Annotated in this window: 45 protein-coding genes and 1 pseudogene (1 of these 46 running past the window's edge); 21 read left to right on the top strand and 25 right to left on the bottom strand. The window is 61.6% G+C overall.

Annotation, left to right across the window (positions count from 1 at the left end):
• Positions 1–1,397 carry the 5' portion of a carboxyl transferase domain-containing protein gene (locus LIY45_RS10975; protein ID WP_226476319.1) on the bottom strand. Its footprint begins 211 nt before the window's first position, so 1,397 of the gene's 1,608 nt are visible here — the first part of the coding sequence; it begins with the start codon at positions 1,395–1,397; the stop codon falls past the left edge of the window.
• Between the two features lie 14 nt (positions 1,398–1,411).
• Positions 1,412–2,575, bottom strand: coding sequence for an isovaleryl-CoA dehydrogenase (locus LIY45_RS10970; RefSeq protein WP_226476318.1), 1,164 nt, complete (start codon positions 2,573–2,575; stop codon positions 1,412–1,414).
• Between the two features lie 146 nt (positions 2,576–2,721).
• Here LIY45_RS10970 and LIY45_RS10965 point away from each other — a divergent pair, with 146 nt between their 5' ends.
• Entirely contained in the window at positions 2,722–4,353 is a 1,632-nt protein-coding gene (locus LIY45_RS10965; protein WP_226476317.1) for an AMP-binding protein, read from the top strand.
• Positions 4,354–5,193: 840 nt separating this feature from the next.
• Here the strand turns inward: LIY45_RS10965 and LIY45_RS10960 are convergent.
• The 3 genes from LIY45_RS10960 to LIY45_RS10950 all read right to left on the bottom strand — a co-directional run bounded on the left by LIY45_RS10960 (position 5,194) and on the right by LIY45_RS10950 (position 7,507).
• A complete protein-coding gene (locus tag LIY45_RS10960; protein WP_226476316.1) occupies positions 5,194–6,093 on the bottom strand; it encodes a hydroxymethylglutaryl-CoA lyase in 900 nt (299 codons plus the stop codon).
• A 12-nt stretch (positions 6,094–6,105) separates the two neighbouring features.
• Positions 6,106–6,504, bottom strand: coding sequence for a MerR family DNA-binding transcriptional regulator (locus tag LIY45_RS10955; RefSeq protein ID WP_003211806.1), 399 nt, complete (start codon positions 6,502–6,504; stop codon positions 6,106–6,108).
• A 67-nt stretch (positions 6,505–6,571) separates the two neighbouring features.
• Positions 6,572–7,507 (bottom strand): LysR family transcriptional regulator, encoded by a 936-nt coding sequence (locus LIY45_RS10950; RefSeq protein WP_017476977.1) that lies wholly within the window; start codon positions 7,505–7,507, stop codon positions 6,572–6,574.
• A gap of 150 nt (positions 7,508–7,657) precedes the next feature.
• Between LIY45_RS10950 and LIY45_RS10945 the strand changes: the two genes are divergently transcribed.
• Positions 7,658–8,887 carry an acyl-CoA dehydrogenase gene (locus LIY45_RS10945; RefSeq protein WP_226476315.1) on the top strand — a complete coding sequence of 410 codons (1,230 nt, stop codon included), beginning with the start codon at positions 7,658–7,660 and terminating at the stop codon, positions 8,885–8,887.
• Between the two features lie 140 nt (positions 8,888–9,027).
• On the opposite strand, the gene LIY45_RS10940 is transcribed toward LIY45_RS10945, so the two are convergent.
• Positions 9,028–10,368 (bottom strand): phosphate ABC transporter substrate-binding/OmpA family protein, encoded by a 1,341-nt coding sequence (locus LIY45_RS10940; protein WP_226476314.1) that lies wholly within the window; start codon positions 10,366–10,368, stop codon positions 9,028–9,030.
• Between the two features lie 199 nt (positions 10,369–10,567).
• Positions 10,568–11,380 carry an exodeoxyribonuclease III gene (gene xthA / locus LIY45_RS10935; RefSeq protein ID WP_226476313.1) on the bottom strand — a complete coding sequence of 271 codons (813 nt, stop codon included), beginning with the start codon at positions 11,378–11,380 and terminating at the stop codon, positions 10,568–10,570.
• Between the two features lie 202 nt (positions 11,381–11,582).
• On the opposite strand from xthA, the gene LIY45_RS10930 reads away from it, so the two are divergent.
• The 7 genes from LIY45_RS10930 (at position 11,583) to LIY45_RS10900 (ending at position 22,549) form a co-directional block, all read left to right on the top strand.
• A complete protein-coding gene (locus LIY45_RS10930) occupies positions 11,583–12,233 on the top strand; it encodes a GNAT family N-acetyltransferase (protein WP_017476980.1) in 651 nt (216 codons plus the stop codon).
• A 64-nt stretch (positions 12,234–12,297) separates the two neighbouring features.
• Positions 12,298–14,025 (top strand): autotransporter assembly complex family protein, encoded by a 1,728-nt coding sequence (locus LIY45_RS10925; RefSeq protein ID WP_026077893.1) that lies wholly within the window; start codon positions 12,298–12,300, stop codon positions 14,023–14,025.
• Complete coding sequence (locus tag LIY45_RS10920) at positions 14,025–17,708, top strand: translocation/assembly module TamB domain-containing protein (RefSeq protein WP_226476312.1); 3,684 nt, start codon at positions 14,025–14,027, stop codon at positions 17,706–17,708. Before LIY45_RS10925 ends, LIY45_RS10920 begins: the two co-directional genes overlap by 1 nt.
• 145 nt (positions 17,709–17,853) lie before the next feature.
• The gene (locus LIY45_RS10915) at positions 17,854–18,327 is read left to right on the top strand and encodes a MarR family transcriptional regulator (RefSeq protein ID WP_003211792.1); all 474 of its coding nucleotides are present in this window, start codon (positions 17,854–17,856) and stop codon (positions 18,325–18,327) included.
• Complete coding sequence (locus tag LIY45_RS10910) at positions 18,324–19,787, top strand: efflux transporter outer membrane subunit (protein WP_226476311.1); 1,464 nt, start codon at positions 18,324–18,326, stop codon at positions 19,785–19,787. The genes LIY45_RS10915 and LIY45_RS10910 overlap by 4 nt, the downstream gene beginning before the upstream one ends.
• A gap of 15 nt (positions 19,788–19,802) precedes the next feature.
• Complete coding sequence (locus LIY45_RS10905) at positions 19,803–21,020, top strand: efflux RND transporter periplasmic adaptor subunit (RefSeq protein ID WP_226476310.1); 1,218 nt, start codon at positions 19,803–19,805, stop codon at positions 21,018–21,020.
• A complete protein-coding gene (locus LIY45_RS10900; protein WP_017476985.1) occupies positions 21,020–22,549 on the top strand; it encodes a DHA2 family efflux MFS transporter permease subunit in 1,530 nt (509 codons plus the stop codon). Before LIY45_RS10905 ends, LIY45_RS10900 begins: the two co-directional genes overlap by 1 nt.
• Positions 22,550–22,596: 47 nt before the next feature.
• Here LIY45_RS10900 and lpxH read toward each other — a convergent pair whose 3' ends face one another.
• Entirely contained in the window at positions 22,597–23,346 is a 750-nt protein-coding gene (gene lpxH / locus LIY45_RS10895) for a UDP-2,3-diacylglucosamine diphosphatase (RefSeq protein ID WP_026077894.1), read from the bottom strand.
• The gene (locus LIY45_RS10890; RefSeq protein WP_017476987.1) at positions 23,343–23,846 is read right to left on the bottom strand and encodes a peptidylprolyl isomerase; all 504 of its coding nucleotides are present in this window, start codon (positions 23,844–23,846) and stop codon (positions 23,343–23,345) included. Before LIY45_RS10890 ends, lpxH begins: the two co-directional genes overlap by 4 nt.
• Positions 23,847–24,092: 246 nt before the next feature.
• Between LIY45_RS10890 and LIY45_RS10885 the strand changes: the two genes are divergently transcribed.
• Together LIY45_RS10885 and cysS are read left to right on the top strand one after the other, a co-directional pair.
• Positions 24,093–25,793 (top strand): glutamine--tRNA ligase/YqeY domain fusion protein, encoded by a 1,701-nt coding sequence (locus LIY45_RS10885; protein ID WP_017476988.1) that lies wholly within the window; start codon positions 24,093–24,095, stop codon positions 25,791–25,793.
• Positions 25,794–25,813: 20 nt separating this feature from the next.
• Entirely contained in the window at positions 25,814–27,202 is a 1,389-nt protein-coding gene (gene cysS / locus LIY45_RS10880; protein ID WP_226476309.1) for a cysteine--tRNA ligase, read from the top strand.
• Positions 27,203–27,558: 356 nt separating this feature from the next.
• Here the strand turns inward: cysS and LIY45_RS10875 are convergent, their stop codons facing one another.
• The gene (locus LIY45_RS10875; protein ID WP_226476308.1) at positions 27,559–28,029 is read right to left on the bottom strand and encodes a hypothetical protein; all 471 of its coding nucleotides are present in this window, start codon (positions 28,027–28,029) and stop codon (positions 27,559–27,561) included.
• Between the two features lie 161 nt (positions 28,030–28,190).
• Here LIY45_RS10875 and lepB point away from each other — a divergent pair, with 161 nt between their 5' ends.
• Positions 28,191–28,859 (top strand): signal peptidase I, encoded by a 669-nt coding sequence (gene lepB, locus LIY45_RS10870; protein ID WP_226476307.1) that lies wholly within the window; start codon positions 28,191–28,193, stop codon positions 28,857–28,859.
• 8 nt (positions 28,860–28,867) lie between these two features.
• Here lepB and LIY45_RS10865 read toward each other — a convergent pair whose 3' ends face one another.
• The 9 genes from LIY45_RS10865 to LIY45_RS10825 form a co-directional block, all read right to left on the bottom strand.
• Positions 28,868–29,455: a TetR/AcrR family transcriptional regulator gene (locus LIY45_RS10865; RefSeq protein WP_226476306.1), complete on the bottom strand. Its 588-nt coding sequence runs from the start codon at positions 29,453–29,455 to the stop codon at positions 28,868–28,870.
• Positions 29,456–29,481: 26 nt separating this feature from the next.
• Positions 29,482–30,234, bottom strand: a complete 753-nt coding sequence (locus LIY45_RS10860) for a 3-oxoacyl-ACP reductase family protein (RefSeq protein WP_226476305.1) — start codon at positions 30,232–30,234, stop codon at positions 29,482–29,484.
• Between the two features lie 229 nt (positions 30,235–30,463).
• Complete coding sequence (locus LIY45_RS10855; protein ID WP_017476995.1) at positions 30,464–30,832, bottom strand: Na+/H+ antiporter subunit G; 369 nt, start codon at positions 30,830–30,832, stop codon at positions 30,464–30,466.
• Positions 30,829–31,107 carry a K+/H+ antiporter subunit F gene (locus LIY45_RS10850; protein ID WP_005789171.1) on the bottom strand — a complete coding sequence of 93 codons (279 nt, stop codon included), beginning with the start codon at positions 31,105–31,107 and terminating at the stop codon, positions 30,829–30,831. Before LIY45_RS10850 ends, LIY45_RS10855 begins: the two co-directional genes overlap by 4 nt.
• Complete coding sequence (locus tag LIY45_RS10845) at positions 31,104–31,592, bottom strand: Na+/H+ antiporter subunit E (RefSeq protein ID WP_177071035.1); 489 nt, start codon at positions 31,590–31,592, stop codon at positions 31,104–31,106. Before LIY45_RS10845 ends, LIY45_RS10850 begins: the two co-directional genes overlap by 4 nt.
• Positions 31,589–33,271: a monovalent cation/H+ antiporter subunit D gene (locus LIY45_RS10840; RefSeq protein ID WP_226476304.1), complete on the bottom strand. Its 1,683-nt coding sequence runs from the start codon at positions 33,269–33,271 to the stop codon at positions 31,589–31,591. Before LIY45_RS10840 ends, LIY45_RS10845 begins: the two co-directional genes overlap by 4 nt.
• Positions 33,268–33,612 carry a Na+/H+ antiporter subunit C gene (locus LIY45_RS10835; RefSeq protein WP_003192163.1) on the bottom strand — a complete coding sequence of 115 codons (345 nt, stop codon included), beginning with the start codon at positions 33,610–33,612 and terminating at the stop codon, positions 33,268–33,270. The genes LIY45_RS10840 and LIY45_RS10835 overlap by 4 nt, the downstream gene beginning before the upstream one ends.
• The gene (locus LIY45_RS10830; protein ID WP_226476303.1) at positions 33,612–36,533 is read right to left on the bottom strand and encodes a monovalent cation/H+ antiporter subunit A; all 2,922 of its coding nucleotides are present in this window, start codon (positions 36,531–36,533) and stop codon (positions 33,612–33,614) included. Before LIY45_RS10830 ends, LIY45_RS10835 begins: the two co-directional genes overlap by 1 nt.
• Positions 36,534–36,671: 138 nt before the next feature.
• Complete coding sequence (locus tag LIY45_RS10825; RefSeq protein ID WP_226476302.1) at positions 36,672–37,592, bottom strand: DMT family transporter; 921 nt, start codon at positions 37,590–37,592, stop codon at positions 36,672–36,674.
• Between the two features lie 92 nt (positions 37,593–37,684).
• Between LIY45_RS10825 and LIY45_RS10820 the strand changes: the two genes are divergently transcribed.
• From LIY45_RS10820 to LIY45_RS10795, 6 genes and pseudogenes are all read left to right on the top strand, one after another.
• Complete coding sequence (locus LIY45_RS10820) at positions 37,685–38,248, top strand: XRE family transcriptional regulator (RefSeq protein ID WP_017477000.1); 564 nt, start codon at positions 37,685–37,687, stop codon at positions 38,246–38,248.
• 154 nt (positions 38,249–38,402) lie between these two features.
• On the top strand, positions 38,403–39,599 hold the full coding sequence (locus tag LIY45_RS10815) for an SfnB family sulfur acquisition oxidoreductase (protein WP_226476301.1): 1,197 nt from the start codon (positions 38,403–38,405) through the stop codon (positions 39,597–39,599).
• 12 nt (positions 39,600–39,611) lie between these two features.
• Positions 39,612–39,953 (top strand): acyl-CoA dehydrogenase, encoded by a 342-nt coding sequence (locus LIY45_RS10810; protein WP_226476300.1) that lies wholly within the window; start codon positions 39,612–39,614, stop codon positions 39,951–39,953.
• Positions 39,953–41,332, top strand: a complete 1,380-nt coding sequence (locus LIY45_RS10805) for an LLM class flavin-dependent oxidoreductase (RefSeq protein ID WP_226476299.1) — start codon at positions 39,953–39,955, stop codon at positions 41,330–41,332. The genes LIY45_RS10810 and LIY45_RS10805 overlap by 1 nt, the downstream gene beginning before the upstream one ends.
• 183 nt (positions 41,333–41,515) lie before the next feature.
• Positions 41,516–42,097, top strand: a pseudogene (locus tag LIY45_RS10800) (hypothetical protein); the annotation flags it as partial.
• A gap of 92 nt (positions 42,098–42,189) precedes the next feature.
• Complete coding sequence (locus LIY45_RS10795) at positions 42,190–43,608, top strand: FAD/NAD(P)-binding protein (RefSeq protein WP_226476297.1); 1,419 nt, start codon at positions 42,190–42,192, stop codon at positions 43,606–43,608.
• Positions 43,609–43,711: 103 nt separating this feature from the next.
• Here the strand turns inward: LIY45_RS10795 and LIY45_RS10790 are convergent, their stop codons facing one another.
• From LIY45_RS10790 to LIY45_RS10775, 4 genes are read right to left on the bottom strand one after another with little or no spacing between them, the layout of a single operon-like run.
• Entirely contained in the window at positions 43,712–44,977 is a 1,266-nt protein-coding gene (locus tag LIY45_RS10790) for an HlyD family efflux transporter periplasmic adaptor subunit (RefSeq protein WP_226476296.1), read from the bottom strand.
• Complete coding sequence (locus LIY45_RS10785) at positions 44,967–46,448, bottom strand: TolC family protein (protein ID WP_226476295.1); 1,482 nt, start codon at positions 46,446–46,448, stop codon at positions 44,967–44,969. The genes LIY45_RS10790 and LIY45_RS10785 overlap by 11 nt, the downstream gene beginning before the upstream one ends.
• On the bottom strand, positions 46,441–47,640 hold the full coding sequence (locus tag LIY45_RS10780; protein ID WP_226476294.1) for an ABC transporter permease: 1,200 nt from the start codon (positions 47,638–47,640) through the stop codon (positions 46,441–46,443). Before LIY45_RS10780 ends, LIY45_RS10785 begins: the two co-directional genes overlap by 8 nt.
• Positions 47,637–48,344 (bottom strand): ATP-binding cassette domain-containing protein, encoded by a 708-nt coding sequence (locus tag LIY45_RS10775; RefSeq protein WP_017477009.1) that lies wholly within the window; start codon positions 48,342–48,344, stop codon positions 47,637–47,639. Before LIY45_RS10775 ends, LIY45_RS10780 begins: the two co-directional genes overlap by 4 nt.
• A gap of 362 nt (positions 48,345–48,706) precedes the next feature.
• Between LIY45_RS10775 and LIY45_RS10770 the strand changes: the two genes are divergently transcribed.
• Together LIY45_RS10770 and LIY45_RS10765 are read left to right on the top strand one after the other, a co-directional pair.
• Positions 48,707–49,459: a TetR/AcrR family transcriptional regulator gene (locus LIY45_RS10770; RefSeq protein ID WP_003211721.1), complete on the top strand. Its 753-nt coding sequence runs from the start codon at positions 48,707–48,709 to the stop codon at positions 49,457–49,459.
• Positions 49,460–49,904: 445 nt separating this feature from the next.
• Complete coding sequence (locus tag LIY45_RS10765; RefSeq protein WP_226476293.1) at positions 49,905–53,690, top strand: hypothetical protein; 3,786 nt, start codon at positions 49,905–49,907, stop codon at positions 53,688–53,690.
• 69 nt (positions 53,691–53,759) lie between these two features.
• Here the strand turns inward: LIY45_RS10765 and LIY45_RS10760 are convergent, their stop codons facing one another.
• Both LIY45_RS10760 and LIY45_RS10755 read right to left on the bottom strand, forming a co-directional pair.
• A complete protein-coding gene (locus tag LIY45_RS10760; protein WP_226476442.1) occupies positions 53,760–54,821 on the bottom strand; it encodes an FUSC family protein in 1,062 nt (353 codons plus the stop codon).
• 159 nt (positions 54,822–54,980) lie between these two features.
• Positions 54,981–56,606: an NADP-dependent glyceraldehyde-3-phosphate dehydrogenase gene (locus tag LIY45_RS10755; RefSeq protein WP_226476292.1), complete on the bottom strand. Its 1,626-nt coding sequence runs from the start codon at positions 56,604–56,606 to the stop codon at positions 54,981–54,983.
• A gap of 159 nt (positions 56,607–56,765) precedes the next feature.
• Between LIY45_RS10755 and LIY45_RS10750 the strand changes: the two genes are divergently transcribed.
• On the top strand, positions 56,766–57,626 hold the full coding sequence (locus LIY45_RS10750) for a Dyp-type peroxidase (protein ID WP_226476291.1): 861 nt from the start codon (positions 56,766–56,768) through the stop codon (positions 57,624–57,626).
• Positions 57,627–57,671 lie beyond the last annotated feature (45 nt).

Raw genomic sequence — 57,671 nt, 5'->3', positions numbered from 1 at the left:
CCGGCACGTTCGGCCTGCTCGCGCTTGACCTGCACCAGCACACCTGCGGCCTGTTCGGCGCCCATCACGCCGATGCGTGCGTTGGGCCACATCCACAAGAAGCGCGGGTCATAGGCGCGGCCACACATGCCGTAGTTACCGGCGCCGAAGCTGCCGCCGATGATCACGGTGAACTTCGGCACCTTGGCGCAGGCCACCGCCGTGACCAGTTTGGCGCCGTGCTTGGCAATGCCGCCGGCTTCGTATTTCTGGCCGACCATAAAGCCGGTGATGTTTTGCAGGAACAGCAGCGGAATCCTGCGTTGACAGGCCAGCTCGATAAAGTGCGCGCCTTTTTGCGCAGCCTCGGCGAAGAGGATGCCGTTGTTGGCCAGGATCGCAACCGGGTAGCCGTGCAGGTGCGCAAAGCCGCACACCAGGGTGGTGCCGAACAGTGCCTTGAATTCATCGAACACCGAGCCGTCCACCAATCGCGCGATCACTTCACGCACGTCGAACGGTTGCTTGGCGTCGGCCGGGATCACGCCGTACAGCTCTTCGCTGCTATAAAGCGGCGCCAGCGGCGTGCGTTGTTGCAAGTGCCCCAGCTTGCGCCAGTTGAGGTTGGCCACGCTACGCCGGGCCAGGGCCAGCGCATGTTCGTCGCTGTCGGCATAGTGGTCGGCCACCCCGGAAATCTTGCAGTGCACATCGGCACCGCCCAGGTCTTCGGCGCTGACCACTTCACCCGTCGCCGCCTTCACCAGCGGCGGGCCGGCGAGGAAGATGGTGGCTTGCTGGCGAACCATGATTGCTTCGTCCGCCATCGCCGGCACATAGGCGCCACCGGCGGTGCAGGAGCCCATCACCACGGCGATCTGCGGGATGCCCTGGGCACTCATGTTCGCCTGGTTGAAGAAGATCCGCCCGAAGTGCTCGCGGTCCGGGAACACTTCATCCTGGCGCGGCAGGTTGGCGCCGCCGGAGTCCACCAGGTAGATGCACGGGAGGCGGTTCTGCTCGGCGATGGTCTGGGCGCGCAGGTGTTTTTTAACCGTCAGCGGGTAGTACGAGCCGCCTTTCACCGTGGCGTCGTTGGCGACGATCATGCACTCGACGCCTTCCACCCGACCAATTCCGGCAATTACCCCGGCCGCCGGCACGTCTTCGCCATATACCTGATAAGCCGCCAGTTGGCTGAGTTCAAGGAACGGCGAGCCCGGGTCGAGCAGGCGATTGATCCGCTCGCGGGGCAACAGTTTGCCTCGCGATGTATGCCGCTCCTGAGCCTTGGCGCCGCCGCCTTGCTGCACTTGGGCGAGCAGGGTATGCAGGGCGTCGACCTGTTGGAGCATCGCCGCGCTGTTGGCGGCGAATTCCGCCGAGCGCGGGTTGAGCTGGGTGTGCAGGGTAGCCATGGTGCGCGCTCCGTTCAGCGGGTTTCGTTAAACAGCTCGCGACCGATCAACATGCGCCGGATCTCACTGGTGCCGGCACCGATTTCATACAGCTTGGCGTCACGCAGCAGACGGCCCGCCGGGAATTCATTGATATAGCCATTGCCACCGAGAATCTGGATCGCGTCGAGAGCCATCTGGGTAGCACGTTCGGCGCTGTACAGGATCACCCCGGCGGCGTCCTTGCGCGTGGTCTCGCCTCGCTCGCAGGCCTGGGCCACCGCGTACAGGTAGGCGCGGCTGGCGTTGAGTTGGGTGTACATGTCGGCGACCTTGCCCTGGATCAGCTGGAACTCGCCGATGCTCTGGCCGAACTGCTTGCGGTCGTGGATGTAAGGCACGATCAGGTCCATGCAGGCCTGCATGATTCCGGTCGGGCCGCCGGAGAGCACCACGCGTTCGTAATCGAGGCCGCTCATCAGCACCTTCACTCCGCCATTCAGCGCGCCGAGGATGTTTTCTTCCGGCACTTCGACGTCATCGAAAAACAGCTCGCAGGTGTTGGAGCCGCGCATGCCCAGCTTGTCGAACTTGTTGCTGCGGCTGAAACCTTTCGAGTCGCGCTCGACGATAAACGCGGTGATGCCGTGGGCACCTTTTTCGAGGTCGGTCTTGGCGTAGATCACGTAGGTGTTGGCGTCGGGGCCGTTGGTGATCCAGGTCTTGCTGCCGTTGAGCACATACACGTCGCCGCGTTTGTCGGCGCGCAGCTTCATGGAGACCACGTCGGAGCCGGCATTCGGCTCGCTCATGGCCAGGGCGCCGATGTGTTCGCCGCTGATCAGCTTGGGCAGGTACTTGAGTTTTTGCTCGTGGGTGCCGTTGCGGTTGATCTGGTTGACGCAGAGGTTGGAGTGCGCGCCGTAGGACAACGCCACCGAAGCCGAACCCCGGCTGATCTCTTCCATGGCCACCACGTGGGCCAGGTAGCCCAGGCCGGCGCCGCCGTATTCTTCCGGCACAGTGATGCCCAGCAGGCCCATGTCGCCGAATTTGCGCCACATGTCGGCGGGGAACAGGTTGTCGATGTCGATCTGCGCAGCCCGTGGCGCCAGCTCCTTGGCCACGAAGGACTGCACCTGGTCGCGCAGCATGTCGATGGTTTCACCGAGGGCGAAGTTCAGGGAGGGGTAACTCATGGACGGGCACCTTCTAACGTTGTTTTTGTGTGGCCAATGCGCCGGGGAAGGGCGATCACCTTTACGTTAACGTAAGCTTGCGTTGCAGGGCTGTCAATCGTAGTTTACGTTTACGTCAACCTACAAAAAAGACAACAGGGGTCGTTATGGATCAATCGAATCAGAGCTACAGCCGTGGCTCTCAGGACAAGGCCTTGCTGGCCATGACTATCGGCCAGGCCTTTGATCAAACGGTTTCGCGCTACCCCGACGGCGAAGCGCTGGTCGTGCGCCATCAACCGCGTCGCTACACCTGGCGGCAACTGGCAGAGACGGTGGATTTGCATGCACGTGCGTTCCTGGCCATGGGGATGCAAACCGGCGACCGCCTGGGCATCTGGGCCCCGAATTGCGCCGAGTGGTGCATCAGCCAGATCGCCAGCGCCAAGCTCGGCGTGATTCTGGTCAATATCAACCCGGCGTATCGCAGCAGTGAACTGGAGTACGTACTCAAGCAGTCCGGCTGCCAGTGGCTGGTGTGCGCCGGGTCGTTCAAGGCCTCCGATTACCACGGCATGTTGCAGGAGTTGAAGCCCGACCTGCGCGGCATCATCAGCCTTGATCCCAGCCCACCTCCGGGGTTCACGCCCTGGTCGCAATTGGCGGCCCTCGGCGCGGGCATTGCGCCCGAGCAACTGCAAACCCGTCAGGCCAGCCTGCACTTCGATCAACCCGTCAACATCCAGTACACCTCCGGCACCACCGGTTTCCCCAAAGGCGCCACCCTCAGTCACCACAACATCCTCAATAACGGCTACATGGTCGGCGAAAGCCTGGGCCTGACCGCGCAAGACCGCCTGGTGATCCCGGTGCCGCTGTATCACTGCTTTGGCATGGTGATGGGCAACCTGGGTTGTATCACCCACGGGACCACGATGATCTACCCGAACGACGGCTTCGACCCGCTGCTGACCCTGGCTGCCGTCGCCGAAGAACAGGCCACCGGGCTCTACGGCGTGCCCACCATGTTTATCGCCATGCTTGACCACCCACGCCGTGCTGAATTCGACCTCTCACACCTGCGCACCGGGATCATGGCCGGCGCCACCTGCCCGATCGAGGTGATGCGCCGGGTCATCAGCGAGATGCACATGAGCGAGGTGCAGATTGCCTATGGCATGACTGAAACCAGCCCGGTGTCGTTGCAGACCGGGCCGGATGACGACCTCGAGCGGCGGGTGACCACCGTCGGCCGTACCCAGCCACAGCTGGAAAGCAAGATCATCGATGAGGCCGGTAACACGGTTGCCCGGGGCCAGATAGGTGAGCTGTGTACCCGTGGCTACAGTGTGATGCTGGGTTACTGGAATAACCTCGACGGTACTCGGGAAGTAATCGATGACGCGGGCTGGATGCACACCGGCGACCTGGCGACCATGGATGAACATGGGTATGTGAGCATCGCCGGGCGTAACAAGGACATGATCATTCGCGGTGGCGAGAACGTGTACCCGCGGGAGTTGGAGGAGTTTTTCTTCACTCATCCGGCGGTGGCGGATGTGCAGGTGATCGGGATTCCGGATGAGCGCTATGGTGAGGCGATTGTGGCGTGGATCAAGTTTCACCCGGGGCATGTGGCTGATGAGCTTGAGCTGCAGACGTGGTGCAAGGGGCGGATTGCGCACTTCAAGATGCCCAAGCATTTCAAATTTGTGGATGAGTTTCCGATGACGGTGACGGGGAAGATTCAGAAGTTTCGGATGCGGGAAATTATGATTGAGGAGTTGAAGAGGGGGTGAGGGGGCCGGGCCACCTGCGTTCGGCCCCCGGCTGAATGGGGCAGTCAGATCAAGATCATAAGCCGCTTTTCTGTAGGAGCGAGCTTGCTCGCGAAAAACGTGAGGGCGCCGCGTTCATTCAGGACGCCAACGTCATCGTTAACGACCTTCGCGAGCAAGCCCGCTCCCACATTTGAACCGTGCCCGCTTTAGCTTTTGATTTGCTTCACCACACTCAAGCCGGCCCTCAGGCCGTTGTAACAGCGGAACCAATCGAAGCCATCATCCAAAAAACGTATATACACGCAAATCACCTTCCCCGAGAAAGCACAAAGGGGACCCGAAGGTCCCCTTTAATTTGTCGTTGCGTGCTCTTTTTTATTATTGAGGGGCGGTCTGTTGTTGTTTTTGGCAACCGTGGCCCTTTACCGCTGTTTTTGGCGACCCCCATCCGGGGTCAAGAGCAAACGTATTTTTTTGAGCGCTGATCTGCTTCTTCGCAAGCGATCCAACCAGTGGGTAGCTACCTTGAGGTAGTTTTTTGTTCTTCTCTATCCGGTTGCGGGTTTCGGCTAGCCGTACCCTGCGAAGCACATCTTCTCCAAAAAAATCTGTTAGCTGCGTCTCTGCCGTGTTGTTTTTGTTATGTCAGAGTCGTTACGTCTTATTTTTATTAGGTTTGGTGCTTTTTATTCTTGTTATGCAATAGAGATAGCAGAAGCCGTGCCAACTTTTTAAAGTCCTTTAAAATCAATGGTTTGTTTTTTTAGTGGGAAATTTCTTTCAGGAAATGCGACAAAATATGTTCCCGTGTTACCCGATGTGTAGCCGCGAGGTAACACATCGTCACAGGCGCGCTACTCAACCGACGCTGCGAGCCTTCGCCACACGCGAACCCGTGGGGCGGCCGAGTACCGTACAAATCTGCTGGCCCGCCAGAATCAGCTTGTCCATGTCGATACCCGTCTCGATGCCCAGGCCATTGAGCAGGTACAGCACATCTTCCGTGGCGACGTTACCGCTGGCACCCTTGGCATAAGGGCAGCCGCCGAGGCCTGCAATAGAGCTGTCAAACACTTGGATACCTTCCTCAAGGCTGGCGTAGATATTGGCAATGGCCTGCCCATAGGTGTCATGGAAGTGCCCGGCCAGCTTGTCCCGTGGCACCTGCGCGCCGACCACCTCGAACATCCGCCGCGTGGCGCCCGCAGTGCCGGTGCCAATGGTGTCGCCCAGGGACACCTCATAGCAGCCCATGGCAAACAGCTCGCGAGCGACTACCGCGACGTGTTCCGGTGCGACCTGACCTTCATAGGGGCAACCCAGCACACACGACACATAACCCCGCACGCTCACGCCATGCTGCCTCGCCGCGTCCATGATCGGCACGAAGCGCTCCAGGCTTTCGCTGATGGAGCAGTTGATGTTGCGCTGGGAAAACGCCTCGGACGCCGCCGCAAACACCGCGACTTCCTTCACGCCCGCCGCCAGCGCATCTTCAAAACCCCGCAGGTTCGGCGCCAGTGCACCATAGGTCACGCCCGGCTTGCGCTGGATCTGCGCAAACACCTCGGCCGACCCGGCCATCTGCGGCACCCACTTGGGCGAGACAAAACTGCCGACTTCGATGTAACCCAGGCCGGCGGCGCTCAGGGCGTCCACCAATTGCACCTTGTGGGCGACGCTGATGGGTTGCGCTTCATTCTGCAGGCCGTCGCGCGGACCGACTTCCACCAGGCGCACATGAGAGGGAAGGGACATGGCAGCTACCTTTTATGAATGGCCAACCTGGCCCTGAATGGTCTGTTCCAGCGCCTGGGTGCACCGCTCTTCGGCGGTGTCCAGCTCCAGCTTCATCTGTTCGATGTCCAGCAACTGTTGCTCCAGCTGCTCGCGGCGCTCGGCGATTTTCGCCAGCATGCTGTGCAACTGTTTCTGGTTGCCGCTGGTGGGGTCGTAGAGTTCGATCAGCTCCCGGCACTCGGCCAGGGAAAAACCGATGCGCTTGCCCCGCAGGATCAACTTGAGACTGACCTTGTCCCGGGGCGAGTAGATGCGCTCCTGGCCCCGGCGTTCCGGGGACAGCAGGCCTTGTTCTTCATAGAAGCGAATGGCGCGGGTGGTGATGTCGAGCTCGCGGGCGAGGTCGGAGATGCTGTAGGTCGTGCTCATGGTGGCGCTCAAGGGGTGTCTTGAGCGTTAAGCTAATGGGTGCTTGACGTTAACGTCAAGCAGCAGCTCAAGCCTGCTGCTTATCCAGCTTCTTCTCATGGGCTGTCACCTGCTGGCACAGCTCGATCATTTGCTCGCGCATCCAGCGGTTGGCCGGGTCCTGGTCGGTGCTTTCATGCCAGTACAGATGGGTTTCCACCATGGGCACATCATTTACCGGCAGGTTGAACCAGTGCAGTTCATGGCGCCGGGCAAAGCGTTCAGGCACGGTCATCACCATGTCGGTCTGCTGCAACACTTGCGAGGCCATCAGGTAGTGCTGGGAGCGCAGGGCGATCTTGCGCTGCAGGCCCATCTTGCCCAGCGCCAGGTCGACGTGGCCCAGGCCGTTGCGCCGGCTGGAGATATGAATGTGTGTCAGCGAGAGGTAGTCATCCAGAGTGAGCTTGTCCTTGCCCGCCATCGGATGGCCCTTGCGCATGGCGCATACATAGCGGTCTTCCATCAGCTTGACGTGGCGCACTTGCGGGTCGGTGTTGAGCGGCGCATCCACCGCAAAGTCCAGGCGACCGGCCGCCAGTTCCTTGGTGGTTTCCCGGCGCTTGGACAGGAAACTCTCGATCACCACCGTCGGCGCCAGGCGGCGCAGGCGCTGGAACAGTGCGGGCAAGATCACCGCTTCGGTGAGGTCGGTCATGCTGATGCGGTAGGTCTTGGCGGCCTGTTGCGGGTTGAAGATCCGGCTTTCCTGCACCGATACCCGCAGCAACGACAGGGCATTACGCACCGGGCCGATGATGTTCTGGGCCATGGGCGTGGGCACCATGCCTTGGGCGGTGCGCACGAACAACGGGTCGTTGAAGGTCTCCCGCAGGCGGGCCAGAGCGTTCGACACCGCCGGCTGGGTAATACCCACAATCTGCCCGGCGCGGGTCAGGTTGGCTTCGGTGTAGATCGCGTCAAAGACGATGAAGAGGTTGAGGTCGACCTTGCTCAGATTCATTTCGCTGCGCTCTTATTGTTAGGTGTCCATACGCCGATCATATATCGGTGATGAATGTTAATACACGCCGAGAATAGGCTAGGTAAATTATCAACGCTGTTCTAGCATCGATTCATGACCTCAACAACCTCCATTGAGAAGGTGCTGCCCATGGATTTCGCCTATTCGCCCAAGGTTCAGGAACTGCGTGAACGCGTTACCGCGTTCATGGACGCCTACGTCTACCCGGCCGAGCCTGTGTTTGAACGCCAGGTTGCCGAAGGTGACCGCTGGCAGCCCACTGCGATCATGGAGGAGTTGAAAGCCAAGGCTAAAGCCGAAGGCCTGTGGAACCTGTTCCTGCCGGAATCCGAACTGGGCGCCGGGCTGACCAACCTGGAATACGCACCCCTGGCAGAAATCATGGGCCGCTCTTTGCTGGGGCCGGAGCCGTTCAACTGCTCGGCACCGGATACCGGCAACATGGAAGTGCTGGTGCGCTATGCCAACGAAGAGCAAAAACAGCGCTGGCTGGAGCCGTTGCTGCGTGGCGAGATCCGCTCGGCATTTGCCATGACTGAGCCGGACGTGGCGTCCTCCGATGCCACCAACATGGCGGCCCGTGCGGTTCGCGACGGCGACGAGTGGGTGATCAACGGTAAAAAATGGTGGACCTCCGGCGCCTGCGACCCGCGCTGCAAAATCCTGATCTTCATGGGCCTGAGCAACCCGGATGCGCCGCGTCATCAGCAACACTCGATGATCCTGGTGCCGGTGGATGCGCCTGGTGTGAAAATCGTACGTCCGCTGCCGGTGTTCGGCTACGACGACGCGCCCCATGGCCACGCCGAAGTGCACTTTGAAAACGTCCGAGTGCCGTACGAAAACGTCCTGCTGGGCGAAGGCCGGGGCTTTGAAATTGCCCAAGGTCGCCTTGGCCCGGGCCGTATCCACCATTGCATGCGCTCCATCGGCATGGCCGAGCGCGCGCTGGAATTGATGTGCAAGCGTTCCGTCAGCCGTACCGCCTTCGGCAAACCGCTGGCTCGTCTGGGGGGCAATATCGACAAGATCGCCGACTCGCGGATGGAAATCGACATGGCGCGCCTGCTGACCTTGAAAGCCGCCTACATGATGGACACCGTGGGCAACAAGGTCGCGAAAAGCGAAATCGCCCAGATCAAGGTAGTGGCGCCGAACGTGGCGTTGAAGGTGATCGACCGCGCCATCCAGATCCACGGTGGCGCCGGTGTCTCCAATGACTTCCCGCTGGCCTACATGTACGCCATGCAGCGCACCCTGCGCCTGGCCGACGGTCCCGACGAAGTGCACCGCGCGGCGATCGGCAAGTTCGAGATCGGCAAGTATGTGCCGCGGGAAATGATGCGCAGCGGCCAGTAACACCGAGGTGTCTTCATCGCAGGCAAGCCAGCCCCCACAGGGGAATGCAGTCAACTGTGGGAGCCGGGCTTGCCCGCGATGAGGCCAGTTGATCGTTCCCACGCTCTGCGTGGGAATGCTGCCCCGGACGCTCCGCGTCCTCAATACACCCAAACCTCCACCCGCCGATTCTTGATCCTTCCCTCATCCGCCGTATTTGCCGCCACGGGCATCTCGGCACCGAACCCCTGAATGTCCCTCAGCACCACGCCGCTTTTAACCAGTTCCCGCCGTACCGCCATCGCCCGCAACTTCGACAACAGCGCCGCCCGCTGAGCATCACTCTTGGCATCCCCAAACCCCACCAGCGTCACCTGCTTGTCCAGCTTGCCGTGGCTCTTTATATAAGCCACCACCCGCATCAAGTCCTGGCGCGCCTTGTTGTCGAGGCTGGCGCTGCCTTCCTCAAACCGGAAATTCACGGTCAGCCGCTGCGCCTGCCGGGCGATCGCCTGATAATCCTCGGGCATCGGTGCCTGCGGCTCCACTGCCATGGCTTGCACCTGCTGCGCGATAAAGCCATTGGCGGCCACGATCGCCTGGCCCTTGCTGCTTTGCGCAAAGTCCACCAGCGCCCTGGCCCACGGATTGTGCTCAACCGGCGGCAAATAGAAGAACAGCCGGCGTGACAGCGGGTAATCCTCGGTGGCAATCAGGCTGTTCAACGGCAGCATGGGTTGCGAGTCGCCATCGACGATGGCAACTGCCTTGGCTTGGCGCACGTAAGGCAAACCAATAAAACCGATACCCTGCGGGTCACGGCTGACGGCATCCGACAATTCCTCGCTGGACTCGAACCGCTTGGCGCTGCCATCCAATGCTTTGCCCCGACGGCTGAGCACCAGCTCCTTGAAAGTATCGTAGGTGCCGGACTGATCATCCCGCGCGTACAGGTGAATCTGGCCGCCGATGCCGCCAATTTGCTCCCAGGTCGAAACCTCGCCGCTGAAAATCTGCGCCAGTTGCTCGGTATTCAACGTACCCAACGGGTTGCGCGGGTTGAGGATGATCGCTAGGCCATCAATGGCGATGACTTGTTCGGCATCCGGGCTCTTCAGGTCGCCGAGGGATTCCAGGTCCACCAGTTCACTGTCCTTGATGGGCCGGGACGAGGCGGCGAGGTCGGCACTGGCTTTTTTCAGCGCGGCAAATCCGGTACTGGAGCCATGGGCGGCTACTTCCACCGTCACTCGCAGGCCCTGGCGAGTCTTGCCAACGATGTGCTGCTCGTTGGCCTGGTCAGATGGCTCGCTGTGCACGGCTTGCAGCCCTTGTTGCTCCATCAGCCCCTTGACCAGCGCCGGGCCAAGCGCCGCGCCGATGGTGTTGGAACCCTGGATGCGCAAGGCCGGGCCATGTTCGGGGAAGGGCAGTGGGGTGGAAAAAGCGGCGAAGGGAAATGCGCTGAGCAGGGCCAGCAGGGATAGAACGCGCAGCATCATGCCGGCACCTTCTCAAGCCAAAGGGAGTGCCGCGAGATTAAGTCAGAGAGGTTTCAGCAATATGACCGGCATCACGCCGTCAAAAAGTGGGAGCGGGCTTGCTCGCGAATACGGTGTGTCAGTCGACGTATCCGGTGACTGACACACCGTATTCGCGAGCAAGCCCGCTCCCACATTTAACGGCGCTGCTGTTAAGAAATCAGCTCAATTCCAGCCAGATCGGCGCATGATCGGAGGGTTTTTCCATGCCGCGCAGGTCGTAGTCCACACCGGCATCCTTCACCCGGGGCAACAAGCCTTGGGAAGCCATGATCAGGTCGATCCGCAGCCCGCGCTTTGGCTCGTCTTCAAAACCACGGCTGCGATAATCGAACCAGCTGAAGCGGTCCGCCACATCCGGGTTGAGGTGGCGGAAGCTGTCCACCAGGCCCCAGTTCTTCAGGCGCGCCATCCACTCGCGTTCTTCCGGCAGGAAGCTGCACTTGCCGGTTTTCAGCCAGCGCTTGGCGTTGTCGGCGCCGATGCCGATGTCGCAATCTTCCGGGGAGATATTCACATCGCCCATCACAACCACCGCCTGGTCATTGCTGAACTGTGACTCCAGCAAGGTTTGCAGGTCCTCGTAGAAGCGCTGCTTGGCCGGGAACTTGGTGGGGTGGTCGCGGCTTTCGCCCTGTGGGAAATAGCCGTTCATGATGGTAATCGGGTTGCCGTTGGCGTCGGCGAAGGTGCCCCAGATGAAGCGGCGCTGGGCGTCTTCTTCGTCACTGGCAAAACCTTTATGCAGCGCCAGCGGTGCCTGGCGCGAGAGCAGGGCAACACCGTAGTGGCCTTTCTGCCCGTGGTAATACACGTGATAGCCCAGGGCCTTGATCTCATCCAGCGGGAACTGGTCGTCGTGGACCTTGGTTTCCTGCAGGCCGATCACGTCCGGCTGGTGTTTCTCGATCAGTGCCGCCAGCTGATGAGGACGGGCGCGCAGCCCGTTGATATTGAAAGACACGATTTTCATGGTCGGCAGTCCAGTCTGGCAAAAGGGCGATGCTAGCCGACAAGTCGGACGGGAGCCAGCCTTGTAGCAGCTGCCGAGGCTCGAGGCTGCGTTGGGCTGCGAAGCGGCCCCCGGTGGCTACACTGAACGAATCAGTGCCGCAGACGTTCGTAATAACAAGAGCGCGACCTTTTGAGTCAGCGCCCAGGGGAGATTCACTGTTATGCCTGACACCTCGACTGCCATCACCCAGATCCACATGCTCGACAGCGGCTATTCCCGCGAAGCCCGTTCTCTGTTGTACCAGGCCTATCGCCATGAGCCGACGTTCGCCTACATCTTCGAAGCCGAACGTCCCGGTTACGAACAGCGGGTGCGCGCCACGGTGCGTGAACTGGTCAAGCAGCACTTTTTCCAGAAATTGCCGGCCATTGGCCTGCTGGTCAACGACCGACTGATCGGCATCGCCCTGATCGCGCCACCGACTCGCCGCCTGGGCATCACTGAAAGCTGGGCCTGGCAGTTACGGATGTGGTTGAGCACCGGTGTGCGCGGCACCCGGCGGTACCTGGAATACCATCAGGCGGTGCTGGCATGCCTGCCCTCGGATTCGGTGCATGTGCTGCCACTGCTGGGGATTCACCCGCAATTCCAGGGCAAGCACTACGGTGAGCAACTGCTGGAAGCGGTGCATAACTGGTGCGCCGAAGACCCGCATTCCTCTGGCGTAGTGTTGGACACGGGGAATTCTCGCTATCTGGAGTTCTATAAGCGCCAGGGGTATGAAGAGATTGGCGAGGTGGCTGTAGGACCTGTTCTGGAGCACGTGTTCTTTCACGCAAATCCGCAGGTGTTACAAGCTGCAACGCTTTAAGACAGAATTGTTCAGACAAATCAGGGTTCTAAGACGCTCCCAAGCTCGTGTAGCATCCCCGCCTATGAAGTTTCCAGGAAGATTTACCAGCGGCTTGATTCTGCTGTTCACGAGCTGCGGCGCCTTGGCGCAAAGCGAATTGGATGTGCGCATCAAACCTTCAAACGACGCGTTGAAAGCCAACATCGAAGGCTATATCGGCGGGGTCGGCGATCGTGACGAAGAAGCCTTGCTGCGGTTCAGCCGTGGCGCCGAGGAGCAGGCCCGCAAGGCCGCCCAGGCGCTGGGCTACTACCAGCCGCAGATTGCCAGCGATGTGAAGGGCGGCAAGAACCCGCGCCTGATCCTCACCATCGACCCCGGCGAACCGGTGCATTTGCGCAATGTGACCATTCGGGTCGACGGCCAGGCCGCCGACCTCAAGGCCTTTCGCGTGCCCGCCAGCGACCAACTCAAATCCGGCGCCGTGCTCAACCACGGCAACTACGAAGACGCCAAGCGCGTCATCCAGAACCAGGCGTCACGCTACGGCTTTTTCAGCGGGCGCTTTACCAGCCAGAAACTCTCGGTCGACCCCAAGGCGGGCGTCGCCGATATCGAACTCATTTACGACAGTGGCCCACGCTACACCTTGGGCAAGGTCAGCTTTGCCGGCGACACGCCGTTTGATGAAGACCTGCTGCAACGCATGGTGCCGTTCAAGAGCGGCGCGCCTTACGACTCCGAACTGATCGCCGAACTCAACCAGAACCTGCAATCCAGCGGCTTTTTCGAAGGCGTACGGGTGGACGCCGCCCCGGCCGCCTCGACCAATGACGTGATTCCGGTGGCCGTGCAACTCGAAACCCGCAAGCCCCGCACCATGGGCCTGGGCCTCGGTTACTCGACCGATGTCGGCCCGCGGGGCAAGGCCAACTGGACGCGCCACTGGGTCAACCCCCAGGGCCACAGTTATGGCTGGGAAGCCGAGCTTTCCGCGCCTCGGCAGAACGTCGGGCTGTGGTACGACATCCCCATGGACCCGCCACTCACCGACAAACTGCGTTTCGCCGGTGGCTACCAGAATGAAGAAATCGCCAACACCGACACCCTGAGTAAATTGCTGACCCTCGGCCCCGAGTGGCACAGCAAGTTACCCAGCGGCTGGACCCGGGTGATCTCGCTCAAATGGCAGCGCGAAGAGTATCGCCTGGGCAACGACTCGGGCCTGAGTACGCTGCTGATGCCGGGCATCAGTTATTCCTACCTGCGCAGCGACAACCGCATCGACCCGCACAATGGCTATCGCCTGCTGTTCGACGCGAAGGTCGCCAAGGAAGGCCTGGGTTCCGACACCAACCTGCTGTACGGCACGGCGACGATCAAGGGCTTGACCACCCTGTGGGACAACCACCGTTTCCTGGCACGGGCGCAGTTTGGCGGCAGTGCCACCAACGGCTACAAATCGGTGCCGCCGTCGTTGCGGTTTTTTGCCGGTGGCGACCAGAGCGTACGGGGTTACGAGTACCAGACGCTGTCGCCGGAAAACGACCTTGGTGACCGCATCGGTGGCCGCTATATGGTGGCCCTGAGCGCCGAGTATCAGTATTCCATCGCCGAAAAATGGCGGATCGCGACCTTTATCGACCAAGGCAACTCGTTCAACACCCTGGAAATGCCGAGCCTGAAAACCGGTGTAGGTGTGGGCGTGCGCTGGGTGTCGCCGGTCGGCCCGATCCGCCTCGACCTGGCCCATGCCCTCGAAGATCCGGGCGGCATTCGTTTGCACTTTTCCATGGGGCCTGAGCTGTGATGCGTGGTTTGAAAATAGCGGGGCTGGCCGTTCTGGCGGTCCTCGCGCTGATAGTGCTGGCACTGTGGACGGTGCTGGGCACCCAAGCCGGCAGCCGTTGGGTGCTGGGCCAGGTGCCGGGTTTGACCGTGGAGAATTTCCAGGGTCGCCTTGGCGGGCAGTGGAGTGCCGACCACCTGTTGTGGCAGCAAGACAGCAGCCGCGTGGAGCTGCAGGCACCGAAGTTCGACTGGTCGCCAGCCTGTTTAATGCGCATGACCTTGTGCATCAACCAGCTGGATGTGGAGCAGGTGAACCTGCAATTTCCGCCCAGCACCGAAGACAGCAGCGGCCCGATTACCCTGCCGGACTTGAAACTGCCGGTTGCCCTTCAGTTGGGCGACATCCGCGTCGGCAGCCTGCTGTTCAATGGCAGCGAAGAGCTCCAGGGCCTGCAACTGGCGGCGCACTGGACTGCCGCCGGGATGCAGATCGATTCGGTGCACCTGCAACGGGACGGTTTGGTCCTTGACCTGTCCGGCCTGCTGCAACCCACCGGCAACTGGCCGTTGGCCGCCAGCGGTAACCTGAACCTGCCTTACGCGCCGGGCGGCGCGCCCTGGACCCTGGCGCTCAAGGTCGATGGCGACTTGCTCAAAACCCTCAAGCTCGACGCCGACAGCAGCGGCTACCTGCCGGCCAAGCTCAGCGGCGAGTTGCAGCCTCTGGTGGAAAACCTGCCGGCGCAACTGCACATCACCGCCGACGGCTTTAAACCCAGCGCCGATCTGCCCGATACCCTGCAACTCAATCAGCTGGACCTGACCGCCAAGGGCGACCTGAGCAACGGTTACCAACTGCTCGGCAAAGCCGTCCTGCCGGCGGAAAAAGGCCCGGTAGACCTGCTGCTGCAAGGCAAGGTCGACGCCAAGGGCGCGCAGATCGCTGGGCTGGATTTGAATGCGGGCGATAAACAAAGCCTTAAGCTCAGTGCCAACCTGGACTGGCAGCAAGGCTTCAGCGCCGACGCGAAAATCGTCTGGCTGGATTTCCCCTGGCATCGCCTGTATCCGGTGATCGACGAACCCCAAGTCGCCTTGCGGACCTTCAATGGTGAAGTCTCCTACAAGGACGGCAACTACCTGGGCAACTTCAAGGCCGATCTGGACGGCCCGGCCGGCAAGTTCAGCCTGGCCAGCCCGTTCAGCGGCGACCTCAAGCAAGTGTTCCTCCCCGAGTTGAAACTCGCCGCCGGCCAGGGCAAGGCCGAAGGCCACCTGAACCTGCAATTTGCCGATGGCATCGCCTGGGATACCGCGCTGGACCTGTCGGCCATCAACCCGGCGTACTGGGTCGCGGAACTGCCCGGCACCCTCGCGGGCCCGCTGCGCAGCAAGGGTGAATTGAAGAACGAGCAACTCAAGCTCAATGCCGACCTCGACCTCAAGGGCCGTCTGCGCGGCCAACCCGCCGTGCTCCAGGCCAAGGCCGAAGGCGCAGGCGAGCAGTGGACCCTCGGCGCCCTCGACATCCGCCTCGGTGACAACCGCATCTACGGCAGCGGCAGCCTGCAACAACGGCTGGCTGGGCAGATCGACATCAAGCTGACGCGCCTCGCCCAACTCTGGCCGCAACTGCGCGGGCAGATGAATGGCCGCCTCGACGTCGCCGGCACCCTGCACGCACCCCAAGGCAAGCTCAACCTGGTGGGCCAACAACTGGCGTTCGAAGACAACCGCCTGCAAAACCTGACCCTGGACGCGAACCTCGACAGCGCCCAGCGCGCCAAAATCGACCTGAAGGGCAGCGGCATCCAGGCCGGTGAAACCCAGCTCGGCACCTTCACTGCCAGCGCCCAGGGCGATATCAAGAGCCAGAAAGTCCAGCTCGACCTGGCCGGCCCGTTGCTCAAGCTGGCCCTGGCCCTGGACGGCAACCTTGACAAAGGCAACTGGCGCGGGCGCCTGGCCAGCGGCGATGTGCAGGCTGGTGGCCAGGACTGGAAGCTGCAAGCCCCGGCGAAAATCGAGCGCCTGGCCGACGGCAAGCTGACCTTTGCTGCCCATTGCTGGGTGTCCGGCCCGGCGAGCCTGTGCGGTGAAGACCAGCGCCTGATGCCAGAGCCCAAGCTGCGTTACCACCTCAAGCAGTTCCCCATCGACAGCCTGGCCCAGTGGTTGCCCAAGGATTTCGCCTGGCAGGGCAAGCTCAATGCCGACGTGCAACTCGACTTGCCGGCCAGCGGCCCCAAAGGCGTGGTCTCGGTGGACGCCAGCGGCGGCACCCTGCGGGTCAAGGACAAGGATCAGTGGCTGGATTTCCCCTACGACACGCTGAAGCTGGAAACCACCCTCAACCCCACGCGCATCGACACCCAGCTCAATTTCCGTGGCGGCAAGCTCGGCGAGTTGCTGTTGCAGGCGCAGCTCAATCCGCTGGCGAAGAACAAGCCGATCAGCGGTAACTTTACCCTGACCGGCCTCGACCTCGCGGTGGCCCGACCCTTTGTACCCATGGTCGAGAAACTCAATGGCAAGCTCAACGGTAACGGGCGAATCGCCGGTAGCCTGCTGGCGCCTCAGGTCAACGGCAGCGTCAACCTGGTCGGCGGCGAAATCTCCGGCCCGGAACTGCCCACCAGCTTAGAAGGCCTGAATATCCAGGCGCTGATTGCCGGCGAAAGCGTGCAACTCAGCGGCGGCTGGCGCAGCGGCAAGGCCGGGCAGGGCACTATCAAGGGCCAGATCGATTGGGGCCAGGCCCTGGCGGTGGATATCGCCCTGCAAGGCACGCAACTGCCGGTCACCGTGGAGCCGTACGCGGCCCTGGAAGTGGAACCCGACCTGAAAATCAGCATGAAGAACGACAAGCTGGCGATCTCCGGCAAGGTGCAGATTCCCAGGGGCGAGATCACTGTGCGCGAACTGCCGCCGTCGACGGTCAAGGTCTCGGATGACACGGTGATCGTCGGCAGCCAGACCGAAGAGGGCAAGCCGCCCATGGCCATGGCGATGGACATCGACGTGGAGGTCGGCAAGGACAAGCTGAGCTTCGCCGGCTTTGGCCTCACCGCCAACCTGCAAGGCCACGTGCACATCGGCGACAACATGGACACCCGTGGCGAACTCTGGCTCAACGATGGCCGCTACCGCGCCTACGGCCAGCGCCTCACGGTGCGCCGCGCGCGATTGCTGTTCGCCGGGCCGCTTGACCAGCCGTTCCTGGATATCGAAGCGGTGCGAATCACCACCGAGCCGTCCCGGACCGTCACCGCCGGTATTCGTCTGAGCGGCAGTGCCGAGCAGCCGACGACGCAAATCTTCTCGGAGCCGGCGATGGCCCAGGAGGATGCCTTGTCGTACCTGGTGTTGGGACGATCACGCACCACCAACGGTGAGGACAACAACATGCTGGCTGAAGCGGCGTTGGGTCTCGGGTTGATGGGCAGTGCCGGTGTCACCTCGGACATCGCCAAGAACCTGGGCATCCAGGACTTTGAACTGGACACTCAGGGCAGCGGCACCAATACCGCTGTGGTAGCCAGCGGCAAGATTTCGGAGAAGCTCAGCCTGCGTTATGGCGTCGGGGTTTTCGAACCGGCCAACACCATTGCCTTGCGCTACCTGCTGAGCAAGAAGGTGTATCTGGAAGTGGCCAGCGGTGTGGCCAGCTCCCTGGATATTTTCTACAAGCGCGATTTCTGATCCGTACAGGTTCAGGGTGGGAGACCGGCTCCCACCCTTTATCGGCTAATTAGCAAGCAACCTAACTATTCGTTTGACATTCGCTGCCTAGGCAGTAACATCGTGACATACATTCACTGCTTAGGCAGTTAATAGGTTGGTCTCGATGAAGCACTTCACCCCCGAAAACTTTCACAACTGCCACCTCGGCTTGCTGCTGGGCCGGGCTGCGCTGCTTAAAGACAAGATCATCGACACCCATATGGAACCCCACGGCATCACCGCCGCGCAGTTCAAGGTGTTGATCATCATGGCCCAGTACGGCGTCGACACACCGGCCGAGCTGTGCCGCAACCTGTCGTTGGACAGCGGCTCCATGACCCGCATGCTCGACCGCCTGGAACAAAAGGACCTGCTGGCGCGCAAGCGTTCCGAGCAGGACCGGCGCCAGGTGCAGTTGGTGCTGACCGCGGAAGGCCAGCGTGTGGCCGACATGCTGCCGCACATCGGTGCCCAGGCCTTGAACCAGTTGGCAGGCGCGCTGGAGCCGGGTGAATTGCAAACCCTGGAAAAAATCCTGAAGAAAATTCTGATAGCTGCGGGTGACCCCATCACCATTCAGCGGGTAGGTAGTGCATGAACAATCGCTCCTTGCGTGCCGGCCTCAGCCTCGTGCTGGTGGCCATGACTATGGCCGGTTGTGCCAATTTCAGCGGCTTGAACACAGAAGGCAAACGCCTCGAAGCCAATAACCTGCAAACCGGCAAATCCCTCAGCGGCGTGACCCTGTCCACCGCTGCCTGGCCCACCGCCGACTGGTGGAAGGGCCTTGGCGACCCACAGCTCGACGGCCTGATCCAGGAAGCCCTGCAGAACAGCCCCGACATGCAGGTGGCCAGCGCCCGCGCCCACCAGGCCGAAGCCGCAGCCTATGCCGCTGACGCCGACCGCATGCCAACCCTGGATGCCAGCGCCGGGGTCAGCCGTTCACGCTTGGCCAAGGACCAGGACCCACAAGGGATCGGCGGTACTTACGCCACCGTGCGCAACATCGGCGCCAGCTTCAATTACAACTTCGACCTGTGGGGCGGCCAGCGTGCCGCCTGGGAAGCCGCACTGGGCCAGGCCCGTGCCGCCGAAGTCGACCAACAGGCCGCGCGGCTGACCCTGGCGGCCAACGTCGCCAAGGCCTACAGCGACCTGGGCCAGGCCCATATCGTGCGCGATCTGGCTAACGATGACCTCAAGCGCACCCGGCAAATGCTCGACCTGGGCAAGCGTCGCCTGAACTCCGGGATCGACAGCCAGTACCAGTACCAGCAAACCGAGAGTCTGGAAGCCAGCTCCCAGTCGCAACTGATCGATGCGGAAAAACAACTGCAGAGCGCCAAGATCGCCCTCGCCGTGTTGCTCGGCAAAGGCCCGGACCGTGGCAGCGAACTGGCACGCCCCAACGTGCTCAAGCCCAGCGCGGTTGCCGTGCCTTCGGTATTGCCAGCCGAGCTGGTGGGCCGTCGTCCAGACCTGATCGCCGCACGCTGGCGAGTGGAGGCGGCGAGCAAGAACATCGCGGCCAGCAAGACCCGTTTCTATCCCAACCTCAACCTGAGCGCGAGCGCCGGGGCCGAGTCGTTGCTGGGGGATGCGATGTTTGGTTCGGCCAGCCGTTTCTTCAGCATTGCACCGACCCTTTCACTGCCGATCTTCGACGGTGGGCGCTTGCGCGCCGACCTCGATGCCCGCGACGCCGACTACGACTTGGCCGTGGCCCAGTACAACAAAACCCTGGTGCAAGCCTTGGGCGATATCGGCAACACCCTCTCGCAATTGCGCGAGACCGGCCGGCAGATCCAGGCCCAGCAACATGCTGCTGACATTGCCCAGCAGTCCTACGACACCGGCGTCCAGCGTTACAGCTCAGGCATCGGTAATTACCTGGACGTGCTCAGCATCGAACAGCAATTACTCCAGGCCCAACGTCAGTTGGCCACCCTGAATGCCGAGCAAATCGATCTTTCGATTCAACTGATGCAGGCCCTGGGCGGCGGTTTCCACGCCGATAACGTGGCCTCGACCACCCCAGCCACGCGCACTGAATAATTCAAGGTACTTGTCATGGCCACTGCCGAAACCAGCAACAACGCTTCCGAAACAAACAAGGCTGAACAACCCAACACCAGCAACCCGCGCAAACGCAAAGTCATGCTGTTTGTGCTGGCGCTGATCGTTATCCTCGGCGTCCTGGGCGTGTGGGGTTGGTACGAACTGTATGGCCGCTTCAGCGAAAGCACCGACGACGCCTACGTCAACGGCAACGTGGTGGAAATTACCCCGCTGGTCACCGGCACTGTGGTGAGCATCGGTGCCGACGACGGCGACCTGGTCCATGAAGGCCAGGTGCTGATCAACTTCGACCCCAACGACGCGGCCGTCGGCCTGCAAAGTGCCCAGGCCAACCTGGCCCGCACCGTGCGCCAGGTGCGTGGCTTGTACAGCAACGTCGATGGCATGAAGGCCCAGGTGCTGGCGCAACAAGCCAACGTGCAAAAGGCCCAGGACAACTACAACCGACGCAAGAACCTCGCCGCTGGCGGGGCGATTTCCCAGGAAGAACTGTCCCACGCCCGTGACGACCTGACCTCGGCGCAAAACGCCTTGGCCAACGTGCAGCAACAGTTCAAGACCAGCAGCGCCCTGGTGGATGACACCGTGATTTCGTCCCACCCGGACGTGCAGGCTGCCGCCGCACAGTTGCGCCAGGCTTACCTGGCCAACGCCCGCAGCACCCTGATCGCACCGGTGACCGGTTATGTGGCCAAGCGTACCGTGCAACTGGGCCAGCGGGTCCAGCCGGGCACCGCGTTGATGGCCGTGATCCCGCTGGATCAGCTGTGGATCGATGCCAACTTCAAGGAAACGCAGCTGCGCAATATGCGTATCGGCCAGCCGGTGGACATCGAATCCGATATCTACGGCAGCGACGTGAAGTTCAGCGGCACCGTGGACAGCCTCGGCGCAGGCACCGGCAGTGCGTTTGCCTTGCTGCCGGCGCAGAACGCCACCGGTAACTGGATCAAGATCGTGCAACGGGTACCGGTGCGTATCCATGTGAACGCCGATGAGTTGGCCAAGCACCCACTGCGGGTGGGCTTGTCCACCGTAGTCGATGTCGACCTGCACGACCAGAGCGGCCCGGTACTGGCCCAGCAGGCGCCGCAAAAAGCTTCGTTCACCACCAACGTCTACGATCGCCAACTGGCTGAAGCTGACGCCATGATCACCCAGTTGATTCATGACAACAGCGTCGCCGCTCCAAAGGCTGCGCAACGCTAATGAGCAATAACGCCTCGTTCACGCCGCCCAGCTTGCTGATGGCCACCATCGGCTTGTCCCTGGCGACCTTCATGCAGGTGCTCGACACCACCATCGCCAACGTGGCGTTGCCGACGATTTCCGGCAACCTCGGCGTGAGTTCGGAGCAGGGCACCTGGGTCATCACCTCGTTTGCGGTGAGCAATGCCATTGCGCTGCCGCTCACCGGCTGGCTGAGCCGTCGCTTCGGCGAGGTGAAGCTGTTTCTGTGGGCCACCATCCTGTTTGTACTGGCCTCGTTTCTCTGCGGCATCTCCACCTCGATGCCTGAGCTGATCGGCTTTCGGGTGCTGCAAGGCCTGGTTGCCGGCCCGCTGTACCCGATGACCCAGACGCTGCTGATCGCGGTCTATCCCCCCGCCAGGCGCGGCATGGCCCTGGCGTTGCTGGCGATGGTCACGGTGGTCGCGCCGATTGCCGGGCCGATCCTCGGCGGCTGGATTACCGACAGCTACAGCTGGCCGTGGATCTTCTTTATCAACGTCCCCATCGGCATCTTTGCGGTGATGGTGGTGCGTTCGCAACTGAAGAAACGCCCGGTGGTCACCAGCTACCAACCGATGGACTACGTCGGCTTGCTGAGCCTGATCGTCGGCGTCGGCGCCTTGCAGATCATCCTCGACAAGGGCAACGACCTGGACTGGTTTGAGTCGAACTTCATCATCATCGGCGCGGTAATCTCGGCGATTGCCCTGGCGGTGTTCGTGATCTGGGAAATGACTGACGAGCACCCGGTGGTCAACCTGCGGCTGTTCGCCTACCGCAACTTCCGCATCGGCACGATTGTGTTGGTGTTGGGGTATGCCGGGTTCTTCGGCATCAACCTGATCCTGCCGCAATGGCTGCAAACCCAGATGGGCTACACCGCCACCTGGGCGGGCCTGGCGGTGGCGCCGATCGGGATTCTGCCGGTGTTGATGTCGCCGTTCGTGGGCAAGTACGCGCACAAGTTCGACCTGCGTTTGCTGGCCGGGCTGGCATTCCTGGCGATTGGCCTGAGTTGCTTCATGCGCGCCGGGTTTACCAATGAAGTGGACTTCACCCACATTGCCCTGGTGCAGTTGTTCATGGGGATCGGCGTGGCGCTGTTCTTCATGCCGACCTTGAGCATCCTGATGTCCGACCTGCCACCGGCGCAAATCGCCGACGGCGCGGGCCTGGCGACCTTCCTGCGGACCCTGGGCGGCAGCTTTGCGGCCTCGTTGACCACCTGGATCTGGATTCGCCGGGCGGACCAGCACCATGCCTACATGAGCGAAAACATGACCACCTACGACTCCGCCACCCGGGATGCCTTGCAGGCGCTCGGCGGGGCAGGGCAAAAGGCGTATGCGCAGCTTGATCAGATACTGACGAGCCAGGCGTACATGATGTCCACCGTGGATTACTTCACGTTGCTGGGGTGGATGTTCATGGCGTTGATTGTGATTGTATGGCTGGCGAAACCGCCGTTTGCGGCGAAGGCCGGGCCGGAGGCTTCTGGCCACTAAGCCTCAATCCCTGAGCGTTCCCACGCTCCGCGTGGGAACGATCTGGGTCAGGCGCCGGGCAGTGCCAACTGCGGGTTGACGAAGTCAAACGCCGCCAGTTGAAACCCTTGCTCATCCACCTGCAACGCCCACCCTTGCTTGTCCCAATCCCCCAGCACAATGCGCTTGGCCGCTTGCTCGCCAATCTGCAACTTGTGAATCGCCGGGCGGTGGGTGTGGCCATGCACCAAGGTACGCACGCCGAACTGCTGCATCACCCTCGGCACTTCCTCAGGTGTCACATCGACAATATCGTTGGCCTTCATCCGCACCTGGGCGCTGCTTTCGCTGCGCAGCTTGCGCGCCAGCTTGTGCCGCGCGCCCAAGGGCAGGTGGCGCAGGATGAACAGGGTGATGGGGTTGCGCAGGATGCGCCGCAGCTTCATATAGCCAAGGTCGCGGGTACACAGGCTGTCGCCGTGCATCAACAGCACGGGCTCGCCTGCGAGCTGCACCACACTCGGGTCCTTGAGCAAGGTTGCGCCTGCGGCTTTGCAGAACGCCTTGCCGATCAGGAAATCCCGGTTGCCGTGCATGATGAAAATCTGGGTGCCGCTGTCGCTCAGCTCGCGCAGAGCCTTGCAAATCGAACGCTGGAAGGGCGTCATCCCGTCGTCGCCAATCCAGGCTTCAAAGAAGTCCCCCAGAATGTACAACGCCTGGGCGGAACGGGCGCGGCCGTTCAGTAAATCCAGAAACGCCCGGGTTATGTCCGGGCGCTCCTCTTCCAGATGCAAATCTGAAATCAGCAATATCACTCAACGATCTCGGCTTTCTCGACGATAACGTCTTCTACCGGAACGTCCTGGTGACCTGCCTTGCCGGTGGTTTGCACACCCTTGATCTTGTCGACAACGTCGGTGCCTGCGGTGACTTTACCGAATACCGCGTAGCCCCAGCCCTGCACGTTCTTGCCGCTGTGGTTCAGGAAGGTGTTGTCGGCGACGTTGATGAAGAACTGCGCGGAGGCCGAATGCGGCTCCATGGTACGGGCCATGGCGACGGTGTACTTGTCGTTGGAAAGGCCGTTGTCCGCTTCGTTCTGGATGCTTGGACGCTTGTCTTTCTTTTCTTTCATGCCAGGCTCGAAACCGCCGCCCTGGACCATGAAGTTGCCGATGACACGGTGGAAAACAGTGTTTTCGTAGTGGCCGGCTTTAACGTACTCGATGAAGTTGGCGACGGTGATCGGCGCTTTCTCGGCGTTCAGCTCGATGACGATGTCACCGTGGTTGGTGGTCAGTTTGACTTGAGTCATGTTCACTACTCTTTCAAGGAATTCGTGGGTTTGGGCGTTTTGCGCCTTACCTGCTTGGCAAAAACGGCAGCCAAGGCGCGCAGTTTAGCGTGACCTGCGGGAATTTCGAGGTGGTTTTTTACCGCCCATGCAATAAATGCAGCAGTTTTTGGCCACGCTCTGTCAGGGCCTTGACGGCATCGGCTATGATAAGCCCTTTGTTTGTCGGCCTCACCCGGCCAAGTACTTCGTCTGTTCAAGGATCCTATGAGCAAGCCCACTGTCGACCCTACCTCGAATTCCAAGGCCGGACCTGCCGTCCCGGTCAATTTCCTGCGCCCGATCATCCAGGCGGACCTGGATTCGGGCAAGCACACGCAGATCGTCACCCGCTTCCCGCCTGAGCCCAACGGTTACCTGCACATCGGCCACGCCAAGTCGATCTGTGTGAACTTCGGCCTGGCCCAGGAGTTCGGTGGCGTCACGCACCTGCGTTTCGACGACACCAACCCGGCCAAGGAAGACCAGGAATACATCGACGCCATCGAAAGCGACATCAAGTGGCTGGGCTTCGAATGGTCCGGTGAAGTGCGCTATGCCTCCAAGTATTTCGACCAGTTGTTCGACTGGGCCGTCGAGCTGATCAAGGCCGGCAAGGCCTACGTTGACGACCTGACCCCGGAGCAAGCCAAGGAATACCGTGGCACCCTGACCGAGCCGGGCAAGAACAGCCCGTTCCGCGACCGTTCGGTGGAAGAGAACCTGGACTGGTTCAACCGCATGCGCGCCGGCGAGTTCCCGGACGGCGCCCGTGTACTGCGCGCCAAGATCGACATGGCCTCGCCGAACATGAACCTGCGCGACCCGATCATGTACCGCATCCGTCACGCCCATCACCACCAGACCGGTGACAAGTGGTGCATCTACCCGAACTACGACTTCACCCACGGTCAGTCGGACGCCATCGAAGGCATCACCCACTCCATCTGCACCCTGGAGTTCGAAAGCCACCGTCCGCTGTACGAATGGTTCCTCGACAGCCTGCCGGTACCGGCGCACCCGCGTCAGTACGAGTTCAGCCGCCTGAACCTGAACTACACCATCACCAGCAAGCGCAAGCTCAAGCAGCTGGTTGATGAAAAGCACGTGTTCGGCTGGGACGACCCGCGCATGTCGACGTTGTCGGGCTTCCGCCGTCGTGGCTACACCCCGGCGTCGATCCGCAATTTCTGCGAGATGGTCGGCACCAACCGCTCCGACGGCGTGGTCGACTACGGCATGCTCGAGTTCAGCATCCGTCAGGACCTCGACGCGAACGCCCCGCGCGCCATGTGCGTGCTGCGTCCGTTGAAAGTCGTGATCACCAACTACCCGGAAGACCAGGTCGAAAACCTCGAACTGCCGCGTCATCCGCAGAAAGAAGAGCTCGGCGTGCGCAAGCTGCCGTTCGCCCGTGAAATCTACATCGACCGCGATGACTTCATGGAAGAGCCGCCAAAAGGCTACAAGCGCCTGGAGCCGAACGGCGAAGTGCGCCTGCGCGGCAGCTACGTGATCCGTGCCGACGAAGCGATCAAGGACGCCGATGGCAACATCGTCGAACTGCGTTGCTCCTACGACCCGGAAACCCTGGGCAAGAACCCGGAAGGCCGCAAGGTCAAAGGTGTGGTGCACTGGGTACCGGCCGCGGCCAGCATCGAATGCGAAGTGCGCCTGTACGATCGCCTGTTCCGCTCGCCTAACCCCGAGAAGGCCGAAGACAGCGCCAGTTTCCTGGACAACATCAACCCTGACTCGCTGCAAGTGCTCACAGGTTGTCGTGCCGAGCCATCGCTTGGCGACGCACAGCCGGAAGACCGTTTCCAGTTCGAGCGCGAAGGTTACTTCTGCGCGGATATCAAGGACTCGAAACCCGGTGCTCCGGTATTCAACCGTACCGTGACCTTGCGTGATTCGTGGGGCCAGTGATTCTGTTTTAAGGAACTGTCGTGCTAACGATCTACAACACACTCAGCAAGACCAAAGAAGTCTTCAAGCCGCTGGATGGCAACAAGGTGCGCATGTACGTGTGCGGCATGACCGTGTACGACTACTGCCACATCGGCCACGGCCGCAGCATGGTTGCCTTCGACCTGGTGACCCGCTGGTTGCGTTTCAGCGGTTATGACCTGACGTATGTGCGCAACATCACCGACATCGACGACAAGATCATCAACCGCGCCAACGAAAACGGCGAGTCGTTCGACGCGCTGACCGAGCGCATGATTGCGGCGATGCACGAGGACGAGGCGCGCCTCAACATCCTCAAGCCGGACATGGAGCCGCGCGCCACGGACCATATCCCGGGCATGCACGCGATGATCCAGACCCTGATCGACAAGGGTTACGCCTACGCCCCGGGCAATGGCGACGTGTACTACCGCGTCGCCAAGTTCATGGGCTACGGCAAGCTGTCGCGCAAGAAAATCGAAGACCTGCGCATCGGTGCGCGGATCGAAGTCGACGAAGCCAAGCAAGACCCGCTGGACTTCGTGCTATGGAAAGGCACCAAGCCCGGCGAGCCGAGCTGGGAGTCGCCATGGGGCGCCGGGCGTCCGGGCTGGCACATCGAATGCTCGGTGATGTCCACCTGCTGCCTGGGCGAGACCTTCGATATTCATGGCGGCGGCAGCGACCTTGAGTTCCCGCACCACGAAAACGAAATCGCCCAAAGCGAAGCAGCCACCGGCAAGACCTACGCCAACGCGTGGATGCACTGCGGCATGATTCGCATCAATGGCGAGAAGATGTCCAAGTCCTTGAACAACTTCTTCACCATCCGCGACGTGCTGGAGAAGTACCACCCGGAAGTGGTGCGTTACCTGTTGGTGTCGAGCCACTACCGCAGCGCGATCAACTACTCGGAAGACAACCTCAAGGACGCCAAGGGCGCCCTGGAGCGTTTCTACCACGCGTTGAAAGGCCTGCCCTCCGTGGCGCCGGCGGGCGGCGAAGCGTTTGTGGCACGGTTTACCGAAGTGATGAATGACGACTTCGGCACACCGGAAGCCTGCGCGGTGCTGTTTGAAATGGTGCGCGAGATCAACCGCCTGCGCGAGAGCGATCTCGACGCAGCGGCGGGGCTTGCCGCACGTTTGAAAGAGCTGGCGAGCGTGCTGGGCGTATTGCAGATGGAAGCCGAAGACTTCCTGCAGGCGGGCGCTGAAGGGCGTGTGGATGCCGCTGAAGTGGATGCGCTGATCCAGGCGCGCTTGGCGGCTCGTGCCAACAAGGACTGGGCGGAGTCCGACCGGATCCGTGACCAACTGACCGCGATGGGTGTGGTGTTGGAAGACGGGAAGGGCGGGACGACGTGGCGGTTGGCTGATCAGGCTTGATGAGTGAAGGCTGAATGAAAAACGCCCCGACTGGTTCGGGGCGTTTTTTTGCCTATATATCCGTTATTCGGGTATTGGCTGCTATGGGGACCGCGCTTGCAGCGGACCACGGGCCGGATGCCTGTGCGGGGACATAGTTGACACATTCAAGGACAGATGAGGCCGGTTCAAGATCAAGCGCATCGCTGCTTGATGTGGGAGCTGGCTTGCCTGCGATGCAGACAACTCGGTTTTTCAGACACGCCGAGGCGATGCCATCGCAGGCAAGCCAGCTCCCACATTTGGCCGTGCCCGCTTTAGCTTTTGATTTGGCTCTTCAACACTCAAGCCGGCCGGTAGGCCGCTGTGCTCTTGATCTATTGTTCCCACGCTCCGCGTGGGAATGTCGCCCCGGACGCTCTGCGTCCCGCCGTCAATGTGAGGTTGAAGTTCTGCACGAGTTGATGCGGGGCCTCACGGTATGCATTCCTACGTAGAGCGTGGGGGCAATCAAACGTCCAGGTGATCATCTTTGGGAACCTCTGGGTAAGCGCTGCCACCACCACCTCAACCTTGCCCTTCAAATCTGCAGGTAGCTCAACCGATTGATGAGAGAGTGCTATGACCGGCGTGCCCTCATAGGGCCAATCCGGAAAGGACAACACTTTTTCCAGGGTCTTGCGGCCCATCACCAGTGCATCCACGGTGGCGATGAAGTGTTCATAGGTCACGCCGTTCAATTCGGCTCCTTCGTACTCAGGCCGATGAAGCCACTCGATATCACCGTCTGGCCGGGCAATAAAGCCGTCAACGCTGGCTGCGATAAACACCGAACATTTGATATCCATGGGGCGTGAAACTCCTTTTTCTGTGCGCTTGAAAATACCGACTGTCTTGGGCCGGCAACGCTAATGTTAATTTAATCTTCCGGTGCAATAAGCGAGCATTGCCAAAAATCACCGTGGGTGCCCGGCGCAGACCGGTGGCCCTTTTCGTATTGTGAGGATCTATGCGCCGTTGGTTAATCCGCTACCGTTACGCGATCATTTTCTGGCTGTGCTTCGGCGTTTTCCGTACGTCCCTGGCCGATTGGAACCCCATTCCATCCGGCTCCATGCGCCCGACGTTGCTTGAAGGTGATGTGGTGCTGGTCAATCGGGTGGCGTATGACCTCAAGTTGCCCCTCACCGATATTTCCCTGGCCAAGCTGGATAACCCCCAGCGCGGCGATGTCGTCACGTTCTCATCACCCAAGGACGGCATTCGTTTGATCAAACGCATCGTCGGCATCCCCGGCGATACCCTGGAAATGCGCGACGAGGTGTTGTGGGTCAACGGCACACCGGCCACCTACAGTAATGGGCAGGACATCAGTGAGCCCATCGCTCCTGGCCAAACAGTCCCGGGGATCAAACTGACCGAGCTTGCGAACAACAGCCCGCGCACGATTCAGTTCATGCCGACGGTACGGGCGCTGCGCAATTTCGGCCCGTTGGTGGTGCCTGCCGACAGTTACTTCATGTTGGGCGACAATCGCGACAACAGCGATGACTCCCGCTATATCGGGTTCGTGCCCCGTCGGCTGTTGATCGGTCATGCGCACCATATCCTGGCGTCAGCGCAGATTCTGGACCATTGGATGCCACGATTGGATCGATTTGGCGCGCCGATACTCTAGTGGGCTGATCACGCTTTTGCGCTGAGCGCCCGCAGTGCAAACCCCGCAATGCGCTCCAGTTGCTCAACCGTTGCGCCGCCCTTGCTGGCGACTTTCATACCGCTGAGGGTGGCCATCAGAAAATCACACGCGCCCGGCAGGTCGGTGTCGGCTGCCAATTCGCCTTGTTCCTGCGCACGCTCCAGGGTCTGTTCGAACGCATTGCGCAAGCGGTCGGCGCTGTGGGCGGTGAGTTGATTGATTTCTTCATCACCCACGCCGAACTCGCAGATGGCATTGACCCCCATGCAACCCGCCGTGCCTTCCCGCAGGGCGCGGGTGGCGAAGGATTGCAGGGTGTCCTCCAGCGCCAGCAGCGGTGTCGGGCCCTGGTTCAGGCGTTCGATCAAGTCGTCGACGCCGGTGCGCTGATACTCGGCCATCGCCAGCAGGTACAACTGACGTTTGTCGCCAAAGGTGTTGTACATGCTCTGGCGACTCAGCCCCATGGCCTGCATCAATTCTTCCGTTGAGGCCGCGGCAAAACCCTTGTCGCAGAAAACCCTGATGGCCTCGCGCAGCACCTGGTCGCGGTCGAATGCTCTGGGTCTTGCCATGGGGTACCTCGGTTGCGGGTGATGGGTCAGGCCAGGTAACCACCGTCGATGGTCAGGCTGGCGCCGGTGACAAAAGCGGCTTCTTCGCACGCGAGGTAAGCCACCATACCGGCAACTTCGTCGGCGGTGCCTACACGGCCCAAGGGGATCAAGCTTTTGATCATGCCCGCGTGGGGGGCGTCCGCCGGATTCATATCGGTGCTGGTCGGGCCTGGCTGCACGTTGTTGACGGTGATGCCGCGCGGGGCGAAATCAATGGCCAGGCCGCGGATCATACCGGCGATCGCCGACTTCGTCATGCTGTAGACGCTGGAGCCCGGGAAGCCCGAACGCTGGGCGACTACGCTGCCAACGCTGATGATCCGGTCACCGGCCTGCATCACCGGCGAACACGCCTTGGCGGCGGCGAACGTGGCGCGGACGTTGACCGCAAACATCCTGTCGAAGTCTTCCAGGCTGAACGCGTCGACGCTGCCCAGCTGCAGGATGCCGGCGTTGTTGACCAGAATATTCAACGCGCCAAACCGTTCAACGGTGGTGGACACCGCCCGCTCAATCGCGACGACATCAGCGCTGTCGGCCTGGATCGCCAGCGCTTTGCCGCCATCGCTTTCGATCTGGCTGACCAGTGCCAGCGCCTTGTCTGAGGACGACGCATAGGTGAACGCAACCGCGGCGCCTTCGGCGGCCAGACGACGCACGATGGCTTCGCCAATACCACGGGAACCGCCGGTGACCAGGGCGACCTTGTTGCTGAAACGAGGGATGGGAGTAGTCATGGAGGGGCGCCTGAGTTTAGTGGATTAAATAATCCACTAAACCGTATCAGGCCCAGGAAAGCGCGCCAAGCTATTTTTGGATTAATTAATCTTTAATGGCCGTTGCCTGCTCAAGAAACCGCGCGGCATTCTCCAGCGCCTGCATTCCTTCGGACAGAATCGCCGTCACTGAAGCTGACACCGGAGAGCACCTGCTCGTAAGCCTTGGTTACTGAGGCGCCTGCGGGGATCAGCTGCCGCTGTCAGTGCGACGGCTACTGACTTCAGCCGGCACATCATCCCCGGCCATGCGCTTGCGGAACAGCGCAGTGCGTGCCAGCAACAACGTGGTCACCGGCACCGTGATCGATAGCAGAATCGGGATCAACCAACCGTGCAATACCGGACCGGACTTGAGCACCGAAAAGTAGATGATCGAGGCCAACGCCACGCACCAGGCGCCCAAGGTCGAGGCCAGCGCCGGCGGGTGCATGCGCTGGAAAAAGTCCTTCATCCGCAACAACCCAATCGCCCCAATCAGCGCAAACAGGCTGCTTAGCACCAACAATACCGCGACGATCACTTCAACCCACAGCGGCAACACACCCACATTGATCATTCGATCACCTCCCCACGCAGCAGGAATTTCGCCAGGGCAAACGACCCCACAAACCCAAACAGCGCAATCAACAACGCCGCTTCAAAATAGGTGTCACTGGCATACCGAATGCCCAGCACCAGCATCATCAGCATGGCCAGGATGTACAGGTAATCCAGCGCCAGGACCCGGTCCTGGGCCGACGGGCCTTTGAACAGGCGAATCAACGTCAGCACCATGGCCAGGGAAAACAGGAACAGGCTGAACAGGATCGCATTGGAGAGCAGGGCGCTCATTCGAAGATCTCCATCAGGGGCCGTTCGTAGGCGTGTTTGAAGTGCTCGATAAACTGCGCTTCGTCATCCAGGTCGAACACGTGGATCAGCAGGATGCTGCGGTCCAGGGCCAGTTCCGACCACACGGTGCCCGGCGTCACGCTGGTGATCATCGCCAGCACGGCCAGGCCGTTGGCATCCCGCAGGTCCAGAGGGATTTTAATAAAGCGCGAACGTGGCGGGCGCGAGCCGCAGGTCAGGATGCCCCAGGCCACGGCGAGGTTGGAGATGATCACGTCACGCCCCACCAGGAAGAACAAACGGATGATCACCCCCGGGCGGCGGATGCGGATCGGCAGCGGGCGCAGCGGCGCCATCATCAGCGGTGCGGCAAAGCCGAGGATCGCCCCCAGCAGCAGGTTGCCGGGGCTGACGGACAGGTTCAACACCAGCCACAACAACCACAGCGCCAACGATAGCCACGGGGCAGGGAACAGGCGCTTCATGGCTGCACCTCCAGGGCGGCGGCCTTGGCTTCAGGGCTCGGCACCGGGCGCGTCGCCATGACCGCCATCACATAATGTTCCGGGTTGTTCAGGCTGTCGGCAGCGGCCTGGGTGTAGCGCATCAGCGGCTCGGCCTTGAACGTCAGGGCGATACTCAGGCCCAGCAGGAAGAAAATCGGCACGCACTCGAAGCGGCGCAGCAGCGGTGACGGACGTTCTTCCGGGGTCCAGAAGCGCTGGATGCCGAGGCGGGCGAAGGCGATCAGCGAGGCCAGGCCGGAGAAGATCAACAGCGCCACCAGGCCCCACGCCGCCGGACGCACGGGTTGGTCGATGGCATGACCCAGGCCCATCGGGTTGATCAACGCGCTGAGCAGGCTGAGCTTGCCGATAAACCCGGACAGCGGCGGCATGCCGATGATCAGCAAAGCGCAGGCGATAAAGCTCAGGCCTAGGAACGCGACGGTCCAGGGAATCACCTGGCCGACCACGGCTTTCTGTTCATCGTCGAGGTTGGTGCCGGGCGGTGGATGCAGGGATTCCATGGCCTTGGGCAGGGCGTCGATTTCATCGTCCAGGGGCATGTCGTTGGCCGAGCGCGAACGCTCGATCAATTCGGCCAGCAGGAACAGCGCGCTCAGCGCCAGGGTGGAACTGACCAGGTAAAACAGCGCCCCGGCGGTCAGGCTTGGCTGGGCAAAACCCACCGCCGACAGCAGGATCCCGGCGGACACCAGAATGCTCAGGCTGGCCATGCGTTCCAGGCGTTGCGCGGCAATCATCGCCAGTGCCGCGCAGACGATGGTCGCCATGCCGCCGTAGATCAGCCAGTCGCCGCCAAACAGCGCCGAGGCCCCCGCCTGGCCGGAGAACAGCAGGTTCCACAGGCGCAGCACGGTGTACACGCCGACCTTGGTCATGATCGCAAACATCGCCGCCACCGGCGCACTCGCCGAGGAGTAGGCGGGCGCCAGCCAGAAGTTCAGCGGCCACATGCCGGCCTTGGCCAGGAAGGCGACGGCGAGGATGCCCGCACCGGCGTGCAGCAGACCGCGATCGGCCTCCGGCACCAGGGGGATTTTCAGTGCCAGGTCGGCAAAGTTCAGGGTGCCGGTGACGCCATAGATCAGCGCCGCGCCAATCAGGAACAAGGTCGACGCCAGCAGGTTGATCGAGATGTAATGCAGGCCCGCTGACACCCGTGCCCGGCCGGAGCCGTGAAGCATCAGGCCGTAGGACGCCGCCAGCAGCACCTCGAAAAACACGAACAGGTTGAACAGGTCGGCGGTCAGGAAGGCGCCGTACAGGCCCATCAATTGAATCTGGAACAACGCATGGAAACTGGTGCCGGCCCGGTCCCAACGGGCCATGGCGAACAGCAGGGCGCTGACGCCGATGATCCCGGTGAGCACCAGCATCATGGCCGACAGTTGGTCCACCACCAGCACGATGCCGAACGGCACTTGCCAGTTGCCCGGCAGGTACACGCCGATGGAGCCGGGGCCGCCTTTTTGGGTCCAGTACAGCAACAGCACGGCGATGCCGAGGCCGACCATGCTGGAGAACAGATTGATCCGCGCCTTGAGCGGACGGTGCTTCTCGCCGAGCATCAGCATCAGCGCGGCGGTCAGCAACGGCAGCAGGATCGGCGCGATGATCAGTTGATTCATCCAGGTCATTCCTTGGGCTCCCGGCCGTCTACATGGTCAGTGCCGGTCAGGCCCCGGGACGCCAGCAGCACCACCAGGAACAGCGCAGTCATGGCGAAGCTGATCACGATCGCCGTCAGCACCAGGGCCTGGGGCAGCGGATCGGTGTAGTTGAGCAAGTCTTGCGGCACGCCGTCCTTGATGATCGGCTCCTTGCCGATAAACAGGCTGCCCATGCTGAAGATGAACAGGTTGACCCCGTAGGAGAGCAGACACAGGCCCATCACCACCTGGAACGTCCGTGGCCGCAGGATCAGCCAGACGCCGGAGGCCGCCAGGACCCCAATGGCAATTGCGATGACTTCTTCCATCAGGCGGCTCCTCCTTGGCTGGCAACGGCTTTCGCCTGGTTGCTGGGTTTATGGGCACGCACCGATTGGTGGCCCAGGGCGGTGAGCATCAGCAAGGTCGAGCCAACCACCATGGCGTACACGCCGACGTCGAAGAACAGTGCGCTGGCGACGTGGATGTCCCCCAGCACCGGCAGGCTGAAGTGCCAGGTATGGGTGGTGAGGAACGGGTAGCCGGCGAGCAGTGCGCCAAGCCCGGTGAGGGTCGCCGACAGCAAGCCAAAGCCCATCCAGCGCATCGGCCGCAGGCTCATCTGCGCTTCGACCCACTGGGTACCGGCGACCATGTATTGCAGGATGAACGCGACGGACATCACCAGCCCGGCGACAAATCCGCCGCCCGGTTGGTTGTGGCCACGCATGAACAGGTAGAACGACACGACCAGGGCAATCGGCAGCAGCAGCCGCACCAGCACTGCCGGCACCATCATGAAGCCCAGGGCGGTGTCGCTGGCCTGGCGTGGGTTGATCAGGTCGGTGGCCACGTCGGGTGCCAGTTGGCGCTGTTGCGCGGGCAACTCCATGCTTTCTTTCGAAGGCCGGAAGCGGCGCAACAGGGCGTAGACAGTCAGCGCCACGGCGCCGAGCACGGTGATTTCGCCCAGGGTGTCGAAGCCCCGGAAATCCACCAGCATCACGTTCACCACATTGCTGCCACCGCCTTCAGGCAGGGCACGGCTGAGGTAGAACGACGAGATATCGTTGGGGGTCTGGCGGGTCAGCATCGCGTAGGAGAGCAGCGCCATGCCGCCACCGACCACGGTAGACAGGAGGAAGTCCCGCAGGCGGCGGATGCGTGCCTTGCGCAACGAACTCGGCAGTGGCGAGACTTCTTCGATCCGCCGTGGCAGCCAGCGCAGGCCCAGCAGGATCAGCACCGTGGTGACCACTTCCACCACCAGTTGGGTCAGCGCCAGGTCTGGCGCCGAGAACCAGACGAAGGTCACGCAGGTGACCATCCCGCACACGCTGACCATGGTCAGGGCCGCCAGCCGGTGATACTTGGCTTGCCAGGCGGCGCCCAGGGCACAGGCGATCGCCAGCAACCAGAGGGTGACGAACACGATGGAACCCGGGATCTTCGGCCGGTCGCCCCAACTGATGCCGCTGTAGAGCATCGGGATCAACCCGGCGATCACCGCCGCCAGCACCAGCAGGAACAGTTGGGTTTGCAGGCGCTTGGTGCTGATGCGTTTCTCGATCTTGCGCACCCCGCGCATCATCACCACCAGGCAGCGCTCGAAGCCGCGCTTGCCATTGAAGTAGCTGATGATCGGCGGGTATTTGAAGCGCCCCAGCTTGAGTTGTTTGCGCAGCAGCAGGTAGAGCACCACGCCGCCGGACATGGCCACCAGGCTCATGATCATCGGTGTGTTCCAGCCGTGCCAGATGGCGAGGCTGTATTCCGGCAACTCGCCGCCGACCACCGGCAGGGCGGCTGCCGCGAGGATCGATCCCACCACCTGGGCCGGGAAAATCCCCACCAGCAGGCAGGTAAACACCAGCAACTCCACTGGCGCGCGCATCCAGCGTGGCGGTTCGTGCGGGGTGTGGGGCAGGTTGGTGGCCTTGGGGCCGAAGAACACATCCACCGTAAACCGCAGGGCATAGGCCACGCTGAAGGTACCGGCGATGGTCGCGATGACCGGCAGGGCGATTTCCACCCAGGCGGTGGCGGAGATGAACACCGTCTCGGCGAAGAACATTTCCTTGGACAGGAAGCCGTTGAGCAGCGGCACGCCGGCCATCGACGCACTGGCGACCATCGCCAGGGTGGCGGTAAACGGAATCAGCTTGAACAGGCCGCTGAGCTTGCGGATGTCACGGGTGCCGCTTTCGTGGTCGATGATCCCCGCCGCCATGAACAGCGACGCCTTGAAGGTGGCGTGGTTGAGGATATGGAACACCGCAGCGACGGCGGCCAGCGGGCTGTTGAGGCCCAGCAGCAAGGTGATCAGCCCGAGGTGGCTGATGGTGGAGTAGGCCAAAAGGCCCTTGAGATCGTTCTGGAACATGGCGCAATAAGCGCCGAGCAGCAGGGTAATGGCGCCGGCACCGCCGACAATCCAGAACCATTCTTCGCTGCCGGACAGTGACGGCCACAGGCGGGCCAGCAGGAACACGCCGGCCTTCACCATCGTCGCCGAGTGCAGGTAGGCCGACACCGGCGTCGGTGCAGCCATGGCGTGGGGCAGCCAGAAGTGAAAGGGGAACTGCGCGCTTTTGCTCAGGGCGCCGATCAGCACCAGGGCGAGCATGATCGGGTACAGCGAATGGGCACGGATCTGATCACCGGCAGCCAGGACCTGGTCAAGGTCGTAGCTGCCGACGATATGCCCGAGCAGCATCACCCCCGCCAGCAGGCACAAGCCGCCTGCGCCGGTGACCATCAGCGCCATATAGGCGCCGCGCCGGGCATCGGCACGGTGGTGCCAGTAGCCGATCAACAGGAACGAGAACAGGCTGGTCAGTTCCCAGAAAAACACGATCTGGATCAGGTTGCCGGAAATCACCAGGCCAAGCATGGCGCCCATAAAGGCCAGGAAAAACGCGAAGAAGCGCGGCACCGGGTCTTCCGGCGACATGTAATAACGGGCGTACAGCGACACCAGGGTCCCGATGCCCAGCACCAGCATCGAGAACAGCCAGGCAAAACCGTCCATGCGCAATACGAAATTCAGCCCGAGGCTGGGCAACCACATGAATTCTTCACGGATCACGCCACCGTGGGCGATCTGGGGGTAGAGCAGGGCGACTTGAACCGTCCCCACCAGGGCGACGAGGCCGGCCAGCAGGGACTCTGTATTACGTGCGTTGTGCGGCAGCAAGGCCGCGAGACAGCTGCCGATAAAGGGCAGAAGCAGTAGAACTATCAGGGACATAGGCTTCTAATCTGCGGGAGTTTGGGATGCATCATACGTGCCGGAATCTTGATCACCAAACGGCAAGATGTGGCAGGATCCTACAAGGTAGGCTGAAAAAGGCTGTTTGGCATTGTTTCAGTGGGTCAGCCGCAAACCCTAGCCTTGAGTTTCCTGTTCCAACTCATCCTGTGCCTCAAGTGCCTTTTGCCCCCGGGTTTTCATTTCGCTGACAATCACCGCCGCCACAATCAACGCCGCGCCCACCATGGCAATCGGCGGGAAGCGCTCCCCGGCAATCCGCCCGACCACGCCGGCCCACACCGGCTCCCCGGCATAAATCAGCGTGGCGCGAGTCGGCGAGACGCTTTTCTGCGCCCAGTTCATCGCCACCTGGATCACCGCGCTGGTCAGCCCCAGGCCCACCGCGCTGAACAGCAGCAACCAGGAAAACCCCGGCAGCGCCTCGCCCATCGGCACTACCATCAGGAACGACAGCACTGAGGCCGTGGCCAGTTGCACCACCGTCACCCGGCGCACATCCACCTGCCCGGCAAACGCGCTGATCAGGATGATCTCGGCGGCAATCGCCACCGCACCGATCAACGTGGCGATTTCACCGGGGCTGAAATTCAGCGACGCGCCCGCCGGGCCGGTCAACAGCATCAACCCGGTAAACGCCAGCATGATGCCGATGCTCGGCATCAACCCCGGTCGCCGTCCCAGCACCAGCCATTGCAGCAGCGGCACAAACGGCACATACAGCGCAGTAATAAATGCCGACTGGCTGCTCAGGATTGTCTGCAAGCCAATGGTCTGCAAACCATAGCCAAACATGATTGCCACACCGATAAAGCAGCCGGCTTTCAACTCAAACAGCGTCAGGCCTCGCAGACTGCGCAACGAGAACGCCCCGACGATCAACGCCGCCGCCGCAAACCGCAGGCCGACAAAAAACATCGGGCCGCTCACGGCCATGGCGTGCTGCACCAGCAAAAAGGTGCCGCCCCAAAACAGGGTGATCACCACCAATACACATTCGGCTTTGCTGAAACGGGAAAACAACGGGGAGGTGGTCATGGCGGCTCGGTCTTGCACAGGAAGGGCGCGGACCGCACAATGCGCCGCAAGCTGGGCAGTATACTGCGCAACCCCACCCTGTGAGCAATATAGTGCACAAAGAAAATCCGCAACGGGCCTCGGTCCTGCAACACGTCAGCCAGAACGTTCGACGCCTGCGTCATGCCGCGGAGTTGAGCCAGACGGCGTTGTCCGAAAAGTCCGGCGTCAGCCGGCGCATGCTGGTGGCGATCGAGGCGGGGGAGAAGAACGTCAGCCTGTCGACCCTCGATCGGGTGGCCGAAGCCCTGGACGTGGCCTTCAGCGACCTGATCCAGGCCCCGGATGCTGGCGATCACAGCCGCATCAACGAACTGGCCTGGGCCGGCGAGATCCCCGGCAGTAAAGCCGTGCTGCTGGCCAAAGCCACTGCTCGCCGCGAGGTGGAACTATGGGAGATGCGCCTGGAGCCCGGTGATCGCTACATGCCCGAGCCGGACCCCGAAGGCTGGAGCGTGCAGTTGTTTGTGTTCGAAGGCACGCTCACGCTGGTGCTGGGTGACGAGGAAAAACACGTCGCCACTGGTGAGTTCCTGATGTTCGCCAGCCGCCAGCTTCACGCCTATCGCAATGACGGCGACGTGGCGGTGCGGTTTGTGCGCAACGTGGTGATCTAACTGTTGGCAGCGCAACAGTGGTTGGACACTTTGCTGGTTTGAACCGCTGACGACTTCCCCGTTTTACAAGCAACCCCCTGATTTTATTGAGCATTAGATTCAGGCACGACTCCTGCAATTGCCCCAGTATCTCTCTGGAGCCTGGAGTCGGCCCATGTCAGCCCAACCCCTACAACCTGCCCACGTCATCCGTTCGGACGCCGAAGCCATCGCCGTCGCCACCGAGTTGGCCAAGCGTTTCGCCGTCGAGGCCGGTGTGCGTGACCGCGAGCGACGCCTGCCGGTGGCCGAGCTGGACGAATTCTCTGCCAGCGGCCTGTGGGGCATCACCATTCCCAAGGCTTACGGCGGCGCCGGGGTGTCCTATGTGACGGTGGCCGAGGTGATCAAGCTGATCTCCGCCGCCGATCCGTCCCTGGGGCAAATTCCGCAGAACCACTTGGGCGTTGTCGACATCCTCCTGCAAACCGCCAGCGAGGAACAAAAGCAGCACTACTTCGCCAAGGTCTTGCAGGGCTACCGTTTCGGCAACGCCTTCTCCGAGGCCAAGAGCAAAAACGCCGGCACCTTTGATACGCAAGTGCGCTTTGACGGCGACAGTGCGTACATCAACGGTGAGAAGTTCTACTGCACCGGCGCCTTGTTCGCCCATATCGTGCCCACGGTGGGCGTGAATGAAAAAGACCAGGCCTTCATCGCCTTTGTCGAGCGAGATGCGCCGGGGCTGCAAGTGGTCGACAGTTGGGACGGCTTCGGCCAGCGCACCACCGCCAGTGGCGGCGTGACCCTCGACGGTGTGAAAGTGCCGCTGAGTGCGGTGATTCCCGCTCACCAGGCCTTCGACCAACCCACCGCCAATGGGCCGATTTCGCAAATTATCCAGGCGGCCGTCGACACCGGTATCGCCCTCGGTGCCCTGGAACAAGCAAAAATCCATGCACGCCAGGCCCGGCCCTGGATCGACAGCCAGCAGGATCACGGCTGGCAAGACCCGTTCACCATCGCCGCCATCGGCGACCTGGAATGGCGGGTTCACGGCACCGAAGCGATCCTCGCCAAGGCCGGCGTTGCCGTCGACCAGGCCCTGGCCAACCCCAACGAAGACACCGTGGCCAATGCCTCGCTGGTGGTCGCCCAGGCCAAGGTGCTGTCAGCCGAAACCGCGTTGCTGGCCAGCAGCAAACTCTTCGAACTGGCCGGCACCCGCTCGGTGTCCGGCAAGCACAACCTTGACCGTTTCTGGCGCAACGCGCGCACCCATACCCTGCATGACCCGGCCCGCTGGAAATACCACTTGATCGGCAACTTTGTGCTCAACGGCGTCAAGCCCGCACGCCACGCCTGGAACTGAGGAGCTTCATCCATGACCGCACTGAATCAGGCGCGCCAACTGCTGGAAAGTACCCGGCGCTTTGTCGAGAAAAGTGATGACCCCTACGTGATCAGCCGCTTCGGCGATTTGCAGATTCGCGTGGAGGTCGCGACCGCTTTGTTTGAGCGTGCCGAAACCCACCCGAGCCCGGTTGCCCTCACCGAAGCCCAGATCGCGGCTGCCGAAGCCCTTATCGCTGCCAGCAACGCCGAATTCGAACTCACCGGCCAGCGCACCGCACTGCCCCCCACCCTTGATGATCCCTTGCGCTGGAAATACCAGATTGTCGGCAACTACCACCTCAACGGTGTCGCCCCCCGGAGTACTGTTTAATGCCTCGTGAAATCCGCTTGAATGCCTTCGACATGAACTGTGTCGGCCACCAGTCGCCGGGCCTGTGGGCCCACCCGCGTGACCGCTCGTGGCAGTACAAGGACCTGGAGTACTGGACCGACCTGGCGAAAATCCTCGAGCGCGGCAAGTTTGACGGCCTGTTCATTGCCGACGTGCTGGGCATCTATGACGTCTACAACGGCAATGGTGACGCGGCGATTCGCCAGGCCACCCAAGTGCCGGTCAACGACCCACTGTCGCTGATCGCCCCCATGGCGCTGGTCACCGAACACCTGGGCTTTGGCCTGACGGCGTCGCTGTCCTTCGAACACCCATACCCGTTCGCCCGGCGCCTTTCCACCCTCGACCACCTGACCAAGGGCCGCGTCGGCTGGAACATTGTCACCTCGTACCTGGAAAGCGGCGCCAAGAACCTCGGCCAGAAAGCCCAGACCGAACACGACGCACGCTACGACTACGCCGAGGAATACCTGGAGGTTTGCTACAAGCTCTGGGAAGGCAGCTGGGAGGAGGGCGCCGTGTTGCGCGACCGCGAGCGGCGGATCTTCAGTGACCCGAGCAAAATCCACGAGATCCGCCACATCGGCAAACACTTCCAGGTGCCCGGCATTCACCTGTGCGAACCTTCGCCACAACGCACCCCGGTGCTCTACCAGGCCGGCGCTTCCAGCCGGGGCAAGCAGTTCGCCGCCGAGCAGGCCGAGTGCGTGTTCGTCGCCGCTCCGTCGAAAGTGCTGCTGAAGAAAACCGTCGCTGACATCCGCCGGCGTGCGGCTGAGGCAGGCCGTGATCCGAAGAAAATCCTGATCTTCAACCTGCAGACGGTGATCGTTGGCGAAACCGACGCCAAGGCCAAGGCCAAGTTCGACGAATACAAATCCTACGTCAGCTACGAAGGCGCGATGGCGCTGATCTCCGGCTGGACCGGTATCGATTTCAGCCAGTTCAAGCCCGATGAACCCCTCAAGCATGTGCACACCAACGCCATTCAATCGGCGGTGGAAGCGTTCTCCACCGCCGACCCGAACAAGGTCTGGACCCCGAACGAACTGGCAGACTGGGTCGGCATTGGCGGCTTCGGCCCGTTGTTTGTCGGCGGCCCGCAAACCGTGGCCGATCTGTTGCAGGAATGGGTTGAAGAGACCGATGTGGACGGCTTCAACCTGGCCTATGCACTGACCCACGAGACCTTTATCGACGCGGTCGAATTGCTGGTGCCGGAGCTGCAGAAGCGCGGTGTGTACAAGACTGAATACGCCCAGGGCACCTTGCGGGAGAAGTTGTTCGGGGAAGGCGCGCGCCTGCCGGGCAACCATCCGGGCGCCAGCTATCGTGACCTGAAGGCCACCGCGATCTAACGGGAGAAACTGAATCAATGTGGGAGCTGGCTTGCCTGCGATAGCGGCGTATCAGCCGGTAGAGAGGCAAGCTGACTCAACGCCATCGCAGGCAAGCCAGCTCCCACATTTGATCTTCATCGATCCAACGATTTCAGCCAGCGGACCACCGCATGCTTGTTTCACCAATAGGAGCATCACCCTATGAGCGTGCATGAACTCGAACTTCCGCTGGATGTGGAATGGCCCGCCGAACGGGTCACGGTGCTGCCCGAGGCGTTGGCGCAATTGCGCCATTGGGCACAAGTGACCCCGTTGCACAGCGCCCTGCGCCACAAGCGCGACGGCCAGTGGTACGCCTGGCGCTGGATTGATGCGTTGCGGGATGTCGAGCGCCTGGCTGATGGCTTGCGTCAGCAGGGCTTTAACGAACAGTCGCGGCTGGCCCTCAGCGGTGCCTTCGAACCCGGTCTGTTACTGCTGGCCCTGGCCGCCCAGGTGATCGGTGGCCAGCTCCTGACCCTGGCGGATGACCTCGAGCCCGCAGCCTTGCAGCAACAGGTGTGGCGCATCCGGCCTACCCATGCGTATGTCCCTGGGCTCCTGCCGTTGGCGGTCGTGCAACGGGTCGACCCCGTGGACACCTCACAACGGCTCTGCCGCTGGTGGCAGCCTTGCGCCAAGACCGAATTGTGGAGCGAGGAGAGCACCCATTGGCAAGGTGGCCTGGCGGCGGTGCTTGAGCAATGGCTCAAGAGCGGCCAAAGCCTGGGCTTCCCGCAGTCGAGCTGAACTAGGCGTCCCGTGTCGATGTGCTGGATACTGCACGGGGCGATTTTTACCACAACCATTCAGGCAGACAGTAAGGGCGCAATTTCATGAGTGAAACCGAACGCGGACAGGCGACGAGCGCCATTCGCAACGCTGATGTGCTGATTGTCGGCGGCGGCCTGAGCGGGACGATGCTGGCGGTGCAGTTGCTGCGCCTGCCGGGCAAGCGGCAGATCCTGGTGATCGAACCGCGTCAGGAGCTGGGGCGTGGCGAGGCCTACAGTGCGGTAGAGCTTGGCCACACCTTGAACGGCAACGCCGCACGCATGAGTGTCGACCCGGACAATGCCGATGACCTGACCCAGTGGCTGACCGCCTATATCGCCGATGGCGGTTGGCCCGAGTCGGATCAACAACACGTGCCCATCAGTGAACTGTTCCCGCCCCGTGGGATTTTTGGCTTGTACGCGCAACAACGGCTGGCGCAGGCCAAGGCGCTGTCGGCGTCGACCGTCGAGCATGTCCGCGCCGAAGTGGTAGACCTTGAGGTGGACGAACACGCCACGCTGTTGACCTTGAGCGACGGCCAGCAACTGCGCGGTGCCTTTGCCGTATTGGCCACCGGCATGTTCCCCGCAGCGCGCACGCCACAGACCGAATCCAGCGGCTTGAATGCCGCAGCGGTCGACCCGTGGGATGTGCAGGCCATGACCCAACTGGACCCGCAAGCCACGGTGCTGATCATCGGTTCCGGGCTGACCATGGTGGACGCCGTAGTCTCACTGGAACAGGCCGGTCATCGCGGGCCCATCGAGATTTTTTCGCGCCACGGCCTGCTGCCCCACGTGCGCCGGCAGCCGCCGGCCTGGGTCGACTTTCTGGGGGAAGACCACAGCCTGCGCAGTCCCCGGCAATTGCTGCGGGAAGTACGCCGCCACTGCAAGATCGCGCTTGAGCAGGGGATCGACTGGCAAGCGCCACTGGACACCGTGCGCGCCCATATCGGACGTTTGTGGAGCCAGGCCAGCGAGGCCGAGAAACGCCAGTTCGTGCGGCATATTCGGCCCTGGTGGGAAAGCCATCACCACCGCTCGCCGCCCTTGAGTGCCGAGTTGGTGGCGCGGTTGCAGGGGGAAGGGCGGTTGCGGATCCGCGCAGCTTCGTACAAGGGGCTGGTGCCTTCGCAGGGTGATGTCACGATTCGCCTGCGTCCTCGTGGCGAACAGGAAGTCGTCCAGGTTTCAGGGGCGGCGCTGATCAACTCCAGCGGGATTGAATACGACTGGCGGCGCGTGGCCCGGCCATTGCCCCGGCAGTTGCTCAAGCGTGGGTTGATACAGCCCGGGCCGCTGGCGTTGGGGATTGCGGCGGATGTGTCGGGGGCCGTGCTGGATGCCAACGGCCAGGTCAGCCAGCGACTGTTTGCCATGGGCCCACCGTTGCGCGGGATGTGGTGGGAAAGTACCGCGGTGACGGATGTGGCGATTCAGGCCAAGGCGTTGGCCGCCAGGTTGGCACACCTCTAAATCTAATGTGGTAGCTGGCTTGCCTGCGATAGCAGTGGGGCAGCTGCATTTTTATCAACTGAGAGATTGCTATCGCAGGCAAGCCAGCTCCTACAGGTCGGGTTCATGGCCCGACCTTCACAAACCCTGGCTTCAACCCAAACACCTCCACCCCCTGCGCCGTCGACTGCCCGGTTGTGATGGTCACCCGCTCCACCGGCTTGTCCATCGCGGCCCGATATTCCACCGTCATCACACCGTCCCCGCGACGGATCGCCTGGGCCGGTACGACAATCGCCTGGTCATTGTTGTAGGTCACGATGGTCAGCCGCGCACTCATCCCCAACCTTACGCGCTGCAGCTGCTGCGGGGTCAGCTTGGGAATCGACAGGGTCACCGGAAACTGCGCGCTGCCCTGGCTGTCGCTGGCAATCGCCAAGCCACTGACCACACTGACCGAGCCCGTCAACCGTTCCCCGTCAAACCCGTCGCCCATCACCTCCACCGCCTGCCCTTGGTGCAACTGGTTGATGTCCAGCTCCGAGACCTTGGCGACGATTTTCAGCTTCTCGATATTCGCCAGTCCAAACAGCACCTGGCCCTGGCTGACCTTGCTCCCGGCCTGCACCGGCGCGTTATTGTTCCCGCCGCCCTGGGCCGATGAGTTACTGCCCGGCGCCGGCACCACGATGCCGGAGAACGGTGCCTTGACCTCCCTGCCGTCGAGCAGGGTATGCAGGGCGTCGTATTTCACCGTGGCGTTGGTCAGTTCCATATCGGCGATCTGTCGGTATTCGCCTTTGCCTTGTTCAATCGCCTGTTGCAGTTCGCTGCGGGCAGCCACCAGGTCCAGCTGTTGCTGGGTGGCCTGTTGCTTGAGGTCGTCGAGTTCGTTACGCGGAATGATGCCGCGCTTGAACAGGTTTTCGCTTTCGGTGAGTTTGCGCTGGGTGTTGCTGGCGGTCATTTCGGCGGTGCGCAGGCTGCGGCGGGCGCGGCCGACTTGCTGGCCGCTGTCCCAGTCCTGCATTTCCTGCACGGTGCGCCGGGCCTTGAGCTGCGCGGAGAGGGCGTCACGCAATTGCACTTCAAGGGTGGCCGGGTCCATGCGCAGCAACACCTGGCCGGCTTCCACCCGCTGGCCTTGCTCCACCAGGTTGGCCTGCACGTTGCCGTCGAACGGCGCGGTGAGGGTGATGGTGGTGTCAGGCTCGATCTTGCCCACCAGGCCGATCTGATGCACCAACGGGTCGACCTTCACCTCCAGCCATTGTTCGGCGTTGCCGGGTTGATTAGCGGCCGGGCTCTGGCGGCTGAGCAGCGTGATGCCGACACCGGCCACCAGCACAATCAACACGGCACCCAGCAGGCGCTTTTTATTAGTAGTCATTGAGGGCGATTTCCCAGCTTTCCAGCGTCATGCCCAGGGTCAAGTCGAGCTGAGTCTGGGCGTTCAAATAGGCAATCAGCGCATTGAGCCGTGAGTTCTCGGCGTTGCGCAGGTCGGTTTCGAAGCTCAATACCTGGAAGTTCGTGGAGCGCCCGGCGCTGAGTTTTTCCCGTTCGATTTCGATCTTGCGCTTGGACAGGTCCACCGCTCGCAGAGAGATTTCATACTGGCGCCAGCGGGTGCCCAGGTCGCGCACCACATCGTTGACGTCGCGCTCCAGTTGCTGGCGGGCGTCGGCGATGATGATCTCCTGGTTTTCCACATCAACCCGCGCGTGCACCTCGGCCTGGCGGGTGCTGATGTCGCCGATGGGAATCTGCACCTGCACGCCGGCGTAGCTGTCCCAGCGTCGGTTATTCGAAGAGCCGTTGTCGTTGTCGGTGGCGGCCCGAATCTGGTTGGCGCCGGCCACCAGGTCCACTTGCCAGCGGCCGGAGTCCTTGGCGATCACCAGGTTGAGGTCGGCCTGCTGGCTGCCGAGCAGGGTGGCGAGGTATTCCGGCTGCTGGTTCTGCGCCAGGATGAAGGCCTGGCGCTTGTCGATGTCCATGCGCTTGGCTTCCAGGGCCTCGGTGGCGTGGATCGGCGTCGACAGGTCAAGGGCCAGCAGGCGCAGAAGGGCCAGGCGGCTGGTGTCGAGTTGGTTCTGGGCTTCTTCCACCCCCAGTTGCTGGGTGGCGATATCGGCTTCGGTCTGCACGATCTCGAACTCGGCCATGCGCCCGGCACTGATCAGCGCCTTGTTCACTTCCAGCAAAGTGCCGGAGCGCTTGAGGGCGTCCTGGACGATGCTCAACTGTTCCTGGGCCCGCAGCAATTCGCGGTAGGTGGCGATGATGTTACTGATGGTCTGCGCCACGTTGGCCTTGAGGTTCAGGCGGTTGGCCTGCTCCGACAGGCGTGACAGGCGCAGCGGGGCGGTGGTGGCGTCCCAACCGGCGCCGCGCATCAGGGGCTGAATCACTGACAGGTCGAGGCCGTCGCTGCGGTAGCGCCCGGCGCGATCGGCGTTGTTCAGTTGTTGGGTCCAGTTCATGCTCAGGCGCGTGCCGTACTCGCCGAGCAAGGTGGCATTGGGCGCCAGGTTGGCGTTGCGGGCGCTGTCGTCGGTGCCCTTGGTGGCGCGGTAGTAGCTGTTCAGGGTCAGCTTGGGGTTGAACGTGTCTTCGGCCACCCGCAGGTCGAATTTCTGCGCCACCCGTTGCAGGTACGCGCTGCGAATCGCCGGGTTGTTGCGCAGGCCCAGGTAGACCGCGTCGCCCAGGGTCAGGGTGGTGGACTGGGCATTCAACGACACCCCGCGGTCGTAACCGCTGCGGGTGGTGCTGGGCGCCGACGGGCGAATCACCACGTCGGCGGCCACGCTGTGCAGGCTCACCAGGGCGGTCAACAACAGCAGCCGTTTATTCATCGCGCAGGGCCTCCACCGGCTGCAGCCGCGAGGCCGATACGGCCGGATAGATCCCGAAAAACAGCCCCACCAGCAACGTGCTACCGACCCCGAGCGGCAGCGCGGCAACCGCCAGGGAAAACTGCCAGCCGGACAGCCAGGCATACAGATAGGCGGCGGTCATGCCCATGAACGCGCCGCATAACGCGCCGACGGCGGTCAGAGTGACGGCCTCCAGCAGGAACAGGTTGCGAATGTCCCGCTGGCGCGCACCGAGCGCCATGCGGATCCCGATTTCCCGACGCCGCTCCGAGACGTTCATCAGCATCACGTTCATCACGCCGACACCGCCGCCCACCAGGGAAATCGCGCCCAGGGCCAGCAGCAGGTAAGCGAAGGTACGGCTTTGCCGGGTCATGCCATCAATCATTTGCTGGGGCACCTGGATGTCCACATCGTGGTCGGTGAGCTGGGTTCGCAACGCCGCCGCCACGTCCTGGGCCACGCGCTCCATGTCCTGGCCTGGGGTGGCGCGGATAATCACGTTGCCGATTTGCGGGTTGGCGTAGATGCGGCGCATGCCCGGGGCGGGGACGAACAGCGATTCGTTGGCCTGTACGGGAATCAGCATTGCCCGGGGCTGGCTGTGCAGAATGCCCACCACCAGGTACAGGTAGTCGTTGATACGTATCCGGTCGCCCAGTTGCAGCGGGTCGCCGGGAACGCTCAAGGCCTGGACGATCTGGTCACCGACGACCGCATAGGTTTCCCCCGCGTCGAAACTCGACAGGAAGCGCCCATCGCGCACCGACAGGCGCATCGCCTCCTTGAGGTCTGGCGTACTGCCGACAAAGCTTGAATTGAAGGTGCGGCCATGGAACACCACCGGCCCGCTGAACAGCGAGACCGCGCCGATATGGGCAATGCCGGGCACGCTCTGGCGCACGGCTTCCAGGTCGAGGCTGGCGGGCATCGGCGCGGTGCTGGCGCCGTTGGGCGGAAATTGCGCCACCAGGGTGTCGGTGCCCATGTCCTTGAAAATCATCGCCGCGTCTTCGGCGGCGTTGTGCCCGATATTGATCAGCGCCACCACCGACGAACTGCCGATGACGATGCCCAGCAAGGCCAGGATCGAGCGCTTGCCCAGGGTGCGCAGGCTGACAAATGCCTCATGCAGCAATTGGCTCAGGCTTTGTTCGACCCGCAGGCTCATAGGCGCTCGGCCTCTTGCACCACGCCATTGCGCACCAGGATCTTGCGGTTCAGGCGTTCGGCAATGTGCGGGTCATGGGTGACGATGATCAGCGTCACCTGCTGCTCGCGATTGAGCGCCAGCAACAGGTCCATGATCTCCTGGGCGGTGGTGCTGTCGAGGTTGCCGGTGGGTTCGTCGGCGAGGATCACCGACGGGTTGCCCACCAATGCGCGGGCGATGGCCACCCGTTGGCGCTGGCCGCCGGAAAGGTCGGCCGGGCGGTGGTGGGCGCGTTCGGCCAGGCCCACCTGGTCGAGCATGCGCATTGCCTGTTCCACCGAGTCATGGCGCGACACGCCGCGATAGCTGAGGGGCAGGGCAACATTGTCCAGGGCACTGAGGCGCGGCAGCAGGTTGAAGCTTTGAAAGACGAAACCGATCTGCTGATTGCGGATCGCCGCCAGTTGATCGGGGCTGGCGCTGAAAATGTCATGGCCGGCAAAGCGGTACTGGCCGCAGTCGGGCAGATCAAGCAGGCCGAGGATATTGAGCAGAGTACTTTTGCCGGAGCCGGATGCGCCGAGGATGCCGCAGCTGTCACCGGTTTCGATGGCCAGGCATACATCATTGAGAATCGACAGGTGCTGGCCGGCCAGCTGATAGCTTTTGCCGATGCCTTGCAGGGAAATGAAGCCTGAGTGCGCGGGGATATCTGTCATCATGACTACGCCTGCAGCCTCGACAGCGCCGTGCTTCCCCCGAAAATCCTTGTAACAAGTTCAGGAGCTGCCTGGTACACGTCACGGACTGGTTTTATTTCTTGTTTTTAAAATATTGTTTGAATACTAACCGCGTTCCAGCCGTTCCGCCAGCCATGGATATAGAGCGGTTTTACCCCTTGAAACGATTCTTCTACAGGGCATTTCAGGCGTCTGAAAAGTCCATCAGCTACCCTCAACAAGCCGGCTCTGTTGGGTTTGAATAGTATGGCGCAGTGTCACTACTTGCTTTCAGGCTGCGGCCCCGGTATAAAAAATCAAATTAATTTTTAAAACAATATTTCCGCAGTGGAACCCCACCCCCTATGGTCGCGAAGAAACTCAGCGCTCCAAACGTTACCAAGACTCGATTGCTGGATGCGACAGAGGCTCTTTTCATCAAATACGGCTATGACGCGGTTTTGTTGCGGCAGATTACCGAGAGGGCCCAGGTCAATCTCGCTGCGGTGAATTACCACTTCGGGGACAAGGACTCCCTGATGAAAACCCTGCTGATGCAGCGCCTGGAGCCGCTCAACGAGCAGCGCCTGGAACTGCTCGCCCGGTGCGAAGCCGAGTCCGACGGCCCTCTGGATTGCGACACCTTGCTCGGCGTGCTGTTCGCCCCGGCCATGGGCCTGGAGCGCAGCGACCCGGCGAGTGGGGAAGGGCGTTCATTCATCCGGTTCCTGGGCCGGGTGTACAGCGACACCTCGCCGTTTATCCAGGAATACCTCAAGGTGCATTACCAGCCGGTGTTCCAGCGCTTCTTTGAAGCGTTCGCCCTGGCCCTGCCGGACTTGCCGCGCAACGAGCTGGGGGTGCGCCTGCAGTTTGCCCTCAAGGCGATTTCCGGGGTGATGGCGGGTACCGAGCTGCGGTTGTTGATGAACTCCATGAGCCTGGGGCGCCCGGCGACCGATGCCGAAGTGATGGCCAAGCTGATCACCCTGGTGTCGGCGGCGATTCGCGTGCCCCAGCAAAGCCCGGAGGCCGAAACGGCCTTGGCGCGGGTACTCGATACCCAGCGCGCTATCCGCGAGCAAGCGGCGTCGCCGGTCAACAAAGTCGCGCGCTGAACCACCAGGGCCGGCTCGCAATGAGCCGGTTTGCTCCGGCCCCATCCATCAAATACCCTGCGAAGCCTTAACGCCCGGGCAAAAAAAACCCGCTGGGGCGGCGGGTTTTTAAGTGCAGCGTTTGTAACGGATGAGGCTTCACACTACGGCTGGGGATGTGAATAAAACGTGAAAAATATGTAAGGAAAATTGTAAGTTTGCCGGATTAATGTCGCTGCGTTTTCCCTCGGCATCGTCCAACGAAGGCTGCCATTCGTCGCCACTGTCAATTCTGACAGGTAGACGCTGGGAAGGGCTGGGTGTTTGATTTCTTCAGTCGCGTGCTCTGTCCGCACGCTGTTTAATCTGGAGAATAACCATGTCGACCAAGCCTGCCGCTCCCAGACCTACTCCTGTCACCAGGCAACCTGCCACGCCCAAGCCATCGCCTACTCGGCCGGGTGTGATGATCATCGAGGACTTGGATCCTCCCCGTGTCTCTCCAGCGCAGGCAACACCGATAGACGGTGCGGCATATGGATTGGGGGTTCGCCATTTCCCTCCTTCGGGGGTTACCGGCGAGAAATATATTACTTTTATTTTTGAACGTTGGACCGGACTCCGCGAGGGGGACGAGTATAGCGTAACGATGGGGGGGATCACGCCGCCACCGAAAACTGTCGAGGCGGAAGAGCTAGGCGAACAGCGCTTTTTCTTCGATTTCCCTTACGCCAGTTTGAACGTGGACTCTGACATCGGCTTTGCATTTATTCCCGATGTATACGGTGAGGTGGTGAGGGTCGGCTCCGGGACTCCCAGCACCTCGCCACCCCAGACCGTACTGGTCAAGGAAACCTACCCGGGCGGAAACGACGATCGGCCCTGGGAGGCTTGGCACTCCAGGTTGCACCTGACCCTGTCGGACACGATTATCGGAGCCGGACAAAGCGTTACTGCAACGATCAAGGCCTGGGACAACATGCGAGTGAATGACCTGGTGATGTTCTTTGTGGGAACGTCGCGTATTGAGATCGCACCGATCTCCCCCTCGCAGGTGGGCCTGGACCTGACGATCGTGATTGATGCGGCAATTTTCCAGGCGATTGGCAGTGGCGCCTTTGACGTGGGGTTCTTTCTATATGACGAGGTTGGCACTAGCTCGGGGCCTTTGCAGCCTTGGTGCAAGCCGGTGCGGCTAGACGTACACCTGGACGTGACGCTGCTTGACGAGCCTTTCATTATCGAGGCCGACCAAACGCTGATGGTGCTGGATGCCGATGCGCTGGGCAGAGAGCCAGCACATGCCGAGGTGAACATCCCGCGCGGCGGCCCGTTTCTGGTGGGCGATAAAATTTTGCTGACGGTTCAGGGTACGACGCCTGATGGCGTGTTCGTCAGTGACTCGCAGGATTTGACTGTCGAAAGGGTTCCTAGTTATCGCGAATTTCCCATCCGCAACGAGCTGGTCAGGTCTCTTCTGCTGAGCTCGATGGCTGTCTCCTACGTGAGACAAAGGGCTGGGGAAGATGACCTGCCATCCAGAAGGGCGACGGTCGCCGTTGTCGGTCTTCGTTACGACCTGCCCGCTCCCAGCGTCAGGGAGGCCCACGGCCCCTTCATTGAGCCGGACCTGCCACGCATTACCGTGGATATGCCCGACTACCAGCCGCCAGGCACTCGGGGAGATAACCTGGAAGTTGTCCTCCAGGGTTTCCGTGTGGATAACACCTCCGAGCGGGTGTCCTCTTCGCGGGTGGCCGGCGACCCTCCGCGCAGCCGTGAGTTCCCGACTAGCGACTACATGCGCCTGGAAGGTTTGAGAGACGCCAACGTTCACTACATCGTCAACGGTTTGATCAGTACCGGGGTAGTGGGCACCCGTGAGTCGGAACGCCGGTGGGTACAAGTCGGCCGTCCACCCCGGGATTTACCTGCGCCGGTTATTCAGGAGGCGGTTGATGGCAACGTCGACCCCAGTACCTTCGGCCTGTTCGCTACCCTTGAATTGCGTGCGCAATTCAGAGCAGGCGATATCGTGGTCATCCGCTACACCGGCTCGCTCAGTGGTGTTGTGCAGGAAGAATATCCGTTGTTCGTGCCAGCCAACCCGCTGCTCGTGGATATTCCGCGGCAGCTGTTCCTCAACAATATCGACGGCACCATCACCGTCAGTTACCTGATTGATCGTGCAGGCGTTTATCAGTATTCCGAAGAACTGGTAGTGACCGTAGGGACCGCCTTGGGCGAGTTGTTTCTGCCCGAGGTGTTGGAGGCAACCACTGGGCCTGATGAGCTTGATCCGCTGGTGGTCTGGCCGGGTGGTGCAACCGTGCGCGTACGGTATGACGAGATTAAGCCCCGCGACTACGTCGAGGTCAGATGGGAGGGACTGCCCGGCGAAGGCTCCCATTACGAGGTCAAGGATAACCAGAGTGGGGATTACATCGACTTCACGATCCCTACCGATCCGATCGGCTACAACATCCACCCCCGTGGGCGGGATATCAGGGTGTCCTTCGTGGTGACTCGGAATGGCTTCTCTACCGACTCGCCTGTGCTGACGTTGCACCTGCTGACGTTGCACAATGTGCCGGGACCGCTGATCGATAGCATTGGCGACGCCGCAGTGCTGGAAGTCCCCTTGCTTCAGGACTTCGACCAGACCCGTGTGCCAGCCTGGCCGTATGCCAAGGCCAACCAGCTTATGTGGAAACGTTATGAAGGCACTCGCAAGCCGGTCACGCCGGGCGAGCCGGGCACGCCGTATGACAACGAGATCTACCGGGCACGGCCCGTCAGTGCCGCAGAGGCCCTCAACGGGGTCGCCAGCGAAACACCCGTGCTGGCATTGCGCAACCTGGAGGAATGGTCGGCATTGACCATCAGCTTCTGGGTCACATTCGACCACAGCGGTGACATCAACAACGCGGTGCTGTTCGAGGTCAGACACCACGTGATAGAGCTGGTGAGCGCTACGTACCCCTACCCGCAAATCCAGGGTTCCATTCCCGCCGATGAGCAGGAGGTTGCCATCGACCCGATAGCGGTCGAAAACAAGTGCGTGGTGTTGGTGACTTACCCGAACATGAACCAGGGGGGCACGGACCTGATTACCCTGCACTGGATCCACGCGGACGGGACCATTGTGGAAGTCGCGACCCAGGATGGGCTGGACGGTGGCACGGTGACATTCCATGTCAGCAACGCCATCCTCGCTGCCAGTGTCAACAGCACGATTCACCTGCAGTACTCGGTGGTGTTGGGCAGGGGGGGCTCCGGCATCTCCGAAGAGCAGACGGTGAACGTGGGGACCATCCTGCCAGCCAATTTGCCCCGGGTGTTGATCAATAGTGTGGCCAATGGCGGCAGTCTTAATCCTCCGGGCCTGGCCGGCAATGCTGTCGCGGCCTCTCCAAAATGGCGCCTGAGCCTGGCGGGCCAGCGTGTATGGCTGCGCGTCACCACAAACAGCCCCGGCATTGCACCCTTGGAGTTACTGGCAAACCATTCGCTCACCTTGCCGGAAGCAACACACGGCTTGGCGAATATTCAGGTCAGTCGTGACTGGCTGCTAGGCCTGCCCAACAATGCGCGCATCACGGTGCACCTGAGTGTGACGTTTAATGGCAGTGAGGATGCGTACGATGCGGTGGAGTTCCCCACCACCGAATACACCATCAGCCTGACCAGCCCGCTGGTCCTTAGCCAGACAACGCTATATTTTTCTGGCCGTACCTATATTCTGGCCAGCTATCCCAACAATCTGCCCACCTATGATTCCTCCAACTCGGCTCGGCTTTCGGTATCAGGCGGGACAGCGCCCTATCGGTACTATTCGAGTAACACCGGGGTTGTCCACGTCGACACGACCGGGTACGTCACCGTAAGAGGGAATGGAAGCACGACGATTACAGTGTCCGATTCTTCGTCGCCCACTCAAACGCGGACTTGCGGAGTCACTGTCGGAGGCGTCTTGAAGTGTACTATTTTGGGCAACAACACCCAACAGGCTGTCGCCAGTGCAGCTCAGGGATCCAATTCATGGCTGGCCGACCTGGGTGAGTTGCAGGCCATACGGGCCGCTTATCGCAACACTTGGCCGGTGGGAAGTACCTACTATTGGTCGGGGACGTTCTCCCATAGAAATTTATTTTTTAATTACTACTACGTCTATAACTTCATCGGGCCGCAGCAGGATGTGCAAAAAGATGACGGCATCAATCGCTGGGGCGGTATCCAGTTAAGAGTTTAAGCATCGGCTTGGAAACAACGCTTCAAAGGGACAGCCCTACCTAACCGTAGACTGTCCCTTTTTTGCGATTCAAATCTTCCAATGTCCGGATGTTTTCGCCAGCCGCTGGCGCATCTCGTCGACATTCGCCGCCAGTTGCAGGGTCAATAACCGGTAACCGTCCAACGCGTTGACCACGGGCACTTCAAAGGTCTGCTCGTGGGTAGGCGTGTTGCTTGGCCGTTCCAACCGGTCGGTGGCCCCGGATTGCAACGCCCGCGCCATCCCGATCAACTGCACCCGAATCTGCCGGTGCTCGGCTTTCAACGCCACCTGCATACGCGCCAGGGCGTCCTTGTCCCGTGGGTCGGGCCGGGTGTTGCCAAGGATCTCCAGGGTGCTGATGCACATGCGCAAATGCCGCTGGATGATGTCCAGTTCGGTCATGGAAATCCGCACCTCCTTGGACACCGACGGCATCAGCGAACGCAGTTGCAGCATGGCGGCGTTAAGCCGATTGAGCAGCTTGAGGTGTTCATCATCGGTCACCGATTGGCCGCTGATGATCCGGCTATAAATCGCCGCGCAATCGCGCAAGGCGCTGGCCAGGTTGTAGCGCCAGGAATACACCGCGTACAGCGGCAACGCGAAGGAAAACGCCAGGGCCAGGACGATGCCGATCAGGATGTCGACCGTGCGCCACAACCCATCCGACAGCGGGTTGTCACCATGGCCGGCGACGATGAATACCGTGATCGCCGACAGCAACGCGATGTACCCACCCTTGCCGATGGCGTGATAGGAAAAGAACCCGCACACCACCGACATCAGCAAATAGGTCAACAGCGGTTGGCCCAGGTACGTCTCCTGCACCACCAGCAGCAAACCGACGCTGGCGCCGATCAACGTGCCATAGGCGCGCTCGACGGCTTTCTTGCCGATATTGCCGTGGTGCTGCAAACCGCCGATCACGATCAGCATCGTCACCGAGGCCCACTCACCATGGGGCAGGTTGATGCCGGTGGTCAGCAGGATGGTGGCCAGCAACCCGATGGAAACCCGTACCGCGTGGATCAATTTGGCGTGACGGTAGCGCCGATACGGGTCCAGCAACGGACGCAGCAAGCGGCGGGCGAAGAGGGGCAAGTGCAGGTTCATCAATCTGGATGTGGCCTCGTCAGTCAGGATTCACGCGGTCAACCTGTGGGAGCGGGCTTGCCCGCGATGGCGGCGTGTCAGTCACCACAGAGGTCGACTGTCGGCCCTCATCGCGGGCAAGCCCGGCTCCCACATTCTTGAGCGGCGCTAGGCTCAGAAAATATAGTCAGTGGTCAGAAAGCTCGACGTGCGCTCCTGCAGGATATCGCTGACCAGTTCCTTGTTGCTCGCCTGGAACTTGGTCGCCACCAGGGTACGGATCGAAAACACCCGCAACGCATCATGCACCGACAGCGTGCCCTCGGCCGAGTTCTTGCGCCCGTTGAACGGGAAACTGTCCGGTCCGCGCTGGCACTGGGCATTGATATTGATCCGGCCCACCTGGTTGGCGAACGCGTCCACCAGGCGCCCGACTTCCCTCGGGCTGGTGCCGAAGATACTCAGTTGCTGGCCGAAGTCCGATTCCAGCACGTAGTCGATCACCGTCTCCAGGTCGCGGTAAGGCACGATCGGCACCACCGGGCCAAACTGCTCTTCGTGGTACACACGCATCAGCGGGTTCACCGGGTACAGCACCGCCGGGTAGAAAAACGAACCACGGCGGGTGCCGCCATTTTCGTTCACCACCTTGGCGCCATGGGCCAGTGCGTCGGTCACCAGGCCGCCGAGGTAATCGACCTTGCCCTGCTCGGGCAGCGGTGTCAGCGACACGCCGTCTTCCCACGGCATGCCAGGCTTGAGGGTCGCCAGCTTGTGGTTGAATTTCTCGATAAAGCTGTCGACCACGTCTTCATGCACAAACAGGATCTTCAACGCGGTGCAACGCTGGCCGTTGAACGAGAGTGAACCGGTGACGGCTTCGTTGACCGCATTGTCCAGGTCGACCTGCGGCAGCACGATCCCGGGGTTCTTCGCATCCAGGCCCAGCGCCGCGCGTAGGCGGTGGGGTTTGGGGTGCAGCTTCTTCAAATCGCTGGCGGCCTTGTTGGTGCCGATAAACGCAAAGATATCGATCTTGCCGCTGGCCATCAGCGCACTGACGGTCTCGCGGCCGCTGCCGTAGATCACGTTGATCACGCCGGCCGGGAAGCTGTCGCGGAACGCCTCCAGCAACGGGCGAATCAGCAGCACGCCGAGCTTGGCCGGCTTGAACACCACGGTGTTGCCCATGATCAGCGCCGGGATCAGCGTGGTGAAGGTCTCGTTCAGCGGGTAGTTGTAGGGGCCCATGCACAGCGCCACGCCCAGCGGTACACGGCGGATTTGCCCGAGGGTGTCCTGTTCCAGCTCGAAGCGGCTCGAGCGGCGGTCGAGTTCCTTGAGGGCATTGATGGTGTCGGTGATGTAGTCGCAGGTGCGGTCGAACTCTTTCTGCGAGTCCTTGAGGTTCTTGCCAATCTCCCACATCAGCAGCTTGACCACCGCCTCGCGCTGTTCACGCATGCGCCGCAAAAACGCTTCGACATGCTGGATGCGGTCCACCACGCGCATGGTCGGCCACGCGCCCTGGCCACGGTCGTAAGCGGCTACGGCGGCGTCGAGGGCGGTCAAGGCGGTGTCGGCGTCCAGCAGCGGGGTACTGCCGATGATCACCGGCGTGTCACCGTCGGCGCCGCGCAACTGCACCGGGCTGCGCACTTCGGCCAAGGGGCCGTTCCACACATGCAACTGGCCGCCGACCAGGTAATCGCGTTGTTCAATGGGCGCCGCGAGCCGGAATTGCTCGGGAATCTCGGCGGCAGTGGGAAACAGCTGGGCGAGCAGGTTGTCGGTGGTCATGTCGCTACCCCTGGAATGGTTGCAAAACGTGACTAGAGATTCACCCATCAACGGCCCGTGTGGCAAGGGCTAGACGCATTAACCCGCGAACCTTGGAAAACCTTGAGCACAACCGTGAGCCCGCCGGGTAAACTGCGCGGCTTTCTTGAAGGAGTTCACATGAGTCAGTACCAGCCGGGCATTCTTGCCGCACCGGTGCCGTTGCAGGCACGCCATCTGTTTTTTGCCATTGCGTCCCTGGACGCTGTACCTGCCGCACTGGATGCGCTGGTGCAGTTGGTGGACGCCAATGCGGTGGTCGGTTTTGGTGAACCGCTGGTCAATGCCCTTGGCGCCCGGATTGACGGGTTGCGAGCGTTTCCTCATGTGAGCGGGCCGGGGGCGGAGAATCCGTCGACCCAGCAGGCGCTGTGGGTCTGGTTGCACGGTGTGGATCGTGGTGAGCTGCTGTTGCGCAGCCGGGCGTTCGAGAAGGCCCTGGCGCCGGGGTTTGGTCTGGTGCAGATGACCGAGGGGTTTCGCTACAAGACCGGGTTTGACCTGACCGACTATGAGGATGGCACTGAGAATCCGCATGATGAGGCGGCGGTGGATGCGGCGGTGGCGCAGGGTGGTGCGAGCTTTGCGGCGATCCAGCAGTGGCAGCATGACCTGGATGGGTTTGCGGCGTTGCCGGCTCTGGAGCGGGACCACATTATTGGTCGGCGCCATGGCGATAACGAGGAGTTGGAGGATGCGCCGGAGTCGGCGCACACCAAGCGTACGGCCCAGGAGAGTTTTACCCCGGAGGCGTTTGTGGTGCGGCGGTCGATGCCGTGGGCCGAGAATGGTCAGGCGGGGTTGATGTTCCTGGCGTTTGGGCATTCGTTTGATGCGTTTGAAGCGCAACTGCGGCGGATGAGTGGGCTTGAGGATGGGATTGTTGATGGGTTGTATCGCATTAGCAAGCCGTTGACTGGGGGGTATTACTGGTGTCCGCCGGTGCGTGATGGGCGGGTGGATTTGAGCTTGGTGCTCTGAGGTTTTTGTTCTGGGTGCATATCCGTTATTTAGGTAACGGCCACT

It is taken from the genome of Pseudomonas sp. MWU16-30323, from assembly GCF_020515595.1.
GTDB classification, from domain to species: domain Bacteria; phylum Pseudomonadota; class Gammaproteobacteria; order Pseudomonadales; family Pseudomonadaceae; genus Aquipseudomonas; species Aquipseudomonas yamanorum.
Note: the sequence above shows the minus strand (reverse complement) of the source record. Positions and strands in the feature narration are given on the sequence as shown.

Bases quoted from the DNA above. Each gene is read 5' to 3' on its own strand.
- LIY45_RS10775 (WP_017477009.1), bottom strand. From the start codon at position 48,344: ATGATGACAGATATCCCCGCGCACTCAGGCTTCATTTCCCTGCAAGGC.
- LIY45_RS10970 (WP_226476318.1), bottom strand. From the start codon at position 2,575: ATGAGTTACCCCTCCCTGAACTTCGCCCTCGGTGAAACCATCGACATG.
- LIY45_RS10920 (WP_226476312.1), top strand. From the start codon at position 14,025: ATGCGTGGTTTGAAAATAGCGGGGCTGGCCGTTCTGGCGGTCCTCGCG.
- LIY45_RS10830 (WP_226476303.1), bottom strand. From the start codon at position 36,533: ATGTCCCTGATAGTTCTACTGCTTCTGCCCTTTATCGGCAGCTGTCTC.
- LIY45_RS10810 (WP_226476300.1), top strand. From the start codon at position 39,612: ATGACCGCACTGAATCAGGCGCGCCAACTGCTGGAAAGTACCCGGCGC.
- LIY45_RS10965 (WP_226476317.1), top strand. From the start codon at position 2,722: ATGGATCAATCGAATCAGAGCTACAGCCGTGGCTCTCAGGACAAGGCC.
- LIY45_RS10945 (WP_226476315.1), top strand. From the start codon at position 7,658: ATGGATTTCGCCTATTCGCCCAAGGTTCAGGAACTGCGTGAACGCGTT.
- LIY45_RS10890 (WP_017476987.1), bottom strand. From the start codon at position 23,846: ATGACTCAAGTCAAACTGACCACCAACCACGGTGACATCGTCATCGAG.
- LIY45_RS10835 (WP_003192163.1), bottom strand. From the start codon at position 33,612: ATGGAAGAAGTCATCGCAATTGCCATTGGGGTCCTGGCGGCCTCCGGC.
- LIY45_RS10940 (WP_226476314.1), bottom strand. From the start codon at position 10,368: ATGATGCTGCGCGTTCTATCCCTGCTGGCCCTGCTCAGCGCATTTCCC.
- LIY45_RS10925 (WP_026077893.1), top strand. From the start codon at position 12,298: ATGAAGTTTCCAGGAAGATTTACCAGCGGCTTGATTCTGCTGTTCACG.
- LIY45_RS10795 (WP_226476297.1), top strand. From the start codon at position 42,190: ATGAGTGAAACCGAACGCGGACAGGCGACGAGCGCCATTCGCAACGCT.
- LIY45_RS10955 (WP_003211806.1), bottom strand. From the start codon at position 6,504: ATGAGCACGACCTACAGCATCTCCGACCTCGCCCGCGAGCTCGACATC.
- LIY45_RS10860 (WP_226476305.1), bottom strand. From the start codon at position 30,234: ATGACTACTCCCATCCCTCGTTTCAGCAACAAGGTCGCCCTGGTCACC.
- LIY45_RS10905 (WP_226476310.1), top strand. From the start codon at position 19,803: ATGGCCACTGCCGAAACCAGCAACAACGCTTCCGAAACAAACAAGGCT.
- LIY45_RS10785 (WP_226476295.1), bottom strand. From the start codon at position 46,448: ATGAATAAACGGCTGCTGTTGTTGACCGCCCTGGTGAGCCTGCACAGC.
- LIY45_RS10765 (WP_226476293.1), top strand. From the start codon at position 49,905: ATGATCATCGAGGACTTGGATCCTCCCCGTGTCTCTCCAGCGCAGGCA.
- LIY45_RS10840 (WP_226476304.1), bottom strand. From the start codon at position 33,271: ATGACCTGGATGAATCAACTGATCATCGCGCCGATCCTGCTGCCGTTG.
- LIY45_RS10780 (WP_226476294.1), bottom strand. From the start codon at position 47,640: ATGAGCCTGCGGGTCGAACAAAGCCTGAGCCAATTGCTGCATGAGGCA.
- LIY45_RS10910 (WP_226476311.1), top strand. From the start codon at position 18,324: ATGAACAATCGCTCCTTGCGTGCCGGCCTCAGCCTCGTGCTGGTGGCC.
- LIY45_RS10770 (WP_003211721.1), top strand. From the start codon at position 48,707: ATGGTCGCGAAGAAACTCAGCGCTCCAAACGTTACCAAGACTCGATTG.
- LIY45_RS10845 (WP_177071035.1), bottom strand. From the start codon at position 31,592: ATGAAGCGCCTGTTCCCTGCCCCGTGGCTATCGTTGGCGCTGTGGTTG.
- LIY45_RS10815 (WP_226476301.1), top strand. From the start codon at position 38,403: ATGTCAGCCCAACCCCTACAACCTGCCCACGTCATCCGTTCGGACGCC.
- LIY45_RS10915 (WP_003211792.1), top strand. From the start codon at position 17,854: ATGAAGCACTTCACCCCCGAAAACTTTCACAACTGCCACCTCGGCTTG.
- LIY45_RS10930 (WP_017476980.1), top strand. From the start codon at position 11,583: ATGCCTGACACCTCGACTGCCATCACCCAGATCCACATGCTCGACAGC.
- LIY45_RS10855 (WP_017476995.1), bottom strand. From the start codon at position 30,832: ATGATCAATGTGGGTGTGTTGCCGCTGTGGGTTGAAGTGATCGTCGCG.
- LIY45_RS10755 (WP_226476292.1), bottom strand. From the start codon at position 56,606: ATGACCACCGACAACCTGCTCGCCCAGCTGTTTCCCACTGCCGCCGAG.
- LIY45_RS10850 (WP_005789171.1), bottom strand. From the start codon at position 31,107: ATGAGCGCCCTGCTCTCCAATGCGATCCTGTTCAGCCTGTTCCTGTTT.
- xthA (WP_226476313.1), bottom strand. From the start codon at position 11,380: ATGAAAATCGTGTCTTTCAATATCAACGGGCTGCGCGCCCGTCCTCAT.
- LIY45_RS10750 (WP_226476291.1), top strand. From the start codon at position 56,766: ATGAGTCAGTACCAGCCGGGCATTCTTGCCGCACCGGTGCCGTTGCAG.
- LIY45_RS10960 (WP_226476316.1), bottom strand. From the start codon at position 6,093: ATGTCCCTTCCCTCTCATGTGCGCCTGGTGGAAGTCGGTCCGCGCGAC.
- LIY45_RS10865 (WP_226476306.1), bottom strand. From the start codon at position 29,455: ATGGCAAGACCCAGAGCATTCGACCGCGACCAGGTGCTGCGCGAGGCC.
- LIY45_RS10875 (WP_226476308.1), bottom strand. From the start codon at position 28,029: ATGGATATCAAATGTTCGGTGTTTATCGCAGCCAGCGTTGACGGCTTT.
- LIY45_RS10825 (WP_226476302.1), bottom strand. From the start codon at position 37,592: ATGACCACCTCCCCGTTGTTTTCCCGTTTCAGCAAAGCCGAATGTGTA.
- LIY45_RS10950 (WP_017476977.1), bottom strand. From the start codon at position 7,507: ATGAATCTGAGCAAGGTCGACCTCAACCTCTTCATCGTCTTTGACGCG.
- LIY45_RS10790 (WP_226476296.1), bottom strand. From the start codon at position 44,977: ATGACTACTAATAAAAAGCGCCTGCTGGGTGCCGTGTTGATTGTGCTG.
- LIY45_RS10805 (WP_226476299.1), top strand. From the start codon at position 39,953: ATGCCTCGTGAAATCCGCTTGAATGCCTTCGACATGAACTGTGTCGGC.
- lepB (WP_226476307.1), top strand. From the start codon at position 28,191: ATGCGCCGTTGGTTAATCCGCTACCGTTACGCGATCATTTTCTGGCTG.
- LIY45_RS10885 (WP_017476988.1), top strand. From the start codon at position 24,093: ATGAGCAAGCCCACTGTCGACCCTACCTCGAATTCCAAGGCCGGACCT.
- LIY45_RS10900 (WP_017476985.1), top strand. From the start codon at position 21,020: ATGAGCAATAACGCCTCGTTCACGCCGCCCAGCTTGCTGATGGCCACC.